This is a genomic window from Saccharopolyspora aridisoli, assembly GCF_004348445.1.
Lineage (GTDB): Bacteria > Actinomycetota > Actinomycetes > Mycobacteriales > Pseudonocardiaceae > Saccharopolyspora > Saccharopolyspora aridisoli.
Genome location: NZ_SMKV01000002.1, coordinates 228,419 through 282,869, shown reverse-complemented (window position 1 = coordinate 282,869; position 54,451 = coordinate 228,419). Strand labels below are relative to the sequence as shown.

Sequence of the window (54,451 nt, the reverse complement as noted above, 5' to 3'; positions counted from 1 at the left end):
GGATCAGGGGGTGGGGTTCGTCCAGAGGTCGGTGATGGTGAGGCCGAGCTGGGCGAGGAGCTTGCGGGTGAGGGGGAGGCTGATGCCCAGGACGCTGGAGGGATCTCCGTCGACGCCCTCGATGAACCAGCCGCCGAAGCCCTCCAGGGTGAAACCGCCCGCGACGGAGAGGGGCTCGCCGGTGCCGATGTAGGCGTTGATCTCGTCCTCGGTGGGGGTCCCGAAGCGGACCGTCGTGCCCAGGTGGCCGGAGGTGCGATCGGTGATCTTCCCGTCGCGGACCCGGATGATCGCATGTCCGGTCAGGAGCTCGGCGCTGCGGCCGGAGTTCTGGGCCCAGCGCTTGGCGGCGACTTCCGGCGTGCCGGGCTTGCCGACGATCTCCCCGTCGGCCAGCAGCAGCATCGAGTCGCACCCGACGATCACCGCGTCGGGCTCCGAGAACTCGCCGGCGACCGCCTCGGCCTTGGCCTGCGCCAGCGCGGTGACCAGCTCGGCCGGGGCCGGATCGGTCATCGACGCGGCCACCGCGTCCTCGTCGACGCCCGAGACCTGCACGAGCGGTTCGATGCCGGCGGAGCGGAGCACGGAGAGGCGGGAGGGCGAGGCGGAAGCAAGCACGAAGCGCACGCGCCCGATGCTAGTGCGTGGTCCCACGCCGGCGGACGTGGTGCGGCGAACCGGGAGGCGGATCCGCATAGGCTGAGCGGGTGAGTGCTGAAGTTCTGCTTGATGGTGACCGGCTGCGCCGACGCCTGGTCGACGAAGGACCGTATTCCGCGCTGGAGGTGGTGGCCGTGACCGGCTCCACCAACTCGGACCTGGCCGTCGCCGCAGCCCGCGGAGCCGCCGACCGGACGGTGCTGATCGCCGAGGAGCAGAACGCCGGGCGGGGGCGGTTGCAGCGGCAGTGGATCTCGCCGCGCGGCGCGGGTCTGTTCGTGAGCGTGCTGCTGCGCCCCGGCGTTCCGCCGTCGGCGGTGGGGTGGATGCCGCTGATCGCCGGTGTCGCCCTCGCCGAGACCGTCGAGCGGACCACCGGGGTCCCCGCTGGCCTGAAGTGGCCCAACGACCTGCTGCTCGGTTCGGGCGAGGACTGGCACAAGGGCGCCGGGATCCTCTCCGAGGCGGTCGCGGAACCAGACGGGATCGCGCTGGTCCTGGGCATGGGAGTCAACGTCCGCCAGCAGAGCGACGAGCTGCCCACCGGCGCGGGCGGCCTGCCCGCCACCTCGCTGGCGGCCGAGGGTGCCGACGTGGACCGCGAGGTGTTCGCGGCGGAGCTGCTCGGCGCGCTCGCCGAGGTCGAGGGGCTGTGGCGGGACGCGAGTGGTGACGTGGTGTCCACCGGGCTGCTCGCCCGCTACCGCGAGCGGTGCCGGACTCTCGGCCAGCGCGTGCGGGTGGACCTGGGGGGCAGCGACCTGCACGGGGAGGCCGTCGACGTCGACGCCACCGGCAGGCTCGTGGTGCGCACCGAGACCGGTCGGACCACGGCCGTTTCGGCGGGCGACGTGGTGCACCTCCGCCGGAGCTGAGAGCGTTCTCCGCGCTCGAGCGCGGCCGGTAACGTGATTCGGAGACCGGCGTTCAGGGGTGAGGAAGGGGAACCGTGGCCTACCCAGACGGCCTGCTCCACGACGACGAGAACGTCGTCGTGCACAAGCATCCGCACTGGAAGATGTTGCTCGGCCCGGTGCTCGTGCTGTTCGTGGTGGTCGGTGGCGCTTCCTACCTGGCGGCGCTGGTGGCGAACACCCCGTGGCGGCTGCCGGTGTGGATCGCGCTCGGCGTGGTGGGCCTCGTGCTGATCGTCTGGTTCACGCTCGCCCCGCTGGCCCGCTGGCGGACCACGCACTTCGTGATCACCACGCACCGGCTGATGGTCCGCGAGGGTGTGTTCACCAGGTCCGGGATCGACATCCCGATGTGGCGGATCAACTCGGTGCGCTTCCGGCGCGGCCTGGTGGGCCGTGCTTTCGGCTGCGGCACGTTGGTGGTCGAGTCGGCGTCGGACGAGCCGCTGGCATTTGATGACATCCCGCAGGTCGAGCAGGTGCAGACGCTGCTCCACGGCGAGGTTGGCGATGGTGTTGGACATCGGGCGCAGGAGGGCTGAATGGGACCACGTGAGCTGAGCTTGCCGATGCGGGTCGTCCCACCGGATCCGGCGGGGTTGCCCGCCGAGGTGACGATCTGGGAGGTCGGCGCGCGCGACGGCCTGCAGAACGAGGGGGAGACCGTCCCGCTCGACGTGAAGCTGGAGTTCCTGGGGCGGCTGGCCGATGCCGGTCTGGCAGTGCTGGAGGCGACCAGCTTCGTGCACCCGAAGTGGGTTCCGCAGCTGGCCGACGCCGCCGAGCTGATCGACGGGCTCGACCAGGCCCCCGGCGTGCGGTACCCGGTGCTGGTGCCCAACGAGCGCGGTCTGGATCGCGCGCTCGACGCGAAGGTCCGCGACATCGCGATCTTCGCCGCGGCGTCCGAGACCTTCGCGCGGCGCAACCTCAACAGCGGGTTCGACGAGCAGTTCGCCATGTTCGAGCCGGTGGTGGGGCGCGCCGTCGGCGAGGGGATCGCCGTGCGCGGATACCTGTCGATGTGCTTCGGCGATCCGTGGGAAGGCCCGGTCCCGGTCGAGCAGGTCGTGGCGGCGGGCAAGCGGTTGCTGGAGATGGGCTGCCACCAGCTCTCGCTCGGCGACACCATCGGCGTGGCCACACCGGGTCACGTGGAGGCCCTGCTCCGCGCGTTCGTCGCGTCCGGGGTCGGGGTGGACGAGCTCGCGGTGCACTTCCACGACACCTACGGTCAGGCGCTGACCAACACCGCCACCGCGCTCCGCCACGGAGTGTCCACTGTGGATTCCTCGGCGGGTGGCCTGGGCGGCTGCCCCTACGCCAAGTCCGCGACTGGCAACCTCGCCACCGAGGACCTCGTCTGGATGCTCGACGGCCTCGGCATCCAGCACGGGGTCGACCTCGACAAGCTGGTCGACACCAGCGTCTGGATGGCCGAGCGGCTGGGGCGTCCGAGTCCCTCGCGGGTGGTCAAAGCACTGAGCTCGTGACCGCGCCGAGTCCGGTCCTGCACGCCGTGCAGGACCGGCCGGTGCTGGTCTGGCGCTGCACCCGGAAGTGGCCGGCGCTCTCCTCGGCGGCCTGCGGCAGCGGATCTGCCTGCTCACCGCGGTGGACGTGCGGCACGAGATCACCGCGACCGACGGCGGTGTTCGGGCGAGCGCGACCACCGGCGCCAACGCGCGCCCGTCTGGGCAGCGGCACCCGCCGACGAGCAGGTGCGGGCACGGCACGATCAACGCGATCTGCTGGTCACCGGGGCGCTTGCGCGCGAAGCGGCGCTGGTGGAACGGTGGCGACCGTCGCCGAGGCCACAACGCAGGCACTGCTGGACTTCGGAGTCGCGGGCACCGGAACGGTCACCGACGTCACGGCGGTCCTCTGCCCGGTTGACGGCGACCCCGAGCCCTGCGGCGGCCCCCGCTCCCGCGTCGGAGCGGCCCTGGCCCGCGCGGTCCGCGCAGCTGTGACGGCCGGGCCGCGCGTCGAGGACGCGCGTCGCGAACCGGCCTGAGGTCAATCCTGCTCGCGGGTCCCGAACATGCCGACGAAGCTGAAGCGCAGCACCCGGTCACCGCCGCGATCGCCGGTGCCGGTGATCTCCACCAGGCCCAGGTTCGGCTTGCTGCGTGAACGGCGCTGGCCGGTGACCTCCATGCCGAACTGGAGCACGTCACCCGGGAACACCGGGGCCAGCCAGGTCAGCTCGTTGCCCCCGGGCGAACCCTGCGAGGTCGAATCGGCCAGCACGTGATCGACGTAGGCGCGCATCCACAGCGACGCGGTGAACCAACCGGAGGCGCACAAGCCGCCCAGCACCGAGTTGCGGCCCGCCCCCTCGTCGAGGTGGAACGGCTGCGGGTCGAAGCGGGCGTTGAACTCCAGCATCTCCTCGCGGTCGATCTCGGTCTTGCCCAGATCGAACGTCCGCCCCGGCGTGAGGTCCTCGTACGCGATGGTGGCCATGACGCCATCTTCGCAGCTACCGGGCGCGGGCGGAGTTGAGAGGGTCCTCACAACCAGCGCCCGCGACCGGCGATTTCGGTGGCGATGAGCGCCGGAGTGGTGAAAAGCGCCCTCGCGCGTGGAACCATCGAACCGTCTGCGCGTCCCACCACGAGAGGCGCCGACGCACGCGGCAGGGGAGGGCAGCGGCAGTGCCGACCGACCACGGATCTCAAGTGGAAGAGCTGGTGGCCGACTACCGGCGGAGCCGGGAGCGGCTGTCCGACATCCGGCGCGACCTCGCCGCCGTCACCGCCACCGCGAGCAGCGACGACGATCGAGTGCGGGTGGTCGTCGGTCCGCAGGGGGCGCTGCGTGAACTCGTGATCGCCGACGACGCGGCCCAGCGGATGCGTCCGGCCGAGCTCGCGGCCACGATCGTCCGGCTCAGCACCGACGCCGCTCGCACCGCGGCAGAGCGCGCCGCGTTCGTGCTCGCCGACGTGCTCCCCGCCGGAACCGATCCGGAACTGCTGCTGGGACCACCCCCAGAACCGGTGTCGCGCAACGTTTCACGGCGGATCGACGATGATGCCGACGACGAGGACTTCTCGGACGCCAGCTGGTTGCAGCAGGGCCCGACGGGAAGGACGTGACCATGGGCGGTTTCCGCAGCGACATCGAGCGGTTGGCGCAACGGGCAGGTGAGTTCGAGGACCTGGCCGACCAGGCGCAACGCATCGCTGACACCGTTCGGCAGGCCGTGGAGTCCGCTGGCGCCTGCTGGGGTGACGACGAGTTCGGCGAGCGCTTCGCCGCAGTCCACGCGCCCCGCGCCGACGCAACCCTGGCCGCGGCGAGCGCGTTGCCGGGGCAACTGCACGCGCTGGGTCGGAAGTTCGCCGACACCGCCGAGACCTCCCGGCGAACCGACGCCGACAACGCCGACGAACTCCGCCGGCTCACCGGAGAGGGGTGAGCGGCGTGGGCATCGAACTCCCACCGGAACTCCGCGACGTCGCCGCCCGAGCCGGAGCCCGCTGGCCGGCCGCGGACGAAGACCTGATGCGTGACTCCGCCGCCGCCTGGCGCGAAGCGGCGAGCTCCCTCGACGCGCTCACCCGCAACGCCGACACCGTCGCGCAAGGCGCGCTCAACTCGTTCGACGGCGAGGCTGCCCAGGCCGCGGCCCGGGAGTGGAACGGCTTCATCGCCGACGGCGGACCGCTGCCCGCCACCGCGAAGCAGTGCCAGGCCAACGCTGACCGACTCGACCACGCGGCCGAGCAGATCAGCACCGCCAAGGTGGAGCTGGTGCGCGAACTCGTTTCGCTGGCCAAGCAGACCGACGCCGCCGAACAGGCCGCCGCGACCGGGAACCCGCAGGCCTTGGCCGGTCTCGACACGGCGCTCAGCGGCGCGGCCGCCAACGTCGCCCGCGTCCACGAGACGTTGTCCACCGCGCTCGGCTCCGGCGTCCCGGCAGCGGCGGAACAAGCGTCCGGTGCTCTGGCGGACATCGGCGCGACAGCAGGCCATACGCTGGAACCGGAAGCCGCAGTGGACGGTGCGGAACCTGGTGATGTCGGTGCTGTGATCGGAGAAGCGGAACGTGGCGTGGCGGGAACAGTCGGTGGTGCCCATGACACCGTCCGCGAACCGGTTCCGGAGGGTGGGTTCGGCGCTCCCGCCGCGCAGGGGTGGCAGCCGGGAATGACGGAGGCTGGAACCGGACCGATCCCGGTGATCGGTTCCGGCGGTCACGCCGGTTGGCGACCCGACGAGGCGCCCAACACCGCGCCCCAGGCATCGCACGCGGCCTGGGCGCCGCAGCCCGGTCAGCAGCCGCCGGCACCAGCACCGGGTTTCAACCCGTCCCAACCCCCACCGCCGCAGCAGCCGGGCGGTTACGCCGTCGCCGGAGGTCCCGGGGGCCCGCCACCCCAGCAGGGCGTGGCCGCCGCGCGCCCACCGCAACCACCCCCGGTCAACAGGGGGCCGATGGCCTTCGGGCAGGCCGGACCCGCACCGCAGCCGCCAGGTGGTCAGCCCCAGCACGTCCAGAACCAGCCCGCGTCCCACCAGCAGGTGCAGCGCGGAGCACTGCGCCCGCTGCCGCCGCAGGCCCCGGTCGCCCAGGAACCGCAGCAACGGCCGCTTCGCCACGGCCCGCGCAACGCCGACGTGGTCGCCTTCGTGCTGCACCAGTTCCCGATCGGCTACATGCCGGTCGCCTCCGACCAGGCCAGCCGCCAACTGCCGGTGCACGACGCGCCCGAGAACCGCGAGGGGTTGAACTTCCCGCCGCAGGACCACCCCCGCTCCGACCTGGTCGACGACACCGACGCCCTGCGCCGCGCCCAGAACACCGCGCTGTACGAAGAAGCGCGCCGCAACCGCGCCGAACCCGCGGAACGCGCAACACCTCCGGAAGAGCTGCTCGCCGAGCACGAGCCGCTCGGCGAGCTCAGCGAACTCGACTGGGAACGCCGCTACGAGATCCGCGACGGCGAGAGCACCCGGCACCGCTGGCCGCAGGCCGACGAGTTCCCGGAAGGCGGGTTCGAACCGGGCGAGGCCGTGGTGCTGGAACCGGATGCGGTCATCGATCTGTTCGGCACCGGTGACGGGCGGCTCTTCTGCGCTGCGGCAACGCCTTTCGCGCACCGCTCGCTGCCTCCCGCCCACGCCGAGCGGGACCATCGGCGCTACCGGCTGCTGCGGCCGCTCCCGGTGTGGCGGTCGGTGGCCGCGCCGTGGTTCGAGCAGCCGGGCCGCGGAGTCCGCTACCGCACCACCTATCCGGCCACCGACCTCGTCGGACTCGGATACCTGGTGGAACTGACCAAGTCCAGGGAGCTGTCGGAGGCCTCCACGTTGCGCCTGGTGCTCACCGGCACCACCGGCGGCGAGCCACCCTCGGAGGAGCACGATCGGCAACAGGAGAGCCCGCGATGAACAGCGAATCGGTACTCGGCTGGCTGATCGCGATGGGAGTGCCGGAGGAACTGGTCTCCATCGGTGCCGAAGCCGACGACGCGTGGTGCCTGCTGCGCACGGAGTCCGAGAACGGCCCGGGCTGGGAGGTCTTCTGGCGCGAGCAGGGCAACCGCTACGACTGGGCCAGCTTCAGCAACGAGCAGGTCGCCTGCTTCTACCTCTTCGGGCGCCTCACCTGGACTCAGGCTCTTCGTGGCGTCGTGGGACCGGTCGACGTCACCAACACCCCGCCTCAGGGAACTCCTGTCGTTCGGTGAGTCCTCTTGGTGGCGGAATCTTGAGCGGTGCTCTGGGTTCGTGGGCTGACTCACTGACAACTACTCAGTGGTCTTGTTGCTCGGCGGTGCCAGAAGCGGGACCTGAGCGGCTCTCTGCCTCCGGGATCCGAGACTTGTCCATGACCAATACCCACGGCGCTACGGCTGTCCTCCCCAGAGAGCCGCTGCGGCGGTGCCGGCTGCTTTGTGGGGGGGTGGTGAGAGAGCACCTTCGGTGCTTGCCTGACGGGTAGTCGGTAACTGGGTATCTGGCATTTGGGTTTCTGAGTAGTGCTACGGATGTTCGGGCGGCGCGTTGCCGGGAGCATGTCGGCATGTCGCAACCGCACCAGGGGGAAACCCTCCAGCTGGTCGCGAGTGAGCTCGCCGCGATCGGGCAGCGCCTGTCGTACCTGGGCAGCGTGCTGCAGACCGAGGCGGCCACCCGGCCCCAAGGAACCCCCGCGCAACCGGCCGCTCCGCAGCAGCCGCCCGCGGAACCGCTCCCCGAGCACCCGGCGCAGGCGGTGGCCGAGCCTCGGCGCCGGATCAGGCCGAACCTCGAACCGAGCCGCGTGCTGGCCTGGGTCGGTGGCGGCGTCACCCTGCTCGGCGTGGTGTTCCTGCTGGTCCTCGCCGTCCAGCAGGACTGGCTGGGCCCGGCCGCGCGAGTCGCCGGTGGGGCCGCGCTCGCGGCGCTGCTGATCGCCGCCGGTTGGTGGGTGCACCGCAAGGCCGCCGAACAGCGCATCGCCTCGATCGCGCTGGCCACCACGGGTTTCGCGGCCATGTTCCTCGACGTCGTCGCCGCGACCGCGCTCTACGGCTACCTCCCGGCCCCTGCGGGGCTGGGCACCGGCCTGCTCGTCGCGATCGGCGGGCTCGTTCTCGCGGACCGCTGGCAGGCGCAGCCGTTGGCGATCGGTGTCGTGCTCGGCTCCGCGATCTGCGCTCCGGTGATCACCCAGGGCGCTGACGCGCTGCTGATCGGCTTCGTGGTGCTGCTGCAGGTCGCGGCAGCCCCGGTTCAGGTGCGACGCGGCTGGGGCGGACTCGCGCTCGCCGCGGGCATCCCCACCGTGCTGGCCGCGCTGGTCGGCGCGTTCTGGGGACTGGCCTTCCCGAACCCCGTGCTGGTGCCCGCGATTCTGGCCGCCGCCGTGCTGGGCGTGGTCATCGCCGCCGTGACCGCCGGCTTCCGGCCCGCCGCCGAACGCACCGCCATCGGCCTGCTCGTCGCCGCGCCGACCCCGTCGTTCCTGGCCGGTCCGATGCTGCTGGAACGCGCCGAGGCCACCGCGACCGGCGCTGGCATGGCGCTGCTGCTGGCCGCGATCTGGGCCGTCGGTCGCTACCTGCCCGCCTTCGCCGACTGGCTGCCCGGCCGCTTCCTGGCCGCCGTCGGTGCGATGGCGGTCGTGGCCACCGGGCAGGCGACGATCACCGCGCTGGACGCGTCGAGCTGGGCCACCGGCCTGCTGTGCGAGGCGCTGCTGCTGACCGCGGCCGGGCACCTGCTGCGGCGCGGCGGGATCCTGCTGGGCGCCGCCTGCTACGCGGTGTTCGGGTTCTTCCTGGCCTTGGCCAACGAGGTGCCGATCAGCGCGCTGCTGTTCTCCGACGAGGGCACCGGCGTGGCCGGTCTGGTCGCGGGCCTGCTGATCGCCGTGGTGGCTGTCGCGCTGCCCTCCGCCGGGGTGCGGATCGGGAAGGTCGCCAGCCTGCCGGCCTCGCTGCCGCTGTGGGCCTCGGCCGCGCTGGCGCTGCTCTACGGCACCGCGAGCGCCACGATGGCCGCGTGCCTGTTGGTCAGCGAGTCGCGCGCAGCGTTCTTGACCGGCCACATCCTGATCACCCTGTGCTGGGTGGTGTTCGCGATCGCCCTGCTGCTGCGCGGGGTTCAGGTGCGGCACCTGCGCATCGGCGGACTGGTGCTCACGGCCGTGTCGCTGGCGAAGCTGCTGCTGTTCGACCTGGCCACGCTCGACGGCTTCGCCCGCGTGATCGCGTTCCTGTGCGCTGGACTGATCCTGCTCACCGCAGGCGTCGGCTACGCCCGGCTCCTCACCCGCCAAGGAGAACCCTCGGTCTGAGGGCTGTTGCTAGGCGGTAGCCGCTGTTCCAGGTGCGGGACTCACCCCGCTTGAGGTTGCGCACCCGCACCGCCCCGCGAAGCGGTGCCCCAGCAGTTCTCAGCGCTCCAGCAGGCGCAACGCTTCTTCGTGGAGAAGTCCGTTGGAGGACAGGGCGTTGCCTCCGTCGTAGCGGGCGACCCCTGCGAGGTCGGTGAACCTGCCGCCGGCCTCCTCCACGAGGATCTGCGCCGCCGCCACGTCCCACGGGTTGACGATGGGTTCCGCGGCGATGTCGATGACGCCCTCGGCGACCAGGCAGTGGTGCCAGAAGTCGCCGAACGCCCGGTTCTCCCAGCAGGCGTCGATCAACCGCAGGTAGGACTCCCGCGAGTGGTGCTCCACCCAAGTGCCCAGGTGGGTCGTGGACACGTAGGCGTCGGCGGTGTCGCTCACCCCGGACGTCGAGATCCGCTCGGGCTCGCCCTGACCGGTCCGGCACCAGGCGCCTTCGCCCGCCGCGGCCCACCAGCGCTTGCCCAGCGCCGGTGCGCTGATCATGCCCACCACCGGGCGCTGCTGGTCCACCAGCGCGATCAGGGTGGCCCAGGCGGGCACGCCGCGGAGGAAGTTCTTGGTGCCGTCGATCGGGTCCAGCACCCAGGCCCGGCCGTCGCCCGTCGTGCCGCCGCGCTCCTCACCGGCGACGACGTCACCGGGGCGGTGTTCGGCGAGCACCTCGCGCACCGCGTCCTCGACGGCCAGGTCGGCGTCGGTCACCGGGGTGCGGTCGGGTTTGCGGTCGACGCCGAGATCGCGGGCGCGGAAGCGCGCCGTGGTGATCGAGTCGGCAACATCGGCCAGCTGCTGGGCGAGATCGAGATCGCTGGTCACGTCCACAGACCCTAATCCGTCGCCACCGGTGACCTGGCCGAGGGCGGTAGGAGCGCGGTGATCGGCGGAGCCTTCCAGCGCCTCCAAGCCGCACCGCTGGGCGAAGGAAGTTCGGTGCAGGCTCTAGTCTGGAATGCGTGAGCGTGGTGTTGCTGGCAGAAGATGATCCGGCCATCGCGGTGCCGCTGTCCCGGGCGCTGCAACGCGAGGGCTACGCGGTGAAGGTGATCGCCGATGGTCCGTCGACGCTGCACACCGCCGCCGAGGGTGGCGTCGACCTGCTGGTTCTCGATCTGGGGCTGCCGGACATGGATGGCCTGGAGGTGTGCCGCAGACTGCGCGCGCGAGGCCGCGGACTCCCCGTCCTGATGCTCACCGCGCGCACCGACGAGGTCGACTTCGTGGTCGGCCTGGACGCCGGTGCCGATGACTACGTGGCCAAGCCGTTCCGCCTCGCCGAGCTGATGGCCCGCATCCGCGCGCTGCTGCGACGGGGCGCCCCGGAGACGCTGGAGGCGTCCGGGGTGCGCTTGGACCTGACGGCGCGCCGGGTGCTGGTCGACGAGCACGAGGTGCAGCTGGCGAACAAGGAGTACGAGCTGCTGCGGGTGCTGATGCAGCACGCGGGGCAGGTCGTGACCCGCGAGGAGATCCTCGAAGAGGTCTGGCCGGAGTCCGACCGCAAGGGCAGCAAGACCCTCGACATGCACATCTCGTGGCTGCGCAGGAAGCTCAGCGACAGCAACGGTCGGCTGGACGAGACCCGCATCGCCACCGTGCGCGGCGTCGGGTTCCGCTTCAACTCGGACTAGGAGCAGCTGAGGATGCGGCGAAGCCGCTGTTTCGGGTGCGGGACTCAGCCTGCACCGCCGCAGGTCCTGAGCGGTTTCGTGGCGGTTGCGCCGCGACGCCGCGCTCTGGCGCAGTTCAGGAGCGGCGCACGGAGTCCGCGGAGCCGGTGGGGTCCTGCCACTGGCACCGCCAAGCACAGCAACCCCGTCAACAGGATCTAGTCGCCGATGCGTCGCCGGATCTTGCAGGCCACGTTGCTCGCGGTGGCCGTCACCACGGTCGTGCTGGGGCTCCCGCTGGGCTTCAGCGCGCTCAAGCTCGTCCAGGACCTCACGGGTGCCGACCTGTCGACGCGGGCGCAGCAGATCGCCACGCTCCTCGACGAGCAGGTCGCCAACCAGCGCCCGATCGACCTCAACGCCGTGCGGCTGGCGGTTCCCGAGGGAGCCCGCCTGGTGGTGCGAACCCAGGCGCACGACTACGTCTACGGGCCCGATCCCGGTGAGAACCCGCTCGTGCAGAGCGTGCCGATGGTGCAGAGCGGCACGGTGACCATCGCCGCGCCCAGCGCTCCGGTGCGCACCCAGCAGCTCCAGGTCGCGGGGCTGGTGCTGATGCTCGTGGTCCTGTCCGCGGGCACCGGCATGATCGTCGCCTCGGTGACGGCGCGACGGCTCGCCGATCCGCTCCGCCACGTCGCGGCGAGGGCCGCGCGGCTCGGCGCGGGTGACTTCCGGCCCGATCCCCAGCGGCACGAGGTGCCCGAGCTCGACCGGGTCGCCGACGCGCTGGACGCCTCCGGCGCGGCGCTGTCCCAGCTGGTGCAGCGGGAACGCGAGCTCGTCGGGGACGTCTCGCACCAGCTGCGCAGCCGCCTGACCGCGTTGCACCTGAGGTTGGAGGCGCTGGCAGCGGTCGACGACGCCGACGTCTCAGAGGAGGCGGGCGCTGCGCTGGAGCAGGCCGAGCGGCTCTCCGCGGTGCTCGACGACCTGCTGGCCGCGGCGACCGCGGCGCGCGCCCGCGACGCCGAGCCGCTCGACGTGACCAGCCTGCTCAACCAGGTCGCCGACGAGTGGCGCGAACCGCTGCGGAATCACGGCCGCACCTTGCGGCTCAAGATCGGTGACGAGTTGCTGGCGCGCGCCACCCCGGCGCGGCTGCGCGAAGCGGTCGGCGTGCTGCTGGACAACGCGCTGCGGCACGGCGAAGGCCCGGTCACGCTCACCGCCAGGCACGGCAGTGGCACGGTGCTGATCGAGGTCTCCGACGCCGGATCGGGCGTGCCTGACGAGCTGGTCCCGCACGTCTTCGAGCGCGGCTTCTCCGGGCACGGCTCCACCGGGGTCGGTTTGGCGCTGGCCAGGGCGCTGGTGGAGGCCGACGGAGGTCGCCTGGAGCTCAGCCAGGCGCGTCCGGCGATGTTCGAGGTGTTCCTCAGGGTGGCCCGCGCCGACGACGTGCTGGGACTGCTGTGGAAGCCGGAACCCACCCCGCGCTGACCCTCAGCGCGCCAGCGCTCGGTCGTTCTCCGGGGTGTCCTCGTCGTGGTCGGTGGGGAAGACCCACTTGCGGAAGGCCCACCAGCGGAACGCCATGCCCAGCAGCAGCCCGACGATCTGCCCGGCGGTGAAGTCGGCGATCTCCTCGATCAGCCTGCTCGTGTAGGGCGTTTGCAGGTGGAGCGTGTAGCGGGAGACCCACAGCGGCGCGGAGTACAGGCCGACCCCGATGCCGCTGATGATGAAGTACAGCGTCGCCTCGTGATGCCTGCGATGACCGCCGCGCGTGCGGAACGACCAGTCCCGGTTGAGCACGTAGGACACCAGCGTCGCCACCAGCACCGCGATGACCTTCGAAGTCACGGGTTTGGGCGAGAGGATCGTCAGCTTGAGCGCGTAGAAGATGCCCGTGTCGATGAAGAAGGTGATCGCGCCGACGACGCCGAACTTGAGCAGCTCGCGGTACCGCAACGCGAAAGCCCGGTACGGCTGCGGAACCCGCGCGAGTACCGAATCTGCAACGGACACGCCTCAAGTCTACGGAGGCGCGCCGCGCGTCCCTGGGCCAGGACCGGAGTACGCCACTTCTCTTCCCGCTGCTCGTTCCGACCTCGATCGGACCAGCGATGGAGGTCGGAACGAGCGTTGACCAGGTCAGGAGCCCGGCGCCGTGGTGCTCGACGTGGTCGGGCGGGCCGTGATGGACGAGGACGGCGGTGCGGTCGTCATCGACGGAGGCGTCGACGGAGACGTCGACGACGAGCTCGGAGTCGTCGTGGTCGTCGGTGGCGGTGCGCTCGTCGTCGTGGGCGGGACCGTGGTCGGCGACGGCTGCGGCGGCGGAACCGGGCGCTCGTGCGACGGCGGGCGGCGGTGCCCGTGCCCGTGCTCCCACGGTCGGTCGTGACCGTCGCCGTGCCCGTTCCCGGGGGTTCGCGGCGGCTCACCGGCGTGGCCCGGCGGCCACCACGGTGGTAGGTCCGGCCGGGTGCTGGTCGTCGTCGACGTGGTCGTTCCGGTGGTGGTCGACGGTGGGGTCGGTGCCGGTGGCTTCGACGGCGACCAGGGCGACCACAGGTGCAGCGCCACGGCCTGCCGATCGGTCGCCTCGCCCAGCGTCGCGGTGATGGGGACCCAGACGTCGTGCCGGTGACGCCCGTCGACGCTCACCGCGTCCGGTCCGTGCGCGGGCCACCACGGGTGGCCCGGGTGCTCGCGGTCGCTGGAGAGCCACAACTCGCGGTAGAAGCCCTCGTGCGGCGCGAGATCGTCTGCAGCGCAGGTCACGACGTGACCGACGGCGGTGCAGCCGTTCGGCACGACGTCGGCTCCGATGCCCTCGGGCAGCTCGGCCACCACTTCGGCGCGACCGGTGCTGGCGCCGGTGTTTCGCACCCCGATCGCGATCCGGCCGCTGTCCATCCACGGCTGGTCCCACGCCCAGGCGTGGAGATCGACTCGGTCGACCGGCTTCGGCGGTGCCGGCGGTCCGGGTCGGGGTGGGGGGAGCACGATCACCGGAACCGCGGGAAGCCGCAGGTTGGTCTGGCCACCGGCGGTGATGGACGCGGTGATCTCGCCGCCGCGGGTGGCCGACTCCTCGGCCCGCACCAGGTAGTCGAAGACCATCGACTCACCGGGCTGCAGGCCCCGGTCGGTGGTGCAGGTGATCGTGCCGCTCCAACCGTTGCAGCGCATCTGCGGCGACGTGCTCGCCGGGTCGGACACGGCAGCCGGGAGCTGCGCTGTCACGCCCGGGGGCAGCGCCATCGTCGAGGTGAGCGGCACCGAGGGGCCGGTGCCGCTGTTGGTCACCCCGATCGGCACCGACACGGGCGCACCCCCGGCGACCAGCTGCAACGGCTGCGAGCGACCGGTCGCGTTGAGCGAAGGCGTCGCAGCGGGTGGGGACGGGGGGAGCGCCGGAGCCGGAGCGGGCGCGGGAGCGGCGGGCGCCGCAGGCGGTGCGGCCGGTGGCGCCGCAGTTGGTCCGGGAGCCGGTGCCGGCGCGGGCTGTTCCGCGGCGGGTGGAGCGGCAGGTGCCTGCGCGACCGGGATCGACTGGTCGGCGCCCGAAGTCATGGCGACCGCGATCGCGGCCGCCAGCACGGCGGAAGCGACACCCGCGGTCACCGCCTGGTGAGTACCCGAGCTGGTCGCGCCCCCGGCGGCCGCACCGGCACCACCGGCGAGGAGCGCCGCGGCACCGGTACCACCGGGGGAAACCGCGGCGAGGTAGCCGGTGGCGGTGACGCCCAGGACCAGCGGCGCGATGATGACCCGCAGCGCGCCGTTGACGTCAGCGAGCTCGGCCGCCAGCGCCCGGCACCGGTCGCAGGTGTCCAAGTGGGTCTCGACCTGCGCTGTCTCGCGCTTGGACAGGCCACCTCGGGTCCACGCGCCCAGCTTGTCGACGGCGGCCCGGCACCGCTCGGCACCCGAGCCGGTGGCTTCCAGCTGGCCGAGGTGGACCTGCAAGTAAGCCTGCCGGAGTCCTTCCCTGGCGCGGTAGGCCAGCGCGGACACGCCGTTGGGCCTCAGCCCGAGCAGCGGGGCCACCTCGGCGGGTGACTGTCGTTCGATCTCGACGTGCCAGAGCACGGTCTGCCAGCGCTCCGGCAGCCGGGAGAACGCCTGCGCGGCGAGGGTGCGCTCCAACCCGTCGACGGCCGTATCGGTGAACGGCGCGCTGACGTCGGCACCGGAGACCTCGGCGACGTCGTCGGCCAGCTGCACCTTGCGTTCGCGCCGGGTCCGGTCGTAGGCGCTGTGCCGCAGCGCGGTCAGCAGGTAGGCGCGGAAGGCCGTGGTGGGACCGCGTCCTTCGCGCAACGTGTCGAGGACCTTGGCGAACGCCTCGGAGACGAGGTCGTCGACCTCGGCTGCGGACTTGGCGACCTGGCGGGCCATGATGTGGGCCGCCGCCACGTGCCGCTCGTAGAGCTCGCCGTAGGCATGCGTCGAACCGCCGCGAACCTCTTCCAGGAGCTCACCATCGCTGGGGCTCTCGAGTTCTGCTGGAACAGCCGCCACGTCGCACCTTCCTCCCCGCAGGGGGCATGTCCTCGTCATCCTCGGAGCTCGGTTGGTGGGACCACCTGTTGTGGAATTCGCCGAACGTTGTGATCGGAATCGTATGGGCAAGCAGCGAGTCCACCGTCATGGGCAACCGCCTGCTCCGACTCGCTCGAGTGGGCCCAATGGGGAGCGACGGTGAGCGTGCGGGACTGGCAACTGAGGGGCTTCGGCAGCGGATGCTGGAGCGAGCGGTGCGCTCGCGCTGGCGGACGGAAGCCCAGCAGCGGGGTGGGCGTTTCCCGGCGTTGGGAGGTTCCGGCCGTGGACGCCGTGTGCTCGGCCGTCGTGGCGGACGACGACCTGTCCGATCCGCTGGCGGAACTGGGCGCGTCGCGCGCAGGGACCTCGCAGCACTGCACGCCGCAGCTGCGCAGCCGCTGCCAGCAGGGGCAGTGGGTGATCGAGCACCGGCTGGCCGCGGACCCGGCGCTGGGCGACTGCGGCAGATCCGGTTCCATGAGGAGGCGCTGGCGGGCGATCACGCGGAGGTGCGCCGGTTGCTCGCCGCGTCATGATCACGCGCGGCGAGCTGTGAACCAGGTCGCGCTAGTCCGTCCCGGTGCAGGTGTGAGGGTTGTTCCGCCTTAAGCTGGATGGGTGGACCAGCGCACCGGAACCCCAGTTGTCGGCATGATCGGCGGTGGCCAGCTCGCCCGGATGACGCACCAGGCGGCGATTCCGCTCGGGCAGTCGCTGAAGGTGCTGGCGAACTCCGCGGACGAGTCCGCTGCGCTCGTGGCGTCGAACGTCGAGTTCGGCAACCACACCGACCTGGAGGCGCTCAAGACCTTCGCGCAGGGCTGCGACGTGGTCACCTTCGACCACGAGCACGTTCCCGGCGATCACCTCCGCGCGCTCGAGGCCGCCGGGGTCTCGGTGCAGCCGCGCCCCGACGCGCTGCTGCACGCCCAGGACAAGCTGGTGATGCGCCGCGAGCTCGCCGAACTGGGCCTGCCGGTTCCGCCGTTCGCCGAGATCACCTCGGTCGATGACGTGCTGAAGTTCGGCGCCGAGCACGGCTTCCCGTGCGTGCTCAAGACCGCGCGCGGCGGCTACGACGGTCGGGGCGTGTGGATGCTCGACTCCGCCGAGGGCGCCGAGCGCACCGTCTCCGAGCTGCTCGACGGCGGTGCGACGCTGCTGGCCGAGCAACGGGTGCCGCTGCGCCGCGAGCTGGCCGCGCTCGTCGCGCGCTCGCCGTTCGGGCAGGGCGCGGTGTGGCCGCTGGTGGAAACCGTGCAGGAGGACGGCATCTGCGTGCAGGTGCTGGCACCCGCGCCGGACGCCTCGCCGGAGCTGATCGAGCGGGCCCAGGACATCGCCCTCAACGTCGCCGAGTCGCTGGGCGTCACCGGCGTGCTGGCGGTGGAGCTGTTCGAGACCACCGACGGCTTGGTGATCAACGAGCTGGCGATGCGCCCGCACAACTCCGGCCACTGGACCATCGAGGGGTCCCGCACCTCGCAGTTCGAGCAGCACCTGCGCTCGGTCCTCGACTACCCGCTGGGCAGCACCGAGCAGACCGCGCCCGCCGTGGTGATGGCGAACCTGCTGGGTGCCGAGGTCGAGCCGACGATGAGCGTCGACGAGCGGCTGCACCACCTGTTCGCCCGCTACCCGCACGCCAAGGTGCACCTCTACGGCAAGAGCGAGCGCCCCGGCCGCAAGCTGGGCCACATCACCGTTCTCGGCGACGAGATGGCCGAGGTCCGCGAGCAGGCACGGCTTGCGGCGCACTGGCTCTCCGCGGGCGAGTGGCTCGACGGCCACGAAATCCACTGACGTCCAGCAACTTTCGACATCCCAGGAGGTCCGCGTGAGTGAGCAGCCGCTCGTTGGCGTGATCATGGGCAGCGACTCCGACTGGCCGGTGATGCAGGCGGCCGGTGACGCGCTCACCGAGTTCGACGTCCCCTTCGAGGTCGGCGTCTACTCCGCGCACCGCACGCCGCAGCGGATGCTCGACTACGCACGCGGGGCCGCCGACCGCGGGCTTCGAGTGATCATCGCCGGCGCAGGCGGCGCCGCGCACCTGCCGGGCATGGTCGCCTCGGCGACGGTGCTGCCGGTGATCGGCGTCCCGGTGCCCCTCAAGCACCTGGACGGCATGGACTCCCTGCTCTCCATCGTCCAGATGCCCGCAGGGGTTCCGGTCGCCACGGTCTCGGTCGGCGGAGCCCGCAACGCGGGCCTCCTCGCGGTCCGCACCCTGGCCACCGACTCCGGCGACCTCGGCGCACGCCTCCGCCGCCAGATGGCGAGCTTCCAGGCGGACCTCGAAACCATGGTCCACGAGAAGCACGCAGCCCTTCAGACCAAGGCCACGAACCCCTGACCTCCCACCAGCCGAGCACACCCACCTCGAAGCCGACCAGATCACGGTTGTGGGTTCGGCTCACCGGGGTTTTCCGCGTCCGGATCACGGCGGTCGTCGGGTCACCCCGGTGCGCGTGGGCGAGAGGGGACGTTGTTCGAGTGCGGGGCCGGGTCAGCCCAGTTGGTTGACCATGACCGCTTCTTGGGCTGTGCCGATGGGACCCTCGATGTCGTAGAGATGGGCGTGAGCGGTGCCGATGCCGGTGAGTTGGACGTCGCGTCGCATCTCCACGCCGAGCCACTCTCCCCGCAACTCGCGGTGCAGGTGGAGAGATACGTCGGTGTTGATCCAGGGGCCGAACAGCTCGCCGACCGGGCTCGCGGCGCTGATCGCGTCGGCGAGGATCGCCACGTGCGACAGCGGGCTGAGGCGTTCACCCGGTAGCAGCGGAAGCGGCATTCGCATCCACGCGCGGCTGGTGCCGGTGGCCGACTGGTCGGCGATCCACCGCACCTGCATCACGTCGTGCACTCCCCAGCGCAGCCCCAGCTCCGGCGGGAGCAGCGTGCGGTCCTCCAGGCCGTCGGGGCCGTCGAACGGCACCGCGGAGTCGGGCGCCGGTCCGTCGAGGTCGGAGCGTCGCAGCAGGTGGGCGGTGGCGTTGGTGTGCAACCGGCCGTCGATGTGCAGCCCGGCTCGCACCACCTGGAGCCGCTTGCCGGTGCGCAGCGGACGCACCTCGATCGACAGCGGGACTCGCGGCACCGGGCGCATCAGGTCCACGGTGAGCCTGGCGACGAACAGGTCCGGGTCGTCGTTGGCCGCTTCGATGGAGCGGGCGATCAGGCCCGCCACCGGGCCACCCCCGGTCAGCTCGCCCCAGGGGTTACCGGACGCCTCGTTCGGGACGAAGAACTCGCCCTCGGTGCGGAAGAGTGACTGCGCAGCACGCATCCGTCGGTGTTACCCAAGAGTAGGTAGTGGGTCCCGGCGTTGTGCGTGAGGCCTCTCAGAAGCCGAGTTCGACGGTCGTGCGCTCGTCGGCGCGCCGCTTGTCGAGCTTGGCGGGGTCCGGGTTGGTGCAGTGCACGAGCGCGGCCTCCGCGGCGAGCACCGCGAGCAGCCCGTCCACGACGCCTCCGGGCAACGTCCAGTCCAAGGTGGACAGAACGCGGTCGTCGCGGCCGATTCCCAGCTCACCCGCGCGGCGCCTCGCCAGCTCCAGCACCTCGTCCACCGACTTGCCCAGCAGCGCGGATGAATCCCCGGCGGCAGGCGTGATCGGGCTGAAGTCATCGCCGTGCACGCGGATGTCCGACACGTAGTCCACGGCGTCGGCGGGCAGGCCGCGAACCGGTGCCCCCAGCGGGTCCAGGCCGACGGCGGCCACCACGTGCGCGCCCTCGCCGCGCGCGAGCTCCGCGGCCGGTACGAACGCGACCTCCGCGCCCGCGGCTTCGTCGGTCACGTGCGCACCTGCCCACCAGGCGCCCAGCAGCACGCCGGCCGTCTGCCAGTGCGCGGGCAGCGACACCGAGACCGGTGTCCCCGGCTCCAGGTCGATCTCGTCCACCAGCCAGTTCGCCGTCTTGGCCGCCCAGTTCGCGGTGGTGGCGCGGGAGAGCTCGATGCGAGCACCGGTGGCGTCGTCGTAGTGCGTGATCAGCGGTTTGGGCGCGCCGCTCGCCAGCAGCGGACCGAGAAGTGCCTGGGTGATGCTCATGCGCGCAGCCTAACCGGCTAGTTCACGCAGGGGACGTCGCCGTCGGAGGTGATCGGTCGTTGCCGGGCGGTCCCGTCCAAGCGCAGGCCCGGTTTCGGGGCCAGCCCGGGTGCGTGGGCGGACAGGCCGGCGAAGAACCGCTGCACGGCCGCGCGGTCGATGGAGACGATGCTCTGGCCCCGATCGTCGCGCGCGCCCGCGCTGAGCACCGGCATCGTCACGAAGTTGACCCGTCCCGCGGCGATCTGCTGCATCTGCTGCACGAAACCCAGCGCGTCCCAGTCCTCGTCGAGTTCGACCGTGCGCTGGGTCGCCGCGGTCAGGTCGTTGACCATCGCGGGATCCGTGAGCGTGCCGGTCGAGAGCACCTTGTTCGCCAACGCCGCCATGAACACCTGCTGACGCACGATGCGGTCCAGGTCGCCGCGCGGCAGGCCGTGCCGCTGGCGGACGAACGACAGCGCGTCGCCGCCGGTGACGGTGTGCCGTCCGGCGCTGAAGTCGGCCCCTGAATCCTTGTCGCTGGTCGCGTGGTTGAGGCAGACCTCGACACCGCCGACGGCGTCGGTGAGCTCGAAGAACCCGAGGAGGTTGATCTCGGCGTAGTGGTCGATGCGCATGCCGGTGAGCGTCTGCACGGTCTGCACCAGCGCGCGCTGCCCAGCGACCTTCGAGCGGTGCTCGACCTCGACGGCCGGCAGGTTCTGCCCTTCCAGTTCGTCAGCAGTGGCCTTCTTGGTGAGCCCGTACACCGAGTTGATCTTGTCGGCGCGGCCGGAGGGCGTCTCGGTGTAGGTGTCGCGCGGGATGGACACCGCGGTCGGAGCCGCGCCGCTGTGCGGGACGCGGATGAGCACCAGGCTGTCGGTGTTGAGCCCGCCGGTGGCCTCGGTGCGCAACTGCTTGAGGACCTTCAGCGGCAACGGATTGCCTTGCGCGTCCGTGCGGCTGTCGCTGCCGACCAGCAGCACATCGGTGGCCCCGTCGTCGGGCGGGGGAGCGTGCGGCACCTCGGCGAGCACCTTCGCGGAGCTGACCTCACTGAGCCGGTCGATGACGAACCAGCCGACGGCACTGAGCCCCAGCACGACGACTGAGGCGAATGCCACCACGCTTCGGCCCGCGATCCGCGCCGCTGAGCGGGACCGGCCGGACGACGGGACTTCGGCGCCGTCCGGCTCGGGGAGCTCCTGGCCCTGATCCGGTTCCGGTTCGTCCACCGAGCCCTCCCCCTGGGTTTGTGTCGACGATTCACATTAAACCGCCGAGGATCATGCTTAAAGCCGGAGGAGGGGAACCTTTCGGTCACGTCGCGAGGGGAACGTCACGGTTGTGAGGAGGGGAACTTTCCGCTCACCTCGCGAGCGGAGGTCCGGAGGGGAACTTTCCGCTCAAGCCGCGAAGTGAGCCCTGAACGCGGCGAAGCCCGCACCGGTGCGGCGCGGGCTTCGGGCGGAGGTGGCGTCGGTCAGAACAGGACGCCGTGTTGCCGTCGATTGCGATCGGGCCTGGCCCCACGCAGGACCGACCGCACGTGGGATCGCGGCCCCGATGCGGTCGGTGGATCCAGCCCCTTCACAGCAGCAGCATGGGCGCTTTCCTGTCATCTGCTTCGTGACAGGAAAGCGCCCATGCTGCCTGGCGGCTTCGCGGTGACAGGAAGGTTCCCATGCACCTCAGTCGATGCAGGGGACCCCGTCCGCGGTGATGGGGCTGTTGCCCGTGTCCGCCTGCGTGCGCAGCGGCGCGGTCTTGTTCAGGCCGTCGAGGCGGAGGGTGGGGGCTCCGGTGAAGTTCGACTTGCCGGGGCCCTTGTAGTCCTTGCCGATGTAGACCTCGACGCTGCCCGCGGTGAGGTTGGGGCTGACTTCGGTGGGCATGCCGCCGAGGGACTCGGCGACCAACTTGCCGACGTCCTGCTCACCGTTGGCGTAGTAGACGACCGAGGAGCTGCGGGTCTCGGAGTTGGCGCTGCTGCCTTCCTGGAAGCCCTGGCTGGTCAGCTCCTCCAGCACGTTGGCGGCCAGACCGCTGATGCCGGAGGCGTTGTAGACACTGGTCGTGACCTTGGTCGGGGACTTCAGGGTCGCCAGCTTCTGGGCGCGCTGCTGCGGCGGCAGGAGCAGGTCGGCCGCGAACTGCTTGCTCTCGGCGATGTTGAGCGCGACGTCCTCCTGGCCGGACTCGCCGACCAGGTGCACCGGGGCGCTGTAGAACTGCACGTTGCCACCGGCGATGCCCTGCATCTGCTCGGCGAAGCCGAGGATGTCGCTGGCCAGGGCCGGGTCCAGGGTCACCGACTTGTTGATCGCGTCGATCAGCGCGCTGAGCTTCGCCGGGTTGGCCAGGGTGCCGGAGGACAGGATCCGGTGGGCGAGCGCGGACATGAACACCTGCTGCCGCTTGCCTCGGGAGAGCTCGTTGAGCAGGCCGTGGCGCTGCCGGACGAAGGCGAGCGCGTCGGCGCCCTGGATCGTCTGCACGCCCTTCTTGAAGTTGGCGCCGGAGTAGCTGTCCTTGGTGGCGTCGTTGAGGCAGACCTCGACGCCGCCGACGGCCTTGGTGATCTCGTAGAACCCGAGGAGGTTGACCTCGGCGTAGTGGTCGATGCTGACGCCGGTGAGCTTCTCCATGGTCTCCAGCAGCGCCTGCTTGCCGGCCAGCCGCGACTTCTCGTCGAGCTCCTTGGGATCGGTGACGCCTTCGTCCTGCAGCTTGGCGCGTTCGGCGTCCTTGCCGCGGTTCATGGTCTCGGTGAGCTTGTGCTTCTCCTCGCTGATACCGCTGTCGACCATGGTGTCCCGGGGGAAGGACATGGCGCTGGCGCTGTGGCCGCCGTTGGGGATGCGCACCAGGATCATGGCGTCGGTGAGGTCGCCGCCCTCCTGCGTGGTGTGCAGCTCCTGGAGGATCTGCTTGGGCAGCGGGTTGCCCTGCGCGTCGGTGCGGCTGTCGTTGCCGATCAGCAGGATGTCGGTGGCGCCGTCGGGGGCGCTGAACCCGCTGCCGATGACGTCGGCGGTGCCGGTGCCGCCCGCTCCTGGCCGGAACATCGCCCAGGCGAAGCCGGTGATGCACAGGACGATCACCGACAGCAGGGCGGTGAGGGCGCGGGCGCCGTTGCGGGTCGATTTCCGCTGCCAGAAACCGCCTCGGCTCCAGACGTCGTCGGGATTCAAGTCGGCATCCCCGGATTGAGCGGATCGCCTCGCCGCAGCCTCACTCTGAGCAGTCGCTGCGCTGCTCTTCGCAGCGGCCGCGGAACCGGTCTTCGCAGCGCCTGCCGCACCGGTGCGACGAGCACCCTGCGGTCGGCCGGCAGAAGCGCCGGAGCGGGCCGGTCCGTCTCCGGGGCCACGCGGCGGAACACCTCTTCCGGGTCGCCCATCAGGGCTCCCGGGCCGCCTCGGCCGGTCGTCCACGCGATTCCTCCTTGGGGGCTGCGGGGGCGAGCGTTACACCTACACGAGTGATATTGCCCGACTTCTCGGAGAAGGCTAACGGTGATCCACTCGACCCATGACGGGTCCCTCGAGATCTGGTGATCTCACTCATAAGGGTGAATCCCGTCTGTGACGGTACGTAACTTGGGAGTCGATGGGGTCGAGCATCGGCGCATGTCAGACTGCCCATCGCGGGCGGTGCGCCTACTGCCCGCGCAGGACGAGGAAGAGGCGGAATGCGGATTCTGGTCACCGGTGGGGCCGGCTTCATCGGCTCGCACTACGTCAGGCAGCTGCTCAGCGGGGCCTATCCGGCCTTCAGCGGTGCCGAAGTGATCGTGCTGGACAAGCTGACCTACGCGGGCAACGAGGCGAACCTGGCAGAGGTGGCCGACGACCCTCGGCTGCGTTTCGTGCGCGGTGACATCTGCGACCGCGACCTGCTCGGCGAGGTCATGACCAGCGTCGACGTGGTGGTGCACTTCGCCGCGGAAACCCACGTGGACCGCTCCATCGCCGGCTCCGACGCCTTCGTGGTGACCAACGTGGTGGGCACCAACGCGCTGCTGCAGGCCGCGCTGGAAGCCGGTGTGGGCAAGTTCGTCCACGTCTCCACCGACGAGGTCTACGGCTCGATCGAGACCGGTTCGTGGCCAGAAGATCATCTTCTCGAGCCCAATTCGCCTTATTCGGCGGCCAAAGCGGGCTCCGACCTGCTGGCGCGCGCCTACCACCGCACGCACGGGCTGCCGGTGTGCATCACGCGGTGCTCGAACAACTACGGCCCGTACCAGTTCCCGGAGAAGGTGCTGCCGCTGTTCATCACGAACCTGATGGACGGGCGCAAGGTTCCCCTCTACGGCGACGGCATGAACGTGCGCGACTGGCTGCACGTCGGCGATCACTGCCGAGGCATCCAGCTCGTCGCTGAGTCCGGGACGCCGGGCGAGATCTACAACATCGGCGGCGGCACCGAGCTGACCAACAGGGAGCTGACCGATCGGCTGCTCGCCGAGTTCGGACTGGACTTCTCGATGGTCGACCCCGTCGAGGACCGCAAGGGCCACGACCGCCGCTACTCGGTCGACCACGCCAAGATCGCCGAGCTCGGTTACGCCCCGCAGATCGACTTCGAGACCGGGCTGCGCGACACCATCACCTGGTACCGGGAGAACCGGTCGTGGTGGGAACCGCTGAAGCAGCGCGCGGCGGTGGCCCGATGACCCGGCTCGCGGTGCTAGTCCCGGGCGGCAAGGGACAGGTCGGGTCCGAGTTGGCGGCGATCCTCGACGCCCGGCGCGAGGACCTGGTGCACGCACCGGGATCGGCCGAGCTCGACATCACCGACCCCGAATCGGCGCGCGACGCCGTCGAGGCGTTCGCCCAAGCCGCCCGCGACGCCGAACTCCGCCCGGTCGTGATCAACACCGCCGCCTACACCGCCGTGGACGCGGCCGAGTCCGATCCCGAAGGGGCGCAGCGGGTCAACGTGGCGGGTCCCGCCGCGCTCGCCGAGGCGTGCCGGGACGGCGGAATGCCGCTGCTGCACGTGTCCACCGACTACGTCTTCCCCGGCGACGCCGACCGCCCCTACGAGCCGGGCGACGACACCGGGCCGCGCACCGTCTACGGCCGCACCAAGCTCGAAGGGGAGCGGGCGGTGCTGGAATCGGGTGCGCGCGCGTGGATCGTGCGCACTGCCTGGGTCTACGGCGCGCACGGCGGCAACTTCGTCAAGACCATGGCCCGGCTGGCGGCCCAGCGCGACGAACTGTCCGTCGTGGACGACCAGATCGGCTCGCCCACCTGGGCCGCGGACCTGGCTCGCGGCTTGCTGGAGCTCGCCGATCCGGTCGCCGCCGGGACCGGCCCGCAGCAGCGGGTGCTGCACTGCACCAACGCCGGGTCCACGAGCTGGTTCGAGTTCGCCCGGGCCATCTTCGCCGAGCTGGGCCTCGACCCGAACCGGGTGAACCCCTGCACCAGCGCTGACTACCCGACCAGAACCCCGCGCCCGGCCTACTCGGTGCTGTCCGAGAACGCCTGGCGAGAAGCGGGTCTGACACCGCTGCGGCCTTGGCAGGACGCGCTGGGGGAGGCCTTCGCCACCAGTGGGGGAGCTTTCCGCCACCGCGGATGAGCGGGGAGTTCCCTAGGCCACGGCGCGCAGGTAGGCGGCGTGGGTCCGGCTCGCGCAGTGCTCCCAGCTGAAGCTCTTCGCGTGCGCGCGACCGGCCTCGGCATCCGGGGGAGCGGCCAGCGCGCGGCGCAACGCCTCGCGCAGCGCGGCCGGGTCCTCGGCCGGTGCGAAGACCGCGTGCGAAGCGGCGACCTCGCGCAGCGCCGGGAGGTCCGAGCACACCACCGGCACCCCGCACGCCAGCGCCTCCAGCACCGGCAACCCGAAGCCCTCGTCGCGGGACGGCATCACCAGCGCGCTCGCCCCGGCCACCAAGCCGCGCAGCCCCTCGTCGGAGAGGTAACCGGTGCGGATCACCCCGTCGACCTCGCCGGCCGTTCCCGGGCCCGCGATGACCAGCGGCGGGAGATCCGGTGCGAGAGCCGACCGCAGCACGTCGAGCCCCTTGCGCGGGCCCTCCGCACCGACGAACAGCAGGTACTCGGGCGGGACCTGCCCTCCTGAGACCGGAGCCGCCGAGAACCACCCAGGATCGACCCCCAAGGGCGTGACCGCGAGCTTCTCCGGTGGGACGTCCAGGCGCTCCGCTACCTGGTCGGCAACCGCCGCCGTCGGCGTGCACACCACGCGCGCCCGCTCCGCCGAAAGCCGCACCAACGCGGGCAGGTCCTCGTCGGCGAGCGAAGGATCGTCCAGGAACGCCAGGTCGTGGACCGTCACCACGCCCGCCGCGCGCACCGACGGGGGCAGCACGAAGTTGGTCCCGTGCACCACGTCGACGCTCCCGGACAGCAGCTCGACCGGCGGGAAGCGCCCGCCCCGCCACAACATCCGCAACGCCCGAGCCGGGATCGGCGGCCCCACCACGTGCGTTCCGGCCGGCGCCTCGGTGCGCAACCGGCGCCACGCCCGGGCGCTGAAGCCGATCAGCCGGACGTCCACATCGGACGCCAGCGCCCCCACCAGCGACGCCGTGTAGCGGCCGATGCCGGTGCGCGGCCCCAGCAGCGGTGTGGCGTCGAGCAGAACCCGCAGGTCAGCGGCCACGGAGCCGTTCCCCGGCGATGCGCCGCAATCGGCCGGTCGCGCGCTTGGCGACCTCGGCGGGACCACCGGCGTCGAGGTACTCCCGCAGCAGCGACAGATCCCGGCGCACCGCCTCCACCCGTCCCGGCTGCGCGCTGCGCACCAGCGGCGCGGCGGCGGTGAGCCGGTCGGCGGCCGGACGTGGATCGCGGCAGAACGAGGTCAGCGGCGAGAGCACCGCCTCCCACGTGAAGCGCTCGCGCACCGGCTCGATCCGACGACGGCACTCGGCGGCGAACTCCGCGTCGTGGAGGACCTTCTCCAGCGCGTCGGCGAGCGCCTCGGGATCCTCGGCGGGCACCACGACGCCGATGCCCTCGCTGCGCACCAGGTCGGCGAACGAATCACCGTCGGTGGTGATCACCGGCAGCCCAGACCACAGGTAGTCCAGCACCCTCGTGCGGAACGCGAAGGTGGTCTCCACGTGCTCGAAGTGCGTGGTGACACCGCAGTCGGCGTCGAGCAGGAAGTTCTGACGCTCCTGGTAGGGAACCCACGTCTCGTTGAAGAAGACGAACTTGTCGGTCAGGCCGAGCCGCTGCGCCAGTGCCCGGGTCTGCCCGGCCATGCCCATCTCCGGCACGTCCGGGTTCGGGTGCTTCATGCCCAAGAAGAACAGCCGCACATCGCTCCGCCGCTGCGCCAGCCGGTCGACCGCGCGCAGCAGGGTCAGCGGGTCGAACCAGCTGTAGACGCCACCCGCCCACAGCACGACCTTGTCGTCGGCCGAGATCCCAGGCCTGGTGCCCTTGATCGCGGGCGCGGTGCGACGCGGAGCCACCGACGGCAACCCGAACGGAACCACCGACAGCAGGGACCGCACCGTCGGATCGTTGTCGTAGAGGCCCGGCGTCAACCGACCCAGCGAAGCGAGGTGCCCGAGCCAGAAGTGCCGCTGGCGTTCCGAGGCGCACAGGAAGAAGTCACCGCGCTCCAGCTGGGTGTTGAGCACCTTGGTGACACCGGCGAGGTCCTCCGCACGGCGCTCGTCGTCGGAATCCCGGCCCTGCTCCAGCAGTTCCAGGTGCATCGGGTCGTAGACGTCGCACACCACGATCTTGGTGGAATCCACCCGCTTGAGCGCGGGCACCATCTCCAGGACGTGCCCCTGCAGCACCACGATGTCGGCCCACTCGACGTGCTCGCCCAGCTCGCGCGGCGTGGCGGCCAGCACCTCGAACTCGGACTCCGGCGGATCGACCCGGGCGTTGACGCTGACCAGCCGGACCCGGTGCTCGGCGGCCAGCACCTCGGCCATGTGCCAGGCGCGGATCGCCGGACCGGCCATCCGCTCGGTGACCGCGTCGCCGGTGATCACCACGATCTTGCGCGGCCGGCCGAACACCTCGTCCAGCTCGAACGCCTCCACCAGCGCGTCATGCGCGGCCAGGTAGCGGGGAAGCGGGTAGGCGGGCTCCATCGCCTTGCGCATCAGCGGCAGCAGGTCGGCATCGGTGCGCACCCGCTCCCGCTGCTCCTGCTCCCGGGAGAGCTTCAGCGACGGCAGCAGCTCCACGAACTGGTCGATCGCCAGCATCCCCGCCAGCGCGGAGCGGTCGACCGGCACCGGGGAGTCGTCCTCGGCCTCGCCTCGCCGCGTGATCTCCAGCTGCGTCGGGTCGATCTCGCCGCGCGCCGTGGCCCGCCGCACCGCCAGCGCCATCGCCGCGGGCAGCGCCTTGGCGAGCGTCTCGTCGGAGACGTTCTTGTACAGCGCGGCCAGCGCGTTGCGCTCGAGCAGGTAGTGCTCGCGGGAGGAGGACACCTCGGCCATCGACGCGTGGTGGCGGTGGAAGGTCAGCGACCTCGGTTCGTAGCGGACCCGCCAACCGCGCAGGTTCAGCCGCCAGCCCAGGTCCACGTCCTCGTAGAACATGAAGAACCGCTCGTCGAAACCGTCCAGCGCCGCGAAGAGCTCGGCCCGCACGAACAGCGCCGACCCGGTCCCGAACAGCACGTCCCGGGGCGCGTCGTGCGAACCGTCGTCGAGCTCACCGGCGTGCCGCTTGTAGCCCATCCCGAACCAGGTGAGGCCGCCGTCGACGAAGTCGACGCGCTCGCCGTCCCAGTCCAGCACCTTGCTGGCCACCGCGCCCACGGTCGGTTCCGCCCGCAGCACCTCCACGGCCGCCCGCGCCCAGCTGCGGTCCGGTCGGGCGTCGTTGTTGAGGAACGCCAGCACCTGCCCGGACGCCTCGCGCGCGGCCAGGTTGCAGCCACCGGCGAAACCGGTGTTGCTCGCCGACTCGATCAACCGCACCTCTGGCGCGGCCTCCCGGATGCGCTGCGCGGAGCCGTCACCGGAGGCGTTGTCGACGCACAGCACCTCCAGCTTGTCGGCCGGGTAGTCCAGCTCATCGCGCAGCGCGCGCAGGCAGGTGATGGTGTCGTCCGCGCCGCAGTAGTTCACGACGATCACGGAGACGACGGGAAGGTTCGCTTCGACCACGCCCCAAGCCTGCACCATCGCGAGTCCGGGCCGCCCAGGTGTTCGGTCAATTCGGTCGCCGTGACCGGGCTCGGAGCGGTTCGGGATTCACCAGGGGAGCGTTCTGGTCCGCACCGCCCGGGCGAAAGCGACATCGATCATGGACGGGTCCGACCAGAACTGCCCGCTGCCCTCACCTCGGGCCCTGGACGAGCAGCTCCCGGAGCTTCGGCGTGTACAGCGCCGTGATGTCGGCGGCACCGGCGAAGGCGTCGAAGTAGATCGACGTCAGCTCCTCGTCCTGCTGGATCGCGCGCAGCAGAGCCAGGCGCTGCTCGTTCGGCGGCGTCATCCGCGCCACCGACAGCGTCGCCTCGTAGCCCGAGGCCAGGGTGCTGTCGCGCTCGGCCGCGAAACCCCGCAGCGCCGCGTCCAGCCTCGCCGGCGAATCGAGGTGGCCGCTGATGTGCCTGGTCAGCGCCTCGGCCTGGGTGAACGCGTCGCTGATCCCGCGCGCGGTGATCGAGTCCTTGTGATGGCCGGCATCGCCCACCAGCACCCACCCCGGACCCGCCGCCTCGCGGAAGAAGTTCTGCTGATCACCGGACCCCCGCAACCGCTCCACCTGCTCCCCGCCCTGCAAGCGCTCACGCAGATCCGGGGCCGTTTCCCGAACGCGGTCGAGGTGGGCTCGCTGCGCGTCGGCGCGCACCGAGCGGAACCGCGACTGCGGGAAGTAGGTCAGCACCAGCGTCGCGTGCCCGTGCGTGGGCGTGGCCGCCACCCAACTGCCCGGCGACTCGTAGATCTCCAGATCAGCAGGCACACCCGTCCAGTACGAGTAGTAGGCGCAGGTCAACCGCTCGTCCCAGCTCGTGAACCCCGCGCCGGCGTGCGCGGCCACCGACGAGCGCATCCCGTCCGCGCCGATCACCAGCGACGCGCGCTCGGTGAACTCCACCCCGCGGTGTTCGCCGCGCACCCCCACCACCCGGCCGCTGCCGTCCCGCAGCAACCCGGTGACCCGGCACTTCTCCCGCATCTCCGCGCCAGCCGCCACCGCCGCCCGCGCCAGCAGCTCGTCCAGCACGAAGCGGCGCGGCGCGTACCCGGCCCGCTGCCCGGCCACGCCCCGCCCGCACCCGGCCAGCCGGACGTCAGCGACCTGGTACCGGGCGTGCCGCAGCGGCGGGCAACCGGTGGCGCGCAACTCGTCCAACAACCCCCACCGCGCCAGCGCGGCCACCCCGGGCTGGTGGATGACGTGGGTGGAAACGGTGTCTGAGGGCAACGTCCCGCGCTCCAGCAGCAGCACCCGGTGACCCGCACGGGCCAGCAGCAGCGCGGTGGGCGAACCCGCGCAGCGGGCACCCACGACGATCGCGTCGAACATCATCGCCTCACAGCTCGAGTTCGGTGCGCAGCGCCCGGCGGTCGAGCTTACCGTTGGCGTTGAGCGGAAGCCGGTCCAGCACCGTGATCCGGCGCGGCAGCATGTACGGCGGCAGCCGGTCGCGCAGACCCGCCTGCAGCGCGCCGGGATCGCAGTCGCCCCCGACGGCCGCCGCCAGCTCCGGTTCGCCATCGGTCGGCACCGCCAGCACGATCGCGTCCCTCACCCCCGGCAGCGCTCGCAACACGGCCTCGACCTCACCGAGCTCGATGCGATGCCCGCGCACCTTCACCTGCTGATCGGTGCGCCCCAGGTGCAGCAGCACACCGCCCTCGACGGTCACCAGGTCCCCGGTCCGGTACCAGCCGCCGGGCGCGAAACGTCCCGCGTCGTCGGCAGGATCGAGGTAACCGGGGAACCGCTGGAGCCCGCGCACGCACAACTCGCCGCGCGTCGCCTGCCTCCCGGAGGGATCCAGCACCCGGAACTCCGACGAGGAGAAGCACTCACCGATCGGAGCGACCCCGTTCGGCGTGCTCGGCCACTCCGACACCTCGCGCGGCAGCCGGTAGGCGGTGCAGGCGATCGTCAGCTCCGTCGGCCCGTAGAGCACCTCGACATCGCTGTTCGGCGCCGCGCGCTTCCAGCTCCGCAGCGCCTCCATCGGCACCGCCTCACCGCCGAAGATGCTGCAACACAATGTCGGCATCGCCCCCGGCCGCAACGTGCCGAGCCGCTCCGCGAAGGAGATCAGCGACGGCACCGAGAACCAGTGCGTCAACCGCAGCGCGTTGACCGTGCGCACCGGTGACAGCAACGCTCCCCCGCGCGGCACCACCAGGGTCCCGCCCTGGCCGAGGGTGATGAACATGTCGTGCACCGAACCGTCGAAGGTCAGCTCGAAGTTCCCCGAAACCCGGCTGCCCGGCCCGATCCCGTACCGCGCGGCGACCTCCGTCAGGTACGCGTCGACGTTGCCGTGCGAGACAGGCACCGCCTTCGGCGTTCCCGTCGAGCCCGACGTGCAGATGATGTAAGCGATGTCGTCGGGCCCGACGGACACCTCCCGCGCCCGACCGAAGGGCTCGTCCGTCCCGGCGCGGAGCACGGGAACCTTCCACTCACCACGAGCCCGGGACTGCTCGGTGAGCAGCAGCTCGACACCGGTCTTGGCCACCAGTTCGCGGATGCGCTCCGGAGGGTGCTGCGGGTTCAGGGGCACCACCGTCGCACCAGCGCGCAGCACCGCCAGGTAGCCGGCGCAGGCGAGCACCGAGCGGTTCGCCAGCAGCCCCACCCGCCGCGGGGCACCCGCCGCGTGCAGTCGGGCTGCCAACCGCTCGACCAGTTCACGCAGCTCCGAATAGGTCAGGCTGGTCCCGTCGACCTCCAGCGCGGTCTCGCCCGGGAAGTGCGCGGCGGCCCGCTCGAACCAGGTGAGGACGTTCATCGCCGAACCTCCGTCAGATCTCGCGCCCAGCGGCACAGCTCCCGCACGGTGCGCAGCGCCGCCAGTTCCTCCGGGTCGACCTCGCGCCCCGTGCGCTGCTGCACCTCCACCAGCAGTTGCAGTCTCGCCAGCGAATCGATGCCGATGTCGGTGAGCGCGGAATCCTGGTCGAACGCGGTCCGCGCGTGCTTGCCCAGCAACCACTGCGCCGGATCACCACCTGCGGGCTCCTCGCCCGGCCAGTAGCGGCGCGTCTGCCACGGGTACGTCGGCAGCGGCACGTGTCGGCCGGGTCCGAACAGCCCGTCCCGGTCCACCGATTCGGAACCGAGGAACCGGTCCAGCTCCGGCGTGCTGCCGGTGGTCAGCGACTCGATGAGCTCCCGGTGCGTCGCACCGATCGCCACCGCGCGGTGCTCGAAACGGGTGCGGCGCAGCGCCGCGCTGCGGCAGATGTCGCGCACCGGGAACGCCGCACCCGAACCCGTGAGGTGCTCGACGTAGGCGCGGGCCAGATCGGCCAGCGCTTTCGGCGTGCGCGCCGACAGCACCAGCGGCCAGCGCGTCCCGTCGTCCGGCGTCCGCGGCTCGTGCTCGGCGCTGCGCAGCACCACGTGGGCGTTGAGCGCCGACGACCCCTGCGCGGACACCCCGGCGATCGCACGCGTGGGGATGTCGGTGAGCACCCGCGGGATCGACAGACCCGACCAGTCCACGTCGGTGCGCGGAAGCCCGGCGTGCAGGCTCGCGGGCACCTTGCCGTGCTCCAGGCACAACGCGGCCTTGATCAGCCCGACCAGACCACCGGCGGCCTCGGCGTGCCCGAGGTTCGACTTCACCGAGCCGACCAGCAGCGGCCGGTCCGGTGATCGGGAGGTTCCCATGAACCGGCCCAGCGCGGTCAGCTCCAGCGGATCCAGCAACGGCGACCCGGACCCGTGCGCCTCCACGAAGTCCACCGCCGACGGTTCCACGCGCGCGTCCCGGTAGGCCCAGCGCAGCACGTCCAACTGCCCGTCCAGCGACGGGTTGAGCACCGAGCCGCTGCTGCGTCCGTCGTTGCCCACAGCGCTGCCGGCGATCACCGCGCGCACCCGATCCCCGTCGGCCAGCGCCGCTTCCCACGGCTTGAGCACCACCACCGCGACCGCGTCGGAAGGCGCATGACCGTCGGCGTCCGCGCTGCCGAACCGGCTGCGCCCATCCGCCGACATGGCCCCGGCGTGCGACATCATCACCGCCTCGTCGGGCCGCAGCGGCAGGTTCACCCCGGCGACCACCGCCGCCGGGATCTCCCCGGACCGCAGGCTCTGCACCGCCTGGTGCACCGCCGTCAACGCCGACGAGCACGCGGTGTCGACCACGACGCTGGGACCGCGCAGGTCGAAGAAGTGCGACAGCCTCGCGGGCAGCAGTGAGCGAACGTTGCCCAGCTGCGTCGCCGTGGCGGATGAAAGGCCCCTCTGGAGAGCGGATTCGAAGAAGTCAGCCCGGGAGTTGCCCACGAACACGCCGGTTCGGGATCCGCGCAACCGCTCCGGGACGACCCCGGCGTCCTCGAACGCCTCCCACGCGCACATCAGCAGCAGCCGCTGCTGAGGATCGAGGGCGGTGGCCTCGGCGGCGGACATGTCGAAGAAATCGGCGTCGAAATCCGCGATCCCGTCGACGAACCCGGCCCGGGAACCGGCGAGACCGCCGGGCCCGGAGGAACGCAGCGCCGCCGCGTCGTAGCGCTCAGCGGGGGTTTGCGCGGTCGCGTCGACGCCGCCGCACAAAAGTTCCCACAGCCGGTCGGGATCGGTCGCGCCGGGAAGCCGGCAGGATATCCCCACGACGGCGATCGAACGCTGGTGAACTCCAGTCGTAGTCATGCCCACGAAGTGTGTGCAGACCGCTTACAACCGCCTTGCACAACACTGACGTCCGCTCACCGACCCGCCCAGGTCTCCCACACCTCGCGGCGCGAAACCCGCGCCATCCGGCCGATCCGACGTCGGGCGCGCAGCGTCGCGGGCAGCAGGGAGGAGACCTCCACCAACACCCGCAGCCGCAGACCGGACCGCAGGTTCGGCGGGCGATGGGGCACATCGCGCCACGGCAGGAGCAGCGTGATGGCCGCGAACCTCGCCAGCTCGCGGACCGCCACCCCGGCGGGCGCGCAGCGCAGGAGGGTGAGCAGACGGTTCCTCTCGTTCCAGCGGTGGAACAGGGCCGAACCGGGCCGGGTGCTGGCCCCGTGCAGGTGCGCGGCGGTCGCCTCCGTGCCCACCACGTCGAAACCCGCCAGCCGCAGCCGCCACGCGGTGTCGGTGTCCTCGTAGTAGCAGAAGAACTCGGCCGGAACCCCTCCGACCTCGCGCAGCACGTCAGTGCGCAGCAACGCCGCCCCACCGCAGAACCCGAAGACCGCGTCGGTGGCGGTCGCGTCCGCGCCGTGCCCGTCAGCAGTCAGCCGCACCCCCGTCGACTGCACACCACCCTCCGGCGACAGCAGCACCGATGTGGCCGCCGCCGCGGTCGCGGTGGGAGGAAGGTTCCCCTCCACCACCTCCAGCCAGGTCGCGGACGGGGCGGCGTCGTCGTTGAGCCAGGCGACGAAGGGCGTGTTCACCTCAGGCAGTGCGGCGGCCAGGCCACCCGCGTAGCCGACGTTGCGAGACAGCCGCAGCACCTCGACCTCGGGATGGGCGGCGAGCAGTTCGGCAGTGCCGTCATCGGAGGCGTTGTCCACCACCAGCGTCCGGTGCGCGCGCGACTGGGCGGCCAATGCCTCCAGGCAGGCGTCGATGTGGGCGCGGCCGCGCCACGTGATCACGATGACCGTGGTGCGCACCCGTTCTGATGTCACCGGGGAAACCTAGCGTCACGCATCGGCGGGTTCCCAGCGCGTGCGAAGCTGAGCGCGTGCCCGAGCTGGTTGCCATCGCCGAGCAGCTGCTGGCCCCGGTCCCCGGCGGCACCGGCCGCTACACCCGGGAACTGCTGCGCGCTCTCGCCGCCACCACACCCGACGGCTGGACGGTGACCAGCGCGATCAGCCGCACCGGCGACCCCGAGGAGGCCCGCGTCCCCGGCGTCGCGGGACCCCGCGTGCTGCCGCTGCCGCGACGTGCGCTGATCGCCGCGTGGGAGCGCGGTCTGCCGCTCTGGCCGGGCGGCGACACCGTGCACGCGATGACGCCGCTCGCCCCGCCCCGCCGACGCGGGCGCGGCCTGGTCGTCACCGTGCACGACACCGTCGCCTGGACCCACCCGGAAACCCTCACCCCGCGCGGAGTCGCCTGGCACCGGCGCATGATCACCAGAGCCACCGGTCACGCGGACGCCCTGGTGGTGCCCACCCGCGCGATCGCGCAAGATCTGGCGGGTCGAGTTCCGCTCACCTCGGAGCCACAGGTGGTCGCTGAGGGGGTGTCCCCCGCTCTGCTGGCCGAACCGGCACCCGCCACCCGTCTCGATCCGCCGGCGGAGTACCTGCTGGCGATCGGCACCATCGAGCCGCGCAAGGGCTACCAGCACCTCATCAGGGCTCTCGCCGAACCGAACGCTCCCGACATCCCTCTGCTGATCGTCGGCCGCCCCGGCTGGGGAGACCTCGACCTGCCCGAGCTCGCGGCCGACGCCGGGTATCGCCGCCTGCGGGTGCTCACCGACATCACCGACGCCGAGCTCTCCTCGCTGCTGCGCGGCGCCACGGCCCTGGTCGCGCCGAGCCTCGCCGAGGGCTTCGGCCTGCCGCTGGTCGAAGCGATGGCGCTCGGCCTCCCGGTCGTCCACTCCGACGCCCCAGCCCTGTCGGAGGTCGCCGGCGGTGCGGGGGTGGAAGTTCCCCGAGCCGACCCGTGCGCGATGGCGGCCGCGCTGCGCCGCATCGCCGACGACCCGCAGCTCAGGGCGGACCTCGCCGCAGCCGGGCGGCGCAGGGCGGCCGAGTTCACCTGGGAACGAGCAGCCCTCGACATCTGGGAACTGCACCGCGACCTCGTCGGTGGCTGAAAGGTTCCCCTCCTCACGCCCGGACCGACGCTCGCGAGCCGGGGAACGGTGACCGAGAGGTTCCCTCGCTCACAGCGGTTGGCCCTCGCTCCCACGTTTTTCACGTACTTGGCACGAAGCCGTGAACCTTCGCCGTACTCTTTTCTGGTGCACAGAGGTGAACCGCACATCCTGATCGACGCCACCGCGGTCCCCGCGGACCGAGGCGGCGTCGGACGGTACGTCGATTCCCTGCTCGCCGCCCTGGATGCGGACGGCGCGCGGGTCACCGTGGTGTGCCAGCCGCGCGACGCCGCGCTCTACGCGACCCTCGCGCCGAACTCGAGGACCATCCCGGCCGCCGAGGCGGTCGCGACCCGGACGGCGCGGTTGACGTGGGAGCAGACGACGCTGCCGGTGCTGGTCAACAAGCTCGGTGTCGACGTGCTGCACTCGCCGCACTACACGACGCCGCTGGCCAACCCCGCCGCGTCGGTGGTGACCCTGCACGACGCCACGTTCTTCACCAACCGCCGCGTGCACTCGCCGGTCAAGGCCCGCTTCTTCCGAGCGTGGACGAGAGCCGCGCTGCGCCGCGCCGAGGTCTGCGTGGTGCCCAGCCAGGCCACCGCGACAGAGCTGGCGCGCACCGTCGGGGCGGACCGCAACCGCATGGCGGTGAGCTACCACGGCGTCGACCCGGACCGGTTCCACCCGCCGACGCCCGAGGAGGTCGAGGTCGTGCGCGACCGCTTGAACCTCTTCGACCAGCCCTACGTCGCGTTCCTCGGTGCCCTCGAACCGCGCAAGAACGTTCCCGCGCTCATCCGGGCCTTCACGCAGGCCTGCCAGGGACGCCGCGACGAGGCTCCCGCGCTGGTGCTCGCCGGGCAGCCCGGGTGGGACACCAAGGTCGAGCGGGCGCTGGAATCGGTGCCGCATCGGATCCGGGTGATCAGGGCCGGGTACTTGCCGTTCGGCGAGCTCGCCGGATTCCTCGGCGGCGCGCGGTTGGTCGCCTACCCGAGCCTCGGTGAGGGCTTCGGCCTGCCGGTCCTGGAGGCGATGGCCTGCGGGGCACCGGTGCTGACCACCCGCAGGCTGAGCCTGCCGGAGGTCGGCGGTGACGCAGTCGCCTACTGCGGCGTCCGGCCCACCGACATCGCCGCCGGCCTGCGCGAACTCCTCGACGACCCGGCTCGCCGCTCGGCCCTGGTCGCTGCCGCGCAACTGCGGGCCAAGGAGTTCACCTGGGGCGCCTGCGCGACCCAGCACCGCGAGGCGTACGCGCGCGCCCACCACGCCAGCACCCGCTGATCCGTTGGCGACCGCGTTGCAGCAGAATGTGACGACGTGACCAACGCGCGCACCTACGGCGACGAACTCGCCGTCGTCACCGTGACCTACTCGCCCGGCGAAACGTTGCAGCGCTTCATCGACACCCTGGACAAGGCCACCGAGCGCCCGGTCCGCGTGATCCTCGCCGACAACGGTTCGAAGGACGGCGCACCGCAGCAGGCAGCGCAGCAGCACGCGAACGTCGACTTCGTGCCGACCGGCGGCAACCTCGGATACGGCGGGGGAGCCAACCGCGGAGTCGCCGCGCTCGGTCCGGAGTACGGCTGGGTGGTCATCGCAAATCCCGACCTGGAGTGGGGCGCGGGGTCCCTCGACGAGCTGATCGCGGCGGCCGGGCGCTGGCCGCGCGGTGGCGCTTTCGGCCCGCTGATCACCGAGCCCACCGGGCAGGTCTACCCCTCCGCACGGCTGCTGCCGTCGATCGGGCGCGGTGTCGGGCACGCGCTGTTCGTCAAGGTCTGGCCGGGGAACCCCTGGTCGCGCGCTTACCGCCAGTCGGACTCCAGGAGTGGTGAACGCACCGCCGGATGGCTGTCGGGATCTTGCTTGCTGATGCGGCGCGAGGCGTTCGACTCCATCGACGGGTTCGACCCGCGCTACTTCATGTACTTCGAGGACGTCGACCTCGGCGACCGGCTGGGCAAGGCCGGCTGGCTCAACGTCTACGTGCCGAGCGCAGAGATCATGCACATCGGTGGCGCCTCGACCTCGCAGGTGTCCAAGAGGATGCTCACCGAGCACCACCGCTCCGCCTACCGCTACCTCGCCGACCGGTACCAGGGCCTGAAGTGGGCGCCGCTGCGCCTCGCGCTGAAGCTCGGCCTGACCGCGCGCGCCAAGATCCAGGCGCGCTGATCGTCTAGTACTGCTGCGGGTACTGCTGCGTCGGCTGCGACGACCCGAGCGGTCCGAACTCGTTCGGGCCGCGCTGCGACTGGTACGGGTTGGGCGGCATGCCGTGCTGCGGCTGCCCGTAGTCCTCGGTCGGCCACCCGGTGTGCGGGTCGACGGTCGGGAACTGCGGTTGCTGCTGCGCCTGCATCTGCTGACCTGCGGCGGGCAGCATGTTCGTGTCGGTGTCGGCGCCCGCGCTGTTGACGATGTCGCGCGGAATCCGCACGGTGTTCGCCGCGTCCATCGGTGACGTGGCGTTGTCCGGTGTGACGACGAACGCGCCGCGTGCCCGCGCGCGAGCAAGTGCTTCGTCGGCTCGGAGGCGCGGGTCCATGTGGATGCCCTCTCAGTCGTTCGCAGTCGGTGGTGCCGAACCTGGCAACGAACCAGGTGTGGCGTTGAACCGGGCACGGCCATCGGGCACGGGCCCAGTGTCATTATGCCGTTGCCACTGCCAGAGTATTCCCCCCAATGGGTTTTCGTCATTGATCTAGGTCAGGTAGAGGAGGACGACGCCGATGTCCGCGGATGCGCAGACCCCGGCCGAACCGCGTCCGAAGGCGGAAGCGGTCGTGCTGGTGGGCGGTCGGGGGGTCCGGCTCCGGCCTTTGACCTTGTCCGCACCGAAGCCGATGTTGCCGACCGCCGGGGTGCCGTTCCTGCGCCACCTGCTGTCCCGGATCCGCGCGATCGGCATCGAGCACGTGGTCCTCGGCACGTCCTACAAGGCGGAGGTCTTCGAGGAGCACTTCGGTGATGGCTCCGACCTCGGCCTGCACGTCGAGTACGTGGTGGAGTCCGAGCCGCTGGACACCGCGGGCGCGATCCGCAACGTCGCCGACCGGCTGACCGCCGACGACGTGCTGGTGTTCAACGGCGACATCCTCTCCGGCGTCGACCTCGCCGAGCTGCTCGACACGCACCGCGACACGGCCGCCGACGTCACCCTGCACCTGGTGAAGGTCGACGATCCGCGCCGCTTCGGCTGCGTGCCCACCAACGCCGACGGGCGGGTCACCGACTTCCTGGAGAAGACCGAGAACCCGCCGGTCGACCAGATCAACGCGGGTTGCTACGTCTTCCGAAGAGAGGTGATCGAAGGCATCCCCACCGGCAGACCGGTGTCGGTCGAGCGCGAGACCTTCCCCGAACTGCTCGCCTCGGGAGCCCGTGTGCAGGGCTACGTCGATGCGTCGTACTGGCTGGACATGGGAACCCCTGCCGCGTTCGTGCGCGGCAGCGCGGACCTCGTCCTGGGCAACGCCCCGTCCGACGCGCTGCCCGGCCCGACCGGGCAGGCGCTGGTGCTCGCCGGCGCGGAGGTCGCCGAGGACGCGGTCGTCGACGCGGGAAGCACCGTGGGGGAGAACTGCGAGGTAGGTTCCCATGCCCACGTCAGCGCCTCGGTGCTCTTCGAGGGCGTGGTGGTCGAGGACGGCGCGGTCGTGGAGCGCTGCGTGGTGGGAGCCGGTGCTCGGGTGGGCGCCGGGGCCGTGCTGCGCGACGTGGTGATCGGTGACGGCGCGACGGTCGGTGCCGACTGCGAGCTGCTGGCCGGGATCCGGGTCTGGCCGGGCGTCGAGCTCCCGCCGAACGGAGTACGGTTCTCGGCGGATTGAGCGATATGAACGAACCCCTCACCCGTGACTGGCACCACGACTACCCGCTGGACCTGGTCCGCGTCCTGTCGCCGCTGCGGCGCGGCAGCGGTGACCCGACGACCCGAGTCGAGCCGGGCGAGCTGTGGTGGGCCAGCACCACCGCCGACGGCCCCGCGACGCTGCGGCTGCGTCGTGCGAGCAAGGGAACCATCCGCGCATCCGCGTGGGGCCCGGGAGCCGAAGCGGTGCTGGAGGGAGTCCCCGACCTGCTGGGCGCCTCCGACGACGACAGCGGGTTCTCACCTGCCCACGACGTCGTCACCCGAGGCGTGCGGGCGGCCTCGGGGATGCGGCTGTGCTCGTCAGGAAGGGTGTGGGACGTCCTCGTCGCCGCGATCCTGGAGCAGAAGGTCACCAACCGGGAGGCGTGGCGCTCGTGGCGGGAGCTGTGCCGCCGCTTCGGCCACCCCGCCCCCGGGCCGGTGGAGGAGCTGTGGACGGTGCCCGATCCGCGGCAGGTCCGCGAGATCCGGGATTGGGAGTGGCATCGCGCGGGCATCGACGGAGCCCGTCGCCGCACCCTGCTCGCCGCGGCCTCATCGGCGCGCAGCCTGGAGAAGGCCGTGGTCCTCCGCGGTGAGCCGGGCCGGAACCTCCTGCAGAAGATCCCCGGCATCGGACCCTGGACGGCGGCCGAGGTCGCGCAGCGCGCCTGGGGCGACCCCGACGCGGTCAGCGTCGGCGACTTCCACCTGCCCACGATCGTCGGCACCGCCCTGGTCGGCCGGCCCCTCGACGACGAGGGAATGCTCCGCGTGCTCAGCCCCTACGAAGGCCACCGCCACAGGGCCGTCCGCTACCTCGCCGCGGCAGGCGTCAACCGCCCCCGCTACGCCCCCCGCTTCCCGGTGCGCGATTACCGGGCGTTCTAGCCGTGACTGCAACATGCCACTGCGGTGAAGTCCTGGCTGTTCTGACGATCGCAACGTGCCCGAAGGGGCAGGGGAGTCGCTCACCGGGCCGCGAAGCGGAGCGGCAGTGACTCGACCTGGCCTCGCGAGCGTTCGAAGCGGAGTCAGCCTGCCATCGCCGCGGTGAGCAGCGGGCCGAGGTCGGTGTTCTCCGGCGGGGTCGCCAGGGGCCACCAGCGCAGGTCGAGGGACTCATCGCTGCGGGTGGGTTCGGCGCCGTCCGGGGCGCGAACGATGTAGCGGACGTCGAAGTGCCGGGTCGGCTTGCCGAGCGAGCAGGTGATCGGGTGGATGTCGAGGTGCACCGGCTCCGGGTCGACCACCAGGCCGGTCATCCCGGACTCCTCGGTGGCCTCGCGCAGCGCCGCACCGGCGAGCGTGTCGTCCTCCGGCTCGCAGTGCCCGCCCAGCTGCAGCCACCGGCCCACGCGCGGGTGCAGGGTGAGCAGCACGTTGTCCCCCGCCGAGTCCAGCAGCACCGCCGAGGCCGTGACGTGGCCGGGTTCGCAGGCGCGCAGGCAGGCGTCCCCGCGGGCGTCGAGCAGCGTGAGGAACGCCTGGCGCAGGGCCTCCTGCTGCGGGTCGACGGGGCGCCAGTCGCCCAGCACCCGCGTCGCGTCCGCGTGCGGCCCGCTCACAGCTCCACCAGTCCGCCGTCGAGGTCGCGCGGCGGTCGCGGGCCCTCGACCGGAGTCGCCGGGTGGCCGACCGCGACGGCGCCGAGGGGCTCCCAGCCCACCGGCAGGTCCAGGGCCTCGCGGACCACGTCGGCGCAGAACATCGTCGAGGAGACCCAGCACGAGCCGAGCTCCTCGGCGGCGAGCGACACCAGGAGCCCCTGCACCGCGGCACCGCCCGCGACGGTGAACATCTGCCGTTCGGCGTCCGAGCGCGCCGCGTCCGGGTAGGCGTGCGCACCGTCGTGCACCAGGAACGGCAGCACCACTTCCGGCGCCGCGTAGAGCAGGTTCCCGCGGTTGACGCGGCGCTGGGCGGCCTGCTCGGACAAGCCGTCGCCGCGCAGGTCCTCCAACCACGCGGTGCGCATCGCGTCGAGCAGCTTGACCCGCAGCGGACGATCGCGCAGCCACACGAACCGCACCGGGCGCGTGTGGTGCGGAGCGGGAGCGGTCAGCGCCGCGCCGACCGCGCGCCGCAGCGATTCCTCCTCCACCGGGGTGTCGGCGAACTCGCGCACCGAGCGGCGCACCAGCACCGCTTCCCGTCGTCCCCGTGCGATCGCCTCTGCCGTTCCGAGGTGGAACAGGTCCTCCTCGACCGGCCGGGCGAGGTCCCGGGCTTCCGAGCCGTCGTCCACGGTGGTCAGCCCGCGCACCACGGCGACCGGGATGCCGCCGAGCTTGCCCTTGACCAGATCCGCCGCACCGGCGATCTCGTCTGCGATCGCGACCTCGGTGACGGCCAGTTCGTTGCCCTGCGCGTCCGAGCTGCCCGCGTATCGGTGCAGCACTGCCAGCCCGGCGGAGCCGATGGCCGCGTCGGTCTGCCCGACCCGCCAAGCCCGGCCCATCGTGTCGGTCACCACCACGGCGACCTGCACGCCCAGCCGCGCGGCGATCCCGTCCCGCAACCGGCGGGCGGAGGCGTCCGGGTCTTCCGGGAGCAGCGCGATCTGGTCCTGCGCGACGTTCGAGGCGTCCACACCGGACGCGGCCTGTACGATGCCGAGCTTGTTCTGCGTGATCAGCGTCCGGCCCTTGCGGGCCAGCACCGACGTGGCCTCCGACAGCACCAGCTCGCGCCGCAGCGCGTCGCGCTCCTCGGGATCCTCGGGCGCGGTGACCATTCGGCCCTCGACCTTCGACACGACCTTGCTGGTGACGACGAGCACGTCACCGTCGCTCAACCAGGGAGCAGCGGCCGAGATCGACGCCGCCAGATCGTCCCCCTCGACGAATTCCGGCAACCCCGTCACCGCGAGCAGCTGCACACCACCGGTCGCCGCGTGGTCCCGGGGTGTCATGTCCGCTCCGAAGCGAGGTCGAGCGCGGCCTGCGCCATCGCGGCCGTGGCGTCCACATCGGACATCAGCAGCGGCACCGAGCGCACCTCCACACCGGGCACGTCAGCGGTGTCGTCGCTGTGCACCAACCAACCGTCCAGGATTCCCCCGGCGTGTCCGCGCGCGCCGTAGTGGCGGCCGACGGCCTCCGCTGAGGTCTCCACGCCGACCGCGCTCAGGCACGCGTCGGCCATCCCGCGCAGCGGCTTGCCGCCGATGATCGGCGACAGGCCCACCACGGCGGCCTCCGTCTCGCGCAGCGCGTTGCCGAAACCGGGCACCGCCAGCAGCGTTCCAATGCTCACAACCGGGTTCGACGGGGCCAGCAGCACCACGTCGGCCTGCGCGATCGCGTCCAACACCTCGGGGGTCGGCTTCGCCTCGTCGGCGCCGACCGGCACGATCGCGTGCGCCTCCGGCTCCGCGCGGTAGCGCACCCACCACTCCTGGAAGTGCACCGCCCGGCTCTCGCCGGTGTCCGGGTCGTCGATCGCCACGTGGGTCTCGACTCTGTCGTCGGTGACCGGCAGCAGCCGCACGCCCGGGCGCCACCGGTCGGACAGCGCCTCGGTCACCGCCGACAGCGAGTAGCCCGCACGCAGCATCCGGGACCGCACGAGGTGGGTGGCGATGTCGCGGTCGCCGAGGCCGAACCAGGTCGGCTCCGCGCCGTAGGCGGCGAGCTCCTCCTTGACCGACCAGGTCTCGTCGACCCGGCCCCACCCCTTGGTGGTGTCGATGCCGTCGGCGAGCGTGTACATGCAGGTGTCGAGGTCGGGGCAGACCCGCAACCCGTGCATCCACACGTCGTCGCCCACGTTGACCACCGCAGTGATCTCGTGCTCGGAACTCCCCGCTTCGCCGATGGCGGGCAGCCCGAGCGCCGCCTTGACCCCGAGCAGGAAACGGGCGCCACCGACGCCGCCGACCAGAACTACGACCTTCACACCACCGATCCTCGCACGCCCACCCCCGGCGAGGTCTGTGAACCCGGGCGTTCCCGGTCAGTGGACTCAGAGGCCGCCGAAGATGCTCCGGAAGAAGGTCTGCCCCAGAGAGGTCATCGCGGAGTCGCCGCCGACCAGGTCGAACACGAAGTAGGCGAGCTCGAAGAACCAGCTGCCCACCAGCGGAACGCCGATCAACAGCAGGAACAGCACCAGCGGAGCCCACGGGCGGGCCTTCTCGCCGAACTGCCGCGCCGGCGCCGACAGCCACGGCTCGATCGCGCCGTACCCGTCGAGGCCGGGAACGGGCAGGATGTTGAGCACGAACGCGATCACCTGCAGGAAGGCCAGGTAGGACAGTGCGGCCGTCAGGCCGATCGGCATCGGGACCAGAGCGATGATCGTCGTCAGGATCAAACCCAGCACCAGGTTCGTCAGTGGTCCCGCGAGCGAAACCATCGACTCGACCCTGCGGCCCCGCAGAGCGCCGTGGTCGATCCACACCGCGCCGCCGGGGAGCGGGATGCCGCCGATGGCCACGAAGATCAACGGCAGGATGATGCTCAGCACTGGATCGGTGTAGCGGCGCGGGTCCAGCGTCAGGTAGCCCTTCGAGCGCACCGACCGATCACCACCGCGGTAGGCGGTTGCCGCGTGCCCGAACTCGTGCAGGCACAGCGAGACCGCCCAGCCGCCGAGTACCAGCAGGATCACGCCACTGGTCAGAGCGGTGGTGTTGGTGAACGTCGTCAGGACACCGCCGAGCGCCGTGACGGCGACGATGCCGAGGAACAGCGGGCTGACCCGCGCGGCGGAGGTGGTCACGCTCCAAGTCTCCACGACTCGCCATGCGCGTGTTGATCGGATTCGGACGGCGGTGATCGACCAGGGCTGGTATTAGTGATCTTGGCGCAGCGCGATTGCGCCGTGCGGACCACCGGCCCTGTGCTGAACGCGCGGGTTCGGTTGGGTCGGCTGGACCTGGGGATCCGCAGATCCGGTTGTCCCCCTACGGATGGTCCCGGCTTGACCGCAAGGAGCTACACGGGTGTAATCACAGCAGTGTCATTCGCTGGTGAAACCGAACGCCTCGCTGCGGCGCGGTGGTCGTTTCGGCAGTCGTCCGGGAGCGGGAGAACCCGGTCTGGCACGAGGTCGATCGGCACGTCGCCGGCAGTGAGAGGACGGCGGTGTGGGCGGTCGGCGACGGCATCGCCGTCGATGCGTTCCGGTCCCGGCAGCGGGACCGAAAACCTGCGAGCAGGAGTGCGTCCTGTTCCGGTCCTGGGGAGGGCCGGCGGGATAACGGGGAGAAATCGGGGGAGTCATGTGGGAATCAGGAGATAGCCGTCTCGTGGAGCGCGGGGATACCACCGCCACCGCCACGGTTGCGGAGTTCGACGCGCTCGCCGAACTCTTCGAGATGGAAGAAGAGCAGGAGTGGCAGGAGCGCGCGCTGTGCGCGCAAACCGATCCAGAAGCGTTCTTCCCGGAGAAGGGCGGATCCACTCGCGAGGCCAAGCGCATCTGCGCCGGCTGCGAGGTCCGCTCCGAATGCCTGGAATACGCGCTGCAGCACGACGAGCGCTTCGGCATCTGGGGCGGCTTGTCAGAACGCGAGCGCCGCAAGCTCAAGCGCCGCGCGGTCTGACCGGCTGTTTCCGCGCTCGTCCCGCAGCGGCGCGAGCTGCGGAGGTGGTCTTCACGCCCGTGGCTGTGCCGCTCGCGTCCGGTACGCACGGCACGAGAGGTCGTCACACCCAGTCCGCTGGACGTTCCGCGTGCATTACGGTTCGGGCCGTAGTGGTTCGGACGAGCGGGAGGACCAGCGCGGGTGGACGAGCCGTCGAAGTCGCGGTCGCAGGGCCTGAAATTGTTGCGCCGCTTCGTCTTCGAGCGAAGCGACCAGGCCGGGGAGCCGACGCCGTCACCACGCGAGTCCACGGACGCCCCGGCCACCGCGGGAACACCGGAGTCGGTCCGCCGCTCACCGCGTGAGCGGGCGCTGTCGGCGCTGCGGTCGCCCGGAACCGCGATGACCGCCGTCCTCGTCGTTCTCGCGCTCGTCAACGCGCTGGTCACGGATCGGTTAGGTGGGACGCTGGCCGGCGGCCGGCTGTTGCCGACCGCTGATCTGGCCACCACCTGGAGCGACTACCTCAGCGCGTGGCACGCCGTCGGCGGTGGCACCGGGTCGCCCGCGTCGCCCTCGCTGGTCGTGCTGGCGCTGCTCGGCTCCGTCCTAGGTGGACCGTCGGTCGTGGTCACCGCGCTGATGCTCTTCGGCGTGCCGCTCGCCGGGCTGAGCGCCTACCTCGCCACCCGCGCTATTAACGCCTCCCCGCTGCGCCGCGCCCTCGTCGCCTGCGCCTACGCGCTGCTGCCGGTCGCCGCGATCTCGGCCGGGCAGGGACGGCTCGACGTCGTCGTCGCGCACGTGCTGGTCCCGCCCCTGCTTGCCGGGATCGCCGCGGTCATCCACCGCTCTGACGGCCAGTGGCTCGGCACCGCCTGCCTCACCGCGTTCGGCCTTGCCGTCCTCGGCGCCTTCGCGCCGGCTGTGCACCTGTCGCTGATCGTGCTCGCGCTGCTCGCTCACGTGCTCGTTACCGGCAACGGCCTGCGCGGACGCCGGCGAGCTGCCGGACTCGTCGCGCTGGTGCTGCTGTCGGTGGCCTGCCTGCTGCCGTGGCCGGTGCTGCTGCTCAGCCACCCCGAGGTGCTGGTGCACGGGCTCGGCGCCCGCGTCGTCGAACAGCCCGCGTCGGTGCTGCTGGCCGCGCTCAGCCCGGACGGCTCGGCGGTGGGCGCGTTCGGCGTGCTGCTGGTGCTGGCCGCGATCCTGGCGCTGGCGATCTGCTGGGACGCCCGGATGCTGGCCGGTGCGGGAGTCGCGCTGCTCGGCTGGCTGGCGGCCGTCGTCATCGGCACGGTGTCGACCGAGCCGCTGACCGGCGGCGTCGCGAGCCCCGGCTGGACGGGCGGTCCGCTGGTGCTGGTCGCCGCCGGGTGCGCCTGGATCGTGCTGGTCGCGAAGATGCCCGCGCTGAGTCGGAAGATCGCCGCGCCGGTGCTGGTGGTGGGGCTGCTCGCGCTGGGGGCAGCGTCGGCGACGGGCGGCGCTTCGGGGCCGCTGCAGGTCCACCAGGCCGCTCCCGCGACCGGAAGCCGGTTGGTGCTGGACCCGGGACCGCAGCCCGCGCGGCTGATCACCGGCAGCGGTCCGCGCTTCGGCGACGACGACCTCGCTCCGGCGGGCACCGCCGCCGACTGGCTGCGCCAGGTGGACGAGGACCTGCGGAGCGACGACAGCGCACGTGTGCGCCGCGCGCTGGCCGCGGTCGGCGCCCGCGGCGCCGACCACGTGATCGTCCCGGCGAACTCGCGGCTGCCCGAGCTCGCCTACGACATGGTCGTCGACGACGGGCGCCTCACCGGTCCCGGCCGCGAGCTGCGGCTGCTGCTGCCCGCGACCCCGGTGAAGCTCGTCGGCCCCGACCTGTCCAGGCAGGCCCAGACCGAACCCGGCCCGGCCCCGGAAGCGCGTCCGCTGCCGGTCGGCGCCGAGCTGCCGTCGTTCACGGTGCGGATCTCCGAAGGCGGGACCGGACGCGCGCTGGTGCTCGGTGCCGAGAACGAGCCCGGCTGGTACGCCACCGTCAACGGCAAGCGCGTCCCGCTGGCCACGGCGTGGGGTCACCAGGTCGCCGTGCCGCTGCCGCAGCAGGCGGCCGAGGTCCAGGTGGGCTACACCGAGCTCCCGCGAACCACGTTGCTGGTGGTGCAGGCTGCGGTGGTCCTGTTCACGGTGATCGCGGCGATCCCCGGGCGGCACCGCCGGGGCGTCACTGCCCCTCGATGACGTCCGGGTCCAGTCCCAGGTAGGTCGCGACCTGCTCGACGAGGACGTCGTGCAGCAGGTCGGCCATGTCCGTGCCGTCGCGAGCGCGGGCTTCCAGCGGCCTGCGGTAGAGCACGATGCGGGCGCGCGTGGGCAGGCCACGTTTGTCCACGCCGGCCGGGACGAGCCGGGCGAGCGGGACGTTGGCGTCGACGACGACGTCATCGCCCCAGGTCACCTTCTCCGGAGCGGTGTTGTTGATCTCCGGTACCTCGTCGACTGCCACATCGAGCTGGGTCAGTTCGGCGTGCCAGCGCTGCTCGATGGGTTCCAGCGCTTCCAGCACCAGCGCGTCGAAGCGCTGCGAACGGCTGCGCGAGACCGGGACCGAGGAGGGGTACAGCGGTCCGCGCAGGCCACGGCCGCGCCGATCCCGCCGGTAGCGGGTTCGACGCCGAGATCCACGTGCGGTCACCACGGGCTGAGGGTACGCCCTCGGCGACCCTTGCCGGGACAACCGGCGCGGGGGATTTCCGGTGGTGATCGCGACTGCCTGTTCGCCGTGAGCAGACACCCCGACAACTCGGCGGCAGGCAGGGTGGAAACTGGTGTTCGGCGTGGCTCGTGAGGGAGATTCCGCGTGCCTGCGCCGCGAGGTGGACAGGAGGCGCTATCGTGCGTGGCGTGCGGAGCGTGAGGCGGTGCTCGCGGACCGGGTGTGTCAACCCGGCCGTCGCCACGCTCACTTATGCCTATGCGGACTCGACCGCGGTCGTCGGACCGCTGGCCACCTATGCCGAACCCCACAGCTACGACCTCTGCGAGGCGCACGCGCTGCGGCTCACCGTTCCCAACGGCTGGGAGGTCGTCCGGCACGAAGGCGAGTTCGCGCCACCGACCCCGTCGGATGACGACCTGACCGCGCTGGCCGAGGCCGTGCGCGAAGCGGGCAGACCGGACAGGCCGGTGGAGCCGCAGGTCAGCGCCCCGGGGGGCGGTCGTCGCGCGCACCTGCGGGCGCTGCCCGACCCCGTGGACGAGTGAACAGATCGTGACGAACAGCTCTGGTCAAACCGGATGCTGCCAACGACATGCCGATCGCCGGTAGGCTGCCAACCACGTTGGTTGGGAACCGGGGAGGATGCAGCGTGCGGGACCTGTCGGGGATCGTCAAGGCTTACGACATCCGCGGAGTGGTCGGTGAAGGCATTGATGCCGACGTCGTGCGGGAGATCGGAGCGGCGTTCACCAGACTGGTCGGCGGACCGGCCGTGGTGATCGGTCATGACATGCGGGACTCCTCGCCCGGATTGGCGCAGGCGTTCGCCGATGGCGTCACCGGCCAGGGCGTCGACGTCATCAACATCGGGCTGGCCAGCACCGACATGCTCTACTTCGCCTCCGGCAAGTTGGAGCTGCCGGGCGCGATGTTCACCGCCAGCCACAACCCGGCCCAGTACAACGGCATCAAGCTCTGCCGCGCGGGCGCAACGCCCGTCGGCCAGGACAGCGGCCTGTCCGAGATCCGCGAACTGGTCGGTCATGGCGTGCCGGAGTTCCTCGGTGCCAAGGGGTCGACCAGCGAGCGCGACATGGTCGTCGACTACTCGGCCTACCTGCTCGACCTGGTGAAGCTGCGCGGCATCCGTCCGCTCAAGATCGTCGTCGATGCGGGGAACGGCATGGGCGGGCACACCGTGCCCACCGTGTTCGCCGACCTGCCGGTCGAACTCGTGCCGATGTACTTCGAGCTCGACGGCTCCTTCCCGAACCACGAGGCCAACCCGCTGGACCCGGCCAACATCGTCGACCTGCAGGCCAAGGTCCGCGAGGTCGGAGCGGACGCCGGCCTGGCCTTCGACGGCGACGCCGACCGCTGCTTCGTGGTCGATGAGCGCGCCCAACCGGTGACCCCGAGCGCGATCACCGCGCTGGTCGCCGCCCGCGAGCTGGCCAAGGAGCCCGGCGGGACGATCATCCACAACCTGATCACCTCCAAGGCCGTGCCGGAGATCGTCTCCGAGCTCGGCGGCAAGCCGGTGCGCACCCGCGTCGGCCACTCGTTCATCAAGCAGACGATGGCCGAGACCGGGGCCATCTTCGGCGGCGAGCACTCGGCGCACTACTACTTCCGCGACTTCTGGCGCGCCGACTCCGGGATGCTGGCCGCACTGCACGTGCTGGCCGCCCTCGGGGGCCAGGACGCGCCGCTGTCGGAACTGATGGCCGACTACTCCCGCTACGAGGCCAGCGGCGAGATCAATTCCACGGTCGACGACCAGCAGGCCCGCATGCGCGCCGTCGCCGACACCTTCGGTGACCGGAATGGCGCTTCTGTAGACGAGCTCGACGGGCTTACCGTGGAGCTGTCGGACGGATCGTGGTTCAACCTGCGCCCGTCCAACACCGAACCGCTGCTCCGGCTCAACGTCGAGGCGAGGGACACTGAGGTCATGACCGCGCTGCGCGACGAGGTGCTCGCGGTCATCCGCGGATGAACCGGCGTCGACACTGATGGGCGACACTCGCCGAAGCGCGCGAGTTGGGGAGGAAGACGTGGCCGTTGACCTGGAAGCGCAGTTGCTGGAGATCCTGGCCTGCCCGTGCGAGCAGCACGGCGCGCTGCGGCCCGGCTTGGCCGACGACGCGCAGGCCGACTACCTGACCTGCGCTTCCTGCGGCCGCGGTTTCCCGGTGCGGGACGGCATTCCGGTGCTGTTGCTGGAAGAAGCCGTCGGGGGCGGGTCTCCCGGCGGCGCCGGGGAGGGGTGAAGCGCCGGTGCTGGACGACAGTCTCCTCGACGACCCGGCCAGGCTGGCCGACGTCGATTCCGGCGGCTTGCTGAGGCTGGCCGCGCTCTCCGGTGCGCAGGTGCGCGCCACCGCCGAAACCGCGGCCGAAGTCGGCCTCGATGACCTGGCCGACGGCCGCCCACGCGCGGTCGTGCTGCTGACCAGGCCCGGCGTGTCCACGATCGTGGCGGACCTGCTGGTCGCGCTGACCGGTGCCCGCTGCCCGGTCCCGGTCGTGATCTCCGACGAGCTGCCGTCCTGGGTGGGTGCGCTGGACGTCGTGTTCGCCCACACCGACGACGTCGGTGACGTCGCGCTCGCCGAATCCGTGGCAACCGCCTGCCGCCGCACCGCCAGCGTCGTGCTCGCGGTGCCCTCCGAAGGTCCGGTCGCCGCCGCTGGAGCGGGCCGCGCGAAGGTCCTGGTGCCGCGCGTACCGGTGCCGCCCGCGCTCGCGTTCGCCTACATCTTCGCGTCCGGGATCAGCACCTTCCGAGCCCTGGGCCTGCTGGACTTCGACACCGAGGAGCTCGCCGAAGAGCTGGACCGGGAAGCCGAGCGCGCCCACCCCGGTCACGAGTCGCTGAGCAACCCGGCCAAGTCGCTGGCGCTGCGGATGGCCGACCGCACCCCGCTGCTGTGGGGCCTGGGCCCCATCGCTGCCGCCGTGGCTGGTCACGGTGCGTTCGCGCTCGGCGCGCACGCGGGCGTTCCCGCCCACGTCGCCGAGTACCCGCACGCGGTCGTGCAGCGCGCGCTCCACCACGCCGCCGCTTCCGCCGGCTCCAAGGCCGACATCTTCGCCGACCCCGAGGACGAGCCGGGGGCGCAGCTGAGGGCCTTCCTGATCAGCACGCACCACAACGACCAGGGGGAGGTGTTCGAACGGTCCGCTGCGCGGGACCTGCCCGGTGCCGACGTGGTCGTACCGGGGGACACGGTGCGCGCTGACCCGCTCCTGCGCGCGGCGGTCCTGGCCGCCCGGTTCGACCTGGCCGCCGTGTACCTCGGCTTGGCCGCGGGCACCCTCAACGGCCCGGGCTGGCCGGCCCTGGCCATGAGCTGAGGCGAGCCGCACCGAGAACCCTCCGATGCCGCACGCCCGCCCGGCGAGGTGTGCTCGGCCGGACGAGCAAGCGCGAGAACGAGGAAGCGAGAACGACTGTGGAGCTACTGCGAAACGCGGTGCGCCCCTACGCCTGGGGCTCGCGCACCGCTATTGCGGATCTGCTCGGTCGGCCCGTCCCCACCCCGCACCCGGAAGCCGAGCTGTGGATGGGCGCTCACCCCGGTGACCCGTCGCGGGTGCTGCGGCCCGGCGGGGACGAGGTATCGCTGCTGTCGCTGCTGGACTCCGAACCTGCGCACCACCTGGGCGACGAGTGCGTGCGCCGCTGGGGCGGCAGACTGCCGTTCCTGCTGAAGGTCCTCGCGGCCGACGAGCCGCTGAGCCTGCAGGCCCACCCCTCCGCCGAACAGGCCGCCGAAGGCTTCTCCCGGGAGGAGCGGGCCGGGATCGCGCGCAACGCGCCCAACCGCAACTACCCGGACCCGACGGCCAAGCCCGAGCTGATCTGCGCGCTCACCGAGTTCCACGCGCTCGCCGGGTTCCGCGAGGCGCAGCGCACCGTTCGGCTGCTCGACGCGCTGGACGTGCCCAGCCTGCGCGCGCACCGCGAGTTGCTGGCCGCACAACCGGACGCCAGCGGTCTGCGGGCGCTGTTCACGACCTGGATCACGCTGCCGGAGCACTACCTGCGGGACGTGCTGCCGGAGCTGCTGGACGCCTGCGTCGCGCACGTCAGGGAGCGCGGCGAGTTCGCCCTGGAGTGCCGCACGGTGCTGGAGCTGGGCGAGGAGTACCCGCACGACGCGGGAGTGCTGGCGAGCCTGCTGCTGAACCGGCTCGTGCTGCAGCCAGGCGAAGCGATCTTCCTCCCCGCAGGCAACCTGCACGCCTACCTGCACGGCACCGGCATCGAGATCCTCGCCAACTCGGACAACATCCTGCGCTGCGGCCTGACGCCCAAGCACGTGGACGTGCCGGAACTGCTGAAGGTCCTGGACTTCTCGTGCGGGGACATGCGGGTTCTCAAGGGCGAGTCGCTGGACGCCAACCTGACGGCCTACCGCACCCCGGCCGACGAGTTCGAGCTGTCCCGGTTGGACTGGACCCCGGCCGAGTCCGGAACCGTCCACCTGGATTCGCCCGGTCCGCAGATACTGCTGTGCACCAAGGGAAGCGTCCGCCTGATCAGCGGTCACCCGGGCAACGGATCGCTGCCGCGCGAACTGGTCCTGCACCGGGGCCACTCGGTGTGGCTCGCCGCCAGCGACCCGGCGGTGGAAGTCCGTCCGGCCGAATTGGATCCGGACGGGCAGGCCCAGGTCTTCCGAGCTGCGGCCGGGTCCTTCTCGAGAGCGATCTCGCACAACGGTTAGGTCCACTCCGCCCCTGATCAAGCCGGACACCCGGTAGATTCCTCCCGACATCGCAGCCGGATCGCAAGGAGGAGATCGTGTCAGCAGGGGGCGGGACCAAGGCCATCCTCGCCGCATTGGTGGCCAACGCGGGAATCGCGGTGGCCAAGTTCGGTGGATTCCTGTTCACCGGTTCGTCGTCGATGCTGGCGGAGTCGGTGCACTCGCTCGCTGACACCTCGAACCAGGGGCTGCTGCTGCTCGGTCAGAGGACCTCGCGGCGCAAGGCCACCGAGGAGCACCCGTTCGGCTACGGCCGGGACCGGTACTTCTACTCGTTCGTCGTGGCGCTGATGCTGTTCACGCTGGGTTCGGTGTTCGCGCTCTACGAGGGCAGCCACAAGATCGAGCACCCGGAGCCGCTGGAATCGGCGTGGGTGGCGGTGCTCATCCTGGTGATCGCGATCGGCCTGGAGACCTACAGCTTCCGCACGGCCATCAAGGAATCGCGCGCGGTCAAGGGTGAGTTGAGCTGGTGGCAGTTCATCCGCCAGTCCAAGACCCCCGAGCTCCCGGTGGTGCTGCTGGAGGACCTCGGCGCGCTGGTCGGCCTGGTGCTGGCGCTCGGCGGTGTCGGCCTGACGGTGCTGACCGGCAACGCGATCTTCGACGGCATCGGCACCGTGTGCATCGGTGTGCTGCTCGGGGTGATCGCGGTGGTGCTGATCGTGGAGACCAAGAGCCTGCTCATCGGCGAGGGCGCGAACCGCGACGTGCTCGACGAGATCGTCGGCCAGTTGGAGTCCGAGCGGGTGGAGCGCGTCATCCACATCCGCACCCAGTACCTCGGGCCCGACGAGCTGCTGATCGCCGCGAAGATCTCCTTCACCGAGTCCCTCTCGGTTGCGGAAGTGGCCGCCGAGATCGATGGTGCGGAGAAGCGAATTCGAGCGAGCGTTCCGGCCGCTCGTCTGATCTACCTGGAACCGGACCTCGACCGTGGCCGGACGGCCACGGCCTGACACAAGACACCGTCTTGTCATCACAACGGGTTAACGAAAACTGTGGCGAACACTAGTCGACCGTTACCTGGAGCGACACGAGCACGTTAGGGTGCGTTCCACCCCGCGACACTTGGGACTTGATGAGGAGGCGACAGTGCCAGGCACTGGGCTGTGGCGAACCAAGTCGGTAGAGCAATCCATTCTCGACACCGACGAGCCGGACACAAAACTACGCAAGAACCTGGGCACGTGGGACCTGATCGTCTTCGGCGTATCGGTCGTGATCGGTGCCGGCATCTTCACGCTCGCGGCACGTACGGCGGGTGACGTCTCCGGCCCTTCGGTGTCGCTGGCCTTCGTGCTCTCCGCGATCGCCTGCGGGCTCGCCGCGCTGTGCTACGCCGAGTTCGCCTCGACGGTGCCGGTCGCCGGTAGTGCCTACACCTACTCCTACGCGACCTTCGGCGAGTTCATCGCCTGGATCATCGGCTGGGACCTGATCCTGGAGTTCGCGGTCGCCGCCGCGGCCGTCTCCAAGGGCTGGTCGGTGTACCTCGAAGAGGTCCTGCAGTTGATCGGGCTCAGCGTGCCCACCTCGCTGCCGCTCGGGCCGCTCCAGTTCGACTGGGGCGCGCTGCTGCTGGTCGCGGTGCTGTCCACGCTGCTGGCGGTCGGCACGAAGCTCTCCGCGCGGGTGTCGTTGGTCATCACCATCGTCAAGGTGGCCGTCGTGCTGCTGGTGATCGTGGTCGGCCTCGCCTACATCAACGCCGACAACTACACGCCGTTCATCCCGCCGGCCGAGCAGGCCACTGAGGACAGCCCGGCGATCGAGCAGTCCCTGCTGTCGCTGATGCTCGGCGGTCAGACCAGCACCTACGGCATGTTCGGCCTGCTGGCCGGTGCCTCGCTGGTGTTCTTCGCGTTCATCGGTTTCGACATCGTCGCGACCACCGCGGAGGAGACCAAGAATCCCCAGAAGAACGCCCCGCGCGGCATCCTGGGCAGCCTCGCGATCG

At 71.4% G+C, this 54,451-nt stretch carries 52 protein-coding genes (1 of these 52 only partly in view); 30 read left to right on the top strand and 22 right to left on the bottom strand.

Annotated features, from left to right (window positions below; all coding sequences use genetic code 11):
- Positions 1-3: 3 nt before the first annotated feature.
- Complete coding sequence (locus E1161_RS02745; protein WP_132619174.1) at positions 4-630, bottom strand: Maf family protein; 627 nt, start codon at positions 628-630, stop codon at positions 4-6.
- An 80-nt stretch (positions 631-710) separates the two neighbouring features.
- Here E1161_RS02745 and E1161_RS02740 point away from each other — a divergent pair, with 80 nt between their 5' ends.
- The 3 genes from E1161_RS02740 to E1161_RS02730 all read left to right on the top strand — a co-directional run bounded on the left by E1161_RS02740 (position 711) and on the right by E1161_RS02730 (position 3,070).
- On the top strand, positions 711-1,538 hold the full coding sequence (locus E1161_RS02740) for a biotin--[acetyl-CoA-carboxylase] ligase (protein ID WP_132619172.1): 828 nt from the start codon (positions 711-713) through the stop codon (positions 1,536-1,538).
- Between the two features lie 74 nt (positions 1,539-1,612).
- Positions 1,613-2,119, top strand: coding sequence for a PH domain-containing protein (locus E1161_RS02735; protein WP_132619170.1), 507 nt, complete (start codon positions 1,613-1,615; stop codon positions 2,117-2,119).
- Positions 2,120-3,070, top strand: coding sequence for a hydroxymethylglutaryl-CoA lyase (locus tag E1161_RS02730; protein WP_132619168.1), 951 nt, complete (start codon positions 2,120-2,122; stop codon positions 3,068-3,070). It abuts the gene before it with no gap.
- Here E1161_RS02730 and E1161_RS27850 read toward each other — a convergent pair.
- A complete protein-coding gene (locus E1161_RS27850) occupies positions 3,051-3,308 on the bottom strand; it encodes a hypothetical protein (protein WP_235874738.1) in 258 nt (85 codons plus the stop codon). The two genes, E1161_RS02730 and E1161_RS27850, sit on opposite strands and share 20 nt — an antisense overlap.
- On the opposite strand from E1161_RS27850, the gene E1161_RS28615 reads away from it, so the two are divergent.
- Complete coding sequence (locus tag E1161_RS28615) at positions 3,192-3,473, top strand: hypothetical protein (protein WP_408011928.1); 282 nt, start codon at positions 3,192-3,194, stop codon at positions 3,471-3,473. The genes E1161_RS27850 and E1161_RS28615 overlap by 117 nt on opposite strands.
- On the top strand, positions 3,373-3,594 hold the full coding sequence (locus tag E1161_RS28285; RefSeq protein ID WP_268951360.1) for an adenosylcobinamide amidohydrolase: 222 nt from the start codon (positions 3,373-3,375) through the stop codon (positions 3,592-3,594). The genes E1161_RS28615 and E1161_RS28285 overlap by 101 nt, the downstream gene beginning before the upstream one ends.
- Before the next feature lie 2 nt (positions 3,595-3,596).
- Here the strand turns inward: E1161_RS28285 and E1161_RS02720 are convergent, their stop codons facing one another.
- Positions 3,597-4,046, bottom strand: coding sequence for a MaoC family dehydratase (locus tag E1161_RS02720; protein ID WP_132619166.1), 450 nt, complete (start codon positions 4,044-4,046; stop codon positions 3,597-3,599).
- 191 nt (positions 4,047-4,237) lie between these two features.
- Here E1161_RS02720 and E1161_RS02715 point away from each other — a divergent pair, with 191 nt between their 5' ends.
- The 5 genes from E1161_RS02715 to E1161_RS02695 all read left to right on the top strand — a co-directional run bounded on the left by E1161_RS02715 (position 4,238) and on the right by E1161_RS02695 (position 9,375).
- Positions 4,238-4,681 (top strand): YbaB/EbfC family nucleoid-associated protein, encoded by a 444-nt coding sequence (locus E1161_RS02715; RefSeq protein ID WP_132619164.1) that lies wholly within the window; start codon positions 4,238-4,240, stop codon positions 4,679-4,681.
- A 2-nt stretch (positions 4,682-4,683) separates the two neighbouring features.
- Positions 4,684-5,004 (top strand): hypothetical protein, encoded by a 321-nt coding sequence (locus E1161_RS02710; protein WP_132619162.1) that lies wholly within the window; start codon positions 4,684-4,686, stop codon positions 5,002-5,004.
- A gap of 5 nt (positions 5,005-5,009) precedes the next feature.
- On the top strand, positions 5,010-6,983 hold the full coding sequence (locus tag E1161_RS02705) for a TNT domain-containing protein (protein ID WP_132619160.1): 1,974 nt from the start codon (positions 5,010-5,012) through the stop codon (positions 6,981-6,983).
- Positions 6,980-7,282: a hypothetical protein gene (locus E1161_RS02700; protein ID WP_132619158.1), complete on the top strand. Its 303-nt coding sequence runs from the start codon at positions 6,980-6,982 to the stop codon at positions 7,280-7,282. Before E1161_RS02705 ends, E1161_RS02700 begins: the two co-directional genes overlap by 4 nt.
- A 335-nt stretch (positions 7,283-7,617) precedes the next feature.
- Positions 7,618-9,375: a DUF2339 domain-containing protein gene (locus E1161_RS02695; RefSeq protein WP_132619156.1), complete on the top strand. Its 1,758-nt coding sequence runs from the start codon at positions 7,618-7,620 to the stop codon at positions 9,373-9,375.
- A 99-nt stretch (positions 9,376-9,474) separates the two neighbouring features.
- Here E1161_RS02695 and hisN read toward each other — a convergent pair whose 3' ends face one another.
- Entirely contained in the window at positions 9,475-10,248 is a 774-nt protein-coding gene (hisN, locus tag E1161_RS02690) for a histidinol-phosphatase (protein ID WP_132619154.1), read from the bottom strand.
- Positions 10,249-10,385: 137 nt separating this feature from the next.
- On the opposite strand from hisN, the gene E1161_RS02685 reads away from it, so the two are divergent.
- Together E1161_RS02685 and E1161_RS02680 are read left to right on the top strand one after the other, a co-directional pair.
- Positions 10,386-11,060, top strand: coding sequence for a response regulator transcription factor (locus tag E1161_RS02685; protein WP_132619152.1), 675 nt, complete (start codon positions 10,386-10,388; stop codon positions 11,058-11,060).
- Positions 11,061-11,267: 207 nt separating this feature from the next.
- The gene (locus E1161_RS02680; protein ID WP_132619150.1) at positions 11,268-12,542 is read left to right on the top strand and encodes an ATP-binding protein; all 1,275 of its coding nucleotides are present in this window, start codon (positions 11,268-11,270) and stop codon (positions 12,540-12,542) included.
- 3 nt (positions 12,543-12,545) lie between these two features.
- On the opposite strand, the gene E1161_RS02675 is transcribed toward E1161_RS02680, so the two are convergent.
- Positions 12,546-13,070, bottom strand: a complete 525-nt coding sequence (locus E1161_RS02675; RefSeq protein ID WP_132619148.1) for a GtrA family protein — start codon at positions 13,068-13,070, stop codon at positions 12,546-12,548.
- A gap of 126 nt (positions 13,071-13,196) precedes the next feature.
- The gene (locus E1161_RS27500) at positions 13,197-15,575 is read right to left on the bottom strand and encodes a sigma-70 family RNA polymerase sigma factor (RefSeq protein ID WP_235874727.1); all 2,379 of its coding nucleotides are present in this window, start codon (positions 15,573-15,575) and stop codon (positions 13,197-13,199) included.
- 642 nt (positions 15,576-16,217) lie between these two features.
- Here E1161_RS27500 and E1161_RS02665 point away from each other — a divergent pair.
- Both E1161_RS02665 and purE read left to right on the top strand, forming a co-directional pair.
- The gene (locus E1161_RS02665; protein WP_132619146.1) at positions 16,218-17,402 is read left to right on the top strand and encodes a 5-(carboxyamino)imidazole ribonucleotide synthase; all 1,185 of its coding nucleotides are present in this window, start codon (positions 16,218-16,220) and stop codon (positions 17,400-17,402) included.
- A 64-nt stretch (positions 17,403-17,466) separates the two neighbouring features.
- Entirely contained in the window at positions 17,467-17,955 is a 489-nt protein-coding gene (gene purE, locus E1161_RS02660; protein ID WP_132619230.1) for a 5-(carboxyamino)imidazole ribonucleotide mutase, read from the top strand.
- 153 nt (positions 17,956-18,108) lie between these two features.
- Here purE and E1161_RS02655 read toward each other — a convergent pair whose 3' ends face one another.
- The 4 genes from E1161_RS02655 to E1161_RS02640 form a co-directional block, all read right to left on the bottom strand.
- Entirely contained in the window at positions 18,109-18,891 is a 783-nt protein-coding gene (locus E1161_RS02655) for a thioesterase family protein (RefSeq protein ID WP_132619144.1), read from the bottom strand.
- 55 nt (positions 18,892-18,946) lie between these two features.
- Complete coding sequence (locus E1161_RS02650) at positions 18,947-19,660, bottom strand: TIGR03089 family protein (protein WP_132619142.1); 714 nt, start codon at positions 19,658-19,660, stop codon at positions 18,947-18,949.
- A 17-nt stretch (positions 19,661-19,677) separates the two neighbouring features.
- Positions 19,678-20,880 carry an LCP family protein gene (locus tag E1161_RS02645; protein WP_132619140.1) on the bottom strand — a complete coding sequence of 401 codons (1,203 nt, stop codon included), beginning with the start codon at positions 20,878-20,880 and terminating at the stop codon, positions 19,678-19,680.
- A 456-nt stretch (positions 20,881-21,336) separates the two neighbouring features.
- Positions 21,337-22,839 carry an LCP family protein gene (locus E1161_RS02640; protein WP_235874726.1) on the bottom strand — a complete coding sequence of 501 codons (1,503 nt, stop codon included), beginning with the start codon at positions 22,837-22,839 and terminating at the stop codon, positions 21,337-21,339.
- A 500-nt stretch (positions 22,840-23,339) separates the two neighbouring features.
- Between E1161_RS02640 and rfbB the strand changes: the two genes are divergently transcribed.
- On the top strand, positions 23,340-24,326 hold the full coding sequence (rfbB, locus tag E1161_RS02635; protein WP_132619138.1) for a dTDP-glucose 4,6-dehydratase: 987 nt from the start codon (positions 23,340-23,342) through the stop codon (positions 24,324-24,326).
- Complete coding sequence (gene rfbD, locus E1161_RS02630) at positions 24,323-25,243, top strand: dTDP-4-dehydrorhamnose reductase (protein ID WP_132619226.1); 921 nt, start codon at positions 24,323-24,325, stop codon at positions 25,241-25,243. Before rfbB ends, rfbD begins: the two co-directional genes overlap by 4 nt.
- 12 nt (positions 25,244-25,255) lie before the next feature.
- On the opposite strand, the gene E1161_RS02625 is transcribed toward rfbD, so the two are convergent.
- The 6 genes from E1161_RS02625 to E1161_RS02600 form a co-directional block, all read right to left on the bottom strand.
- Positions 25,256-26,290 carry a glycosyltransferase family 4 protein gene (locus E1161_RS02625; RefSeq protein ID WP_132619136.1) on the bottom strand — a complete coding sequence of 345 codons (1,035 nt, stop codon included), beginning with the start codon at positions 26,288-26,290 and terminating at the stop codon, positions 25,256-25,258.
- Positions 26,280-28,796 (bottom strand): glycosyltransferase, encoded by a 2,517-nt coding sequence (locus E1161_RS02620; protein ID WP_132619134.1) that lies wholly within the window; start codon positions 28,794-28,796, stop codon positions 26,280-26,282. Before E1161_RS02620 ends, E1161_RS02625 begins: the two co-directional genes overlap by 11 nt.
- A 154-nt stretch (positions 28,797-28,950) precedes the next feature.
- Entirely contained in the window at positions 28,951-30,153 is a 1,203-nt protein-coding gene (locus E1161_RS02615) for an FAD-dependent oxidoreductase (protein WP_235874724.1), read from the bottom strand.
- Positions 30,154-30,157: 4 nt separating this feature from the next.
- Positions 30,158-31,600, bottom strand: a complete 1,443-nt coding sequence (locus tag E1161_RS02610; protein WP_132619132.1) for an AMP-binding protein — start codon at positions 31,598-31,600, stop codon at positions 30,158-30,160.
- The gene (locus tag E1161_RS02605) at positions 31,597-33,474 is read right to left on the bottom strand and encodes a type I polyketide synthase (RefSeq protein WP_132619130.1); all 1,878 of its coding nucleotides are present in this window, start codon (positions 33,472-33,474) and stop codon (positions 31,597-31,599) included. Before E1161_RS02605 ends, E1161_RS02610 begins: the two co-directional genes overlap by 4 nt.
- A gap of 56 nt (positions 33,475-33,530) precedes the next feature.
- Entirely contained in the window at positions 33,531-34,451 is a 921-nt protein-coding gene (locus E1161_RS02600) for a glycosyltransferase family 2 protein (protein WP_132619128.1), read from the bottom strand.
- Between the two features lie 56 nt (positions 34,452-34,507).
- On the opposite strand from E1161_RS02600, the gene E1161_RS02595 reads away from it, so the two are divergent.
- The 3 genes from E1161_RS02595 (at position 34,508) to E1161_RS02585 (ending at position 37,792) form a co-directional block, all read left to right on the top strand.
- Positions 34,508-35,599: a glycosyltransferase family 4 protein gene (locus E1161_RS02595; RefSeq protein WP_235874723.1), complete on the top strand. Its 1,092-nt coding sequence runs from the start codon at positions 34,508-34,510 to the stop codon at positions 35,597-35,599.
- A gap of 168 nt (positions 35,600-35,767) precedes the next feature.
- Entirely contained in the window at positions 35,768-36,895 is a 1,128-nt protein-coding gene (locus tag E1161_RS02590) for a glycosyltransferase family 4 protein (RefSeq protein ID WP_165939663.1), read from the top strand.
- Between the two features lie 36 nt (positions 36,896-36,931).
- The gene (locus E1161_RS02585) at positions 36,932-37,792 is read left to right on the top strand and encodes a glycosyltransferase family 2 protein (protein ID WP_132619122.1); all 861 of its coding nucleotides are present in this window, start codon (positions 36,932-36,934) and stop codon (positions 37,790-37,792) included.
- 4 nt (positions 37,793-37,796) lie between these two features.
- On the opposite strand, the gene E1161_RS02580 is transcribed toward E1161_RS02585, so the two are convergent.
- Entirely contained in the window at positions 37,797-38,165 is a 369-nt protein-coding gene (locus tag E1161_RS02580) for a hypothetical protein (RefSeq protein ID WP_132619120.1), read from the bottom strand.
- A 184-nt stretch (positions 38,166-38,349) separates the two neighbouring features.
- Between E1161_RS02580 and manB the strand changes: the two genes are divergently transcribed.
- The gene (gene manB, locus E1161_RS02575) at positions 38,350-39,450 is read left to right on the top strand and encodes a mannose-1-phosphate guanylyltransferase (protein WP_132619118.1); all 1,101 of its coding nucleotides are present in this window, start codon (positions 38,350-38,352) and stop codon (positions 39,448-39,450) included.
- 5 nt (positions 39,451-39,455) lie between these two features.
- Positions 39,456-40,364: a DNA-3-methyladenine glycosylase family protein gene (locus E1161_RS02570; RefSeq protein WP_132619116.1), complete on the top strand. Its 909-nt coding sequence runs from the start codon at positions 39,456-39,458 to the stop codon at positions 40,362-40,364.
- A 143-nt stretch (positions 40,365-40,507) separates the two neighbouring features.
- On the opposite strand, the gene E1161_RS02565 is transcribed toward E1161_RS02570, so the two are convergent.
- The 4 genes from E1161_RS02565 to E1161_RS02550 all read right to left on the bottom strand — a co-directional run bounded on the left by E1161_RS02565 (position 40,508) and on the right by E1161_RS02550 (position 44,198).
- Entirely contained in the window at positions 40,508-41,041 is a 534-nt protein-coding gene (locus E1161_RS02565; protein ID WP_132619114.1) for an NUDIX hydrolase, read from the bottom strand.
- A complete protein-coding gene (locus tag E1161_RS02560) occupies positions 41,038-42,387 on the bottom strand; it encodes a coenzyme F420-0:L-glutamate ligase (protein ID WP_132619112.1) in 1,350 nt (449 codons plus the stop codon). Before E1161_RS02560 ends, E1161_RS02565 begins: the two co-directional genes overlap by 4 nt.
- A complete protein-coding gene (gene cofD, locus E1161_RS02555) occupies positions 42,384-43,373 on the bottom strand; it encodes a 2-phospho-L-lactate transferase (RefSeq protein ID WP_132619110.1) in 990 nt (329 codons plus the stop codon). The genes E1161_RS02560 and cofD overlap by 4 nt, the downstream gene beginning before the upstream one ends.
- 66 nt (positions 43,374-43,439) lie before the next feature.
- Positions 43,440-44,198 (bottom strand): site-2 protease family protein, encoded by a 759-nt coding sequence (locus E1161_RS02550; RefSeq protein WP_132619108.1) that lies wholly within the window; start codon positions 44,196-44,198, stop codon positions 43,440-43,442.
- Positions 44,199-44,796: 598 nt separating this feature from the next.
- On the opposite strand from E1161_RS02550, the gene E1161_RS02545 reads away from it, so the two are divergent.
- Complete coding sequence (locus tag E1161_RS02545; RefSeq protein WP_145744635.1) at positions 44,797-45,024, top strand: WhiB family transcriptional regulator; 228 nt, start codon at positions 44,797-44,799, stop codon at positions 45,022-45,024.
- A 183-nt stretch (positions 45,025-45,207) separates the two neighbouring features.
- Entirely contained in the window at positions 45,208-47,235 is a 2,028-nt protein-coding gene (locus tag E1161_RS02540) for a hypothetical protein (RefSeq protein WP_132619104.1), read from the top strand.
- Here E1161_RS02540 and E1161_RS02535 read toward each other — a convergent pair.
- Positions 47,219-47,692, bottom strand: coding sequence for a metallopeptidase family protein (locus E1161_RS02535; protein ID WP_165939660.1), 474 nt, complete (start codon positions 47,690-47,692; stop codon positions 47,219-47,221). The genes E1161_RS02540 and E1161_RS02535 overlap by 17 nt on opposite strands.
- 206 nt (positions 47,693-47,898) lie before the next feature.
- Between E1161_RS02535 and E1161_RS02530 the strand changes: the two genes are divergently transcribed.
- The 7 genes from E1161_RS02530 to E1161_RS02500 form a co-directional block, all read left to right on the top strand.
- A complete protein-coding gene (locus E1161_RS02530) occupies positions 47,899-48,258 on the top strand; it encodes a DUF3499 domain-containing protein (protein WP_207920057.1) in 360 nt (119 codons plus the stop codon).
- Positions 48,259-48,362: 104 nt separating this feature from the next.
- Positions 48,363-49,712 carry a phosphomannomutase/phosphoglucomutase gene (locus E1161_RS02525; protein ID WP_132619102.1) on the top strand — a complete coding sequence of 450 codons (1,350 nt, stop codon included), beginning with the start codon at positions 48,363-48,365 and terminating at the stop codon, positions 49,710-49,712.
- A 58-nt stretch (positions 49,713-49,770) separates the two neighbouring features.
- On the top strand, positions 49,771-49,986 hold the full coding sequence (locus E1161_RS02520; protein WP_165939659.1) for a Trm112 family protein: 216 nt from the start codon (positions 49,771-49,773) through the stop codon (positions 49,984-49,986).
- A gap of 7 nt (positions 49,987-49,993) precedes the next feature.
- Positions 49,994-51,073 carry an SIS domain-containing protein gene (locus E1161_RS02515; protein ID WP_132619100.1) on the top strand — a complete coding sequence of 360 codons (1,080 nt, stop codon included), beginning with the start codon at positions 49,994-49,996 and terminating at the stop codon, positions 51,071-51,073.
- Between the two features lie 98 nt (positions 51,074-51,171).
- Entirely contained in the window at positions 51,172-52,449 is a 1,278-nt protein-coding gene (gene manA, locus E1161_RS02510; protein ID WP_132619098.1) for a mannose-6-phosphate isomerase, class I, read from the top strand.
- A 77-nt stretch (positions 52,450-52,526) separates the two neighbouring features.
- Complete coding sequence (locus tag E1161_RS02505) at positions 52,527-53,450, top strand: cation diffusion facilitator family transporter (protein ID WP_132619096.1); 924 nt, start codon at positions 52,527-52,529, stop codon at positions 53,448-53,450.
- A gap of 136 nt (positions 53,451-53,586) precedes the next feature.
- Positions 53,587-54,451, top strand: the 5' portion of a protein-coding gene (locus tag E1161_RS02500; RefSeq protein ID WP_132619094.1) for an amino acid permease. Its footprint extends 647 nt past the window's final position; 865 of the gene's 1,512 nt are visible here — the first part of the coding sequence; it begins with the start codon at positions 53,587-53,589; its stop codon lies beyond the right edge, outside the window.

What these genes read in the sequence shown, in the direction of transcription:
- E1161_RS02700 (WP_132619158.1), top strand. Translation starts at nt 6,980, where the DNA reads ATGAACAGCGAATCGGTACTCGGCTGGCTGATCGCGATGGGAGTGCCG.
- rfbD (WP_132619226.1), top strand. Translation starts at nt 24,323, where the DNA reads ATGACCCGGCTCGCGGTGCTAGTCCCGGGCGGCAAGGGACAGGTCGGG.
- E1161_RS02655 (WP_132619144.1), bottom strand. Translation starts at nt 18,891, where the DNA reads ATGCGTGCTGCGCAGTCACTCTTCCGCACCGAGGGCGAGTTCTTCGTC.
- E1161_RS02720 (WP_132619166.1), bottom strand. Translation starts at nt 4,046, where the DNA reads ATGGCCACCATCGCGTACGAGGACCTCACGCCGGGGCGGACGTTCGAT.
- rfbB (WP_132619138.1), top strand. Translation starts at nt 23,340, where the DNA reads ATGCGGATTCTGGTCACCGGTGGGGCCGGCTTCATCGGCTCGCACTAC.
- E1161_RS02560 (WP_132619112.1), bottom strand. Translation starts at nt 42,387, where the DNA reads ATGACACCCCGGGACCACGCGGCGACCGGTGGTGTGCAGCTGCTCGCG.
- E1161_RS02570 (WP_132619116.1), top strand. Translation starts at nt 39,456, where the DNA reads ATGAACGAACCCCTCACCCGTGACTGGCACCACGACTACCCGCTGGAC.
- E1161_RS02580 (WP_132619120.1), bottom strand. Translation starts at nt 38,165, where the DNA reads ATGGACCCGCGCCTCCGAGCCGACGAAGCACTTGCTCGCGCGCGGGCA.
- E1161_RS02610 (WP_132619132.1), bottom strand. Translation starts at nt 31,600, where the DNA reads ATGAACGTCCTCACCTGGTTCGAGCGGGCCGCCGCGCACTTCCCGGGC.
- E1161_RS02650 (WP_132619142.1), bottom strand. Translation starts at nt 19,660, where the DNA reads ATGAGCATCACCCAGGCACTTCTCGGTCCGCTGCTGGCGAGCGGCGCG.
- E1161_RS02695 (WP_132619156.1), top strand. Translation starts at nt 7,618, where the DNA reads ATGTCGCAACCGCACCAGGGGGAAACCCTCCAGCTGGTCGCGAGTGAG.
- E1161_RS02620 (WP_132619134.1), bottom strand. Translation starts at nt 28,796, where the DNA reads ATGGTGCAGGCTTGGGGCGTGGTCGAAGCGAACCTTCCCGTCGTCTCC.
- E1161_RS02545 (WP_145744635.1), top strand. Translation starts at nt 44,797, where the DNA reads ATGGAAGAAGAGCAGGAGTGGCAGGAGCGCGCGCTGTGCGCGCAAACC.
- E1161_RS02615 (WP_235874724.1), bottom strand. Translation starts at nt 30,153, where the DNA reads ATGATGTTCGACGCGATCGTCGTGGGTGCCCGCTGCGCGGGTTCGCCC.
- purE (WP_132619230.1), top strand. Translation starts at nt 17,467, where the DNA reads ATGGGCAGCGACTCCGACTGGCCGGTGATGCAGGCGGCCGGTGACGCG.
- E1161_RS02710 (WP_132619162.1), top strand. Translation starts at nt 4,684, where the DNA reads ATGGGCGGTTTCCGCAGCGACATCGAGCGGTTGGCGCAACGGGCAGGT.
- E1161_RS02680 (WP_132619150.1), top strand. Translation starts at nt 11,268, where the DNA reads ATGCGTCGCCGGATCTTGCAGGCCACGTTGCTCGCGGTGGCCGTCACC.
- E1161_RS02605 (WP_132619130.1), bottom strand. Translation starts at nt 33,474, where the DNA reads ATGACTACGACTGGAGTTCACCAGCGTTCGATCGCCGTCGTGGGGATA.
- manB (WP_132619118.1), top strand. Translation starts at nt 38,350, where the DNA reads ATGTCCGCGGATGCGCAGACCCCGGCCGAACCGCGTCCGAAGGCGGAA.
- E1161_RS02730 (WP_132619168.1), top strand. Translation starts at nt 2,120, where the DNA reads ATGGGACCACGTGAGCTGAGCTTGCCGATGCGGGTCGTCCCACCGGAT.